Here is a 56557-nt window from a genome sequence, read left to right as displayed (position 1 = left end):
GCGTGAGCCCATCTGCGTCACGGGGCTGGGAATGCGCACCCCCATCGGGCGTCACGCCGTCCAGTCCTGCGCGTCCCTGCGTGCCGGCCTGAAGCGCTTCACTCCGTGGCCTCACTTCGGTGTGGATGGTGCGGGGCAGGAAGGCCTCACCGCGTCCTTCACCCGCCCTGACCTGGGGGACCGCTCCTGGGTGGAGAAGCTGCTCGACCTCGTGGAGATGCCCCTGGCCGAGGCCCTGTTCAGCGCCAGGCTGTTCGGGCTGGCGCAGGGAGGGCATTCCGGCAGGCGCGTTCGGGTCCACGTCTACCTGGGGACGCCCTACCCGGACCGGCCGGGCGTGTCCCCGGAGGACCTCCAGGAGCTCACCCTCCACCTCGCGGAGGACCTCTTCCCGCAGGCCCCGGAGTCCCTCCGGGTGCAGCTCGTCTCCCTGGAGCATGTGTCCGGACTGGCTGGCATCGCCTGGGCCAGCGCCGCACTACAGGACGGCGCTGCGGACGTCTGCCTCGTCGGAGGAGTGGACTCGCTGCTGGACAGCACCTTCTTGCAGGCGCATCTGGAGGCGGAGCGCCTCAAAATCCCGGGCGTCAGCTCCGGAATCATCCCAGGCGAGGCCTCCGCCTTCCTCGTCCTGGAGCGCAAGTCCGACGCCCGCCGTCGCGGAGTGCCCCTGTTGGCCCATGTCGACGCGGTCGCGCTGGAGCAGGAGCCTCCCTGGACACCAGAGGCCCCGGTGCGGGGCCAGGCGCTAACCCGAGCCCTGCAAGCGGTGCTGGCGACGGTGGGAGGCGCGACCGGCTTCGGTCACGTCATCAATGACTTGAACGGAGAGCGCTGGCGCTTCCTCGAATGGGCCCTCATCGAGACGCGCTGCCTGGGAGACCTGCCCCGGGGCTGGCGTCTGTGGCATCCCGCGGACAGCCTCGGTGACGTGGGCGCCGCCTCGGCGGCCGTGGCCGTGGGGCTGGCCCTGCATGCCTTTCAGCGCGGCTACGCACGGTGTCCGCGCATCCTGATTGCGTCCACCTCGGAGCGCGGCGAGCGGGCCGCGCTCTCTCTTTCCCAGACAGGAGAGCGTTGATGCCTTCGACTGTGGTCGTGAACCACCTGACGGTCGTCCACAAGGACAGTGGGGGCGTCTCCATGGCGTTCCCGGACGTCTGCAAGACGCCCTCGCCCGCTGGCCCCGTTCCCATTCCCTACCCCAACGTGGCGCAGTCGGCGGACACCGCCAGCGGCAGCCGGACCGTCACCGCGGATGGCAATCCCTTCATGCTCAAGTCCTCGCACTTCGCGCTGAGCACGGGGGACGAGGCTGGCAGCGCCATGGGCGTGGCCTCGAACAAGATCAAGGGCAAGGCCTACCCGAAGATGTACTCCTTCGACGTGAAGGTCGAGGGGCAGAACGTCTTCCGGCTGTCGGACATCATGTTGCAGAACGGCGGCTCTCCCACCAACACGCCGCCCGCGTCGGAGGTGCAGGCGAACACGCTCGCCAGCGGCGCTGGCGCCAATCAGGTCAAGGACCCGGAGGATCCGGAGGTGGTGAAGCTGGCGTGGGCCCGCGCCGACGCGTGCTGCGGGGACGAGGCCACCCTCAATGTCCAGACGAAGAACTGCCCGCCGGAGCAGTCGCTCGCGGTGCGCGTCCACCGCGCGGGCAACCCCAAGTCCGTCGTCGGCACCCTCGAGGCGAAGCTCGCTGGCAACAAGGCCAACCCGCGCTGGGTGACGCGACGGGGGCCATATCAGGAGGAGGTGAAGGTCTCCGCCCGGCAGGAACTGTTCAAGGGGCAGCAGGCCTCCAGCAAGGAGCTGTTGCTGAAGGCCCCCGAGCCCGTCGCGAAGCAGTTGGTGGGCCCGAAGACCCTCCAGACGCCGAAGTTCGTCAAGAAGGTCATCCTGGGCAAGCAGAAGTGGGTCAAGGACACCACGACCCATTACGCCTGGGAGGCCTGCTACGACATCGAGCTGAAGAGGGGAGAGCTGGTGGTGACGCGGAAGGTGGACTTCGACCTCCAGCCAGGGGCGCTCAGCACCGCTCAGCGGCGGCGGGCCTGGAAGAAGGAAGTCGAGCGGGTCTGGGACAACCGCTACCGGCTGCACCGCATCAAGTGCAAGCGGGGCAACAGTTGCGCCTGCTCCAGCAAGAATGGCTGCTGCTCGTTTCGCATCCGCATCAAGTGCCTCTGGGGCCAGGGGCACGGCAAGAAGGTGAAGCTCTATGCGGGGGCCAATGACCCGTCCCAGTGGGGCAAGCCCGGCAAGTGGTGGTTCTCCCATGACTGGTGGGAGAAGCTCGCGGGCGTTCCGAAGGCGGTGCGCGCCCACGAGTTCGGTCACCTCATCGGCATGTATGACGAATATCCAGAAGGGGCCTGCGACCCGGCCCGGAAGTACACCAACATCCCAACCAGTGTCATGGCGAGCGGGGCCCGGGTCCTTCCCCATCACCTGAAGGCGTTCCATGACTGGTTCGACGCGAAGGTCAAGGGACTCATCGGGCCCACCCGCCTGCTGTCGCTCTAGGCGGATGGGCATGACAGATTACCGGTGGGGAGTCCGCGGCCTGCGCTGGCTGCCATTGGCGCTGGGACTCCTGGGCGCCGCGCCCACTGCCACGCGGAGGGAGTCGCGCCCCGTGTCGTCCCAGGGACGACCTGACGCTGGCAGTCATTTCCAGCGCGAAGGAGACGTGATGAGCAAGGGTTACCTGGTGCTGTTCATGGACCTGCCGAATGGCTCCTTGGGCGCCGCGTTTCCTCCGACCGGCAAGGGCTCCGTGGACCTGTCGAACAACTTCCTGGGACGGCAGGAGATTGGCTACTACGAGGCCGAGCTGTCCCCGGGGACGTACGCGCGGCTGAAGCAGTTGCATGGCGACATTGACTTCAGCGCCCTGCCGGTGACCACGGAGCTGTCGCCCGACACGAAGACGGTGTCGGTGGGTGAGAGCTCCGACGGAGAGGACATCGACACGCGGACGTTCCCCCTCCACGCCGTCCCGGACGCCCTGGATCCGTTGCTGAACGAGATGCGCAAGGCCTCCGAGCACATGCTGACGCGGCCGCTCCGGGTGCTGCGGGGAGAAGGCGCGCCGACCTCGCCGCGCTTCCCGCTGGAGAAGCCCGTCTCCTTCGAGGTCACGCTGCGCAACGTGGGAGCCCAGGCCATCGAGACGGAGAACCCCTTCGTCCCCCATGCCCCGGACCGGACCAACCTCCGGCTGCTCGTGTCGAAGGACAAGCCGCCCGGGCAGCTCGGGGAAGGGGACTCCCTGTGGATGGAGCTGGGGATGGAGAACGTGCACCCGCCAGAAGGCCAGAAGCCTCCCGAGAGCCGGCGTCTCACGCTGACGCCGGGCGCGGAGCTCCGCTTCGTGGTCCGCAAGAAGATGCTGAGCGCCCCTGGCGCCTACCGGGCCGCGCTGACCTATTTCACCTCGCGCGGCGAGCGGGGCCTGGAGACGATGGAAGGCCAGCTCACCCTGGACCTGGGTCGCTTCGAGGTGGTCCCGTCCGCCCCCAACGCCCAGCCCTGAGATTCGGTCCATGCTCGCTCGCGGTGGAGAGTGGATGGTCGACCTGCTGGAGGTGCATGTCGACGAGGTGGAGTGGCTGTGGCGGCAGCGTCATGCGGCCTTGCGCTCCAAGGAGTACGACTTTCGCGCGCTCGTTCAGTTGGATGAGCGCATCGCCGCCCATGTCGACGCCCTGGTCCTGGCTGGGGAAGAGGCCTGGGCGCTCCTTCGCACGCGCCTGGTGGAGGCCGAGGACGCGTATGCCGCGTTTGGCGCCGCGCACGCCCTCCTCTTGCAGGAGGACGCGGCCGTGGCGCGCCAGACGCTGGCGCTGTCCGCCGGGCTGGAAGGCGCCGCCTGGGAGGGCTTCAGGCTCGCCCTCCGCTACGCTCCCCCCGCGCGGTATGTGGACGCACTGAGGAGCCTCGTGGCGGGAGCGTCGGAGCGTCACGCCGCCGCAGCCCTGGAGGCGCTGGCCTTCCATGGGCTGCCCGACCCGGGAGGCCGCCTCCTGGACCTGCTGGGCGCGGCCCAACCCGACGTCCGCCGCGCCGCGTGGGGGACCGTCTCGCTGCTGCCAATCCGGTGGCTCGAAGCCCCGGGCCAGGCGCTCTTCCGGCAGCGGCTTGCCCAGCGCTTCCCGACGGCACTCGCGGACGCGTCCTTCGGGGTCCGGGACGCCGCCCGGTGGGCCGCCGCCTGGACACGGCAACCGTGGCTGCTCTCCAGCTTGAGGACGCTGGCGAAGGCCCCGGCGTCTCCCGACCACGTTCCGAGCTTGACGCTGCTGGCGGTGCTGGGGGCCCAGGTCGACCTCCCGCTCTTCGAGCAAGCCTTGGGGCGGCGGGAGCTGGGCCCCGGGCGGTTCCTGCTGGCTGGCACCTTCGGCCATCCCGGCCTCATGGAGGAGGTGCTTCGCGCCATGGAGTCCGGCGGGCCCGCGGTAGCGGCGGCCGCCGCCAGCTCGTTCCGGAAGCTGACGGGCCTTGACGTCAACACCGCCCATCGTGTCGCCGTCCTGCCCACCGAGGAACTGGAGGAGGAGGACTCCACGGAGGAGGTACACATTCCAGATGCGGTCGCGGCTCGCAAATCCTGGGGCCTCCTCAAAGGTACCCTCTCCGGGGTGTCCCGCCTCTGCATGGGCGCCGATGCCCTGAAGGGCTGGACGCAAGAGTGGCTGCGCGGGTTGCCCCTGGATGCTCGGTGGGAGTATGCGCTCCGGGAGCACTTCGAGACGGGGCGGGGCGGGGGCGTGCTCGCCCTCGAGCGGTTTCCTCAGCTACCGGAGTGAGCGCCGAAGCCCGCGCGCGCCGTCTGCAATGAGCCAGAGGTCCGCGACGCCCAGCGCGGCTCCCCTCACGCGGGAGCGGAGGGGGCGAGCCTGGCGCCCCAGGCCGCGGCGAGGCAGGAGAAGACGCCGCGAGTGGATTTGCCATGGCCAACAAGCCCAGGCCCCCAGGCCTGATGCGTTTTCTCGGGGTCGGATTTGAAGAAGGGTCGTCGGGTCGCGGGGTTGCGCGCGGAAGGGGGTGACCGGATTCGTGCACCACCTGACGGGTGCCCTGGATGATCGCTCCCTGGCGGGTGGGCTGTGCTCGAAACTGAGCGCCGCAGCCGGAGGCGGAGGGACGGGGCCAGCGAGCCCCATCCCCCCTACGCCCCGCTCCGCGAGCAGCGTGGACCGGGGCGAGAAGGAGTCGAGCATGAGTGGACTTCGAGGCCAACAGCGGCGCGTGCTGAGACAGGCGCGCCTGCCGTGGGATGAAGGAGTGACAGACCCGCGAGACGCGCGTGGCACCCGCCATGAGCACCTGGGCCTGTTGGGGCTGGTGGTGGCTGGCTTCGCGGTGGGCAAGAGCGGGCTGAAGCAGGCCGCGCAGCTGGCGGGGGATGTGGGCGCGCGGACGCGCAAGCGGCTGGAGCTGCCGCACTCGGTGAAGGGCTCGACACTCTGGCGTCTGCTGCGCAAGCAGCAGGCGGACGGCCTGAGGGAGACGTTGAAGGCCCAGGCGTCCGGCGTGCTGGAGGATTCGAGCGCCCCCCGCCTGCCATTTCCCTTGGGCGTGGTGAGCGTGGACGGCAAGAGCCTGTGGACGACGCACCAGGGCGTGGTGGAGGGGCTGGAGGCCGTCGCCAACGACGAGGTGGGCCGCGCACTGTGGCGACTGGGCGCGCTGCGGGCCGTGTTCACCAGCGCGCTGGCCGCCCCCTGCCTGGACTTGGAATTCATCGGCGCCAAGGAGGGTGAGTCTCCCGCCTTCCGGCAGTTGCTGCCGCGGGTGGTGGAAGCCTTTGGCGAGCACTTTGGGGTGGTGACGGCCGACGCGGGGCTGACGGCCGCGCAGAACGCAGCCTTGGTACGAGATTTGGGCAAGCACTACTGCTTCGGGTTGAAGGCCAACCAGCCCACCCTTCACGAGTACGCCATGCGGGCCATCGCCTCCAAGCAGTGCCCAGCCCGCTCGCGCACCGGGGAGCGGGCGCATGGGCAGACAGCGGTGCGCGAGCTGTGGACGCACGCGCTGACGCCCGACGAGGTGGACTTTCCTGGAGCGCGCACGTTGCTGCTAGTGCGCCAGCAGCACTGGGACGACGCGGACCCCCTCCTGGCGGAGGACTACCGCTACTTCGTCACCTCGCTGGACACCACCGTCTTCAACTTCCACCAATTGCTGCGGCTGGTGCGGGTGCACTGGGGCATCGAAAACCGACACAACTGGACGCTGGACGTCGTCCTGGGCGAGGACGCGCGCCAGCCCTGCCGCCCAACGCGCACGGCCCTGGAGGTGGTGGCCTGGCTGCGGGCGCTGGCCTTCAACCTGCTGGCCTGCTTCAGAGCGCGTCTGCCTCCGGAAGGCCGTCACCTCGTGGAGTGGACACGCGCGTGCGAGTTGCTGCGCGACACCCTCGTCCATGGCCGAAGGCACGAGGCCCTGCCCACACCCGCATGAGGGCTCGCCGGCCCTCCCCCCGCTTCTGGCTGCCACTCTCCTCCATTCGCACGGCGCCCCGGCCGAACGGCGGACCTTTGCCGCACCGCCCCTCACTCTCACGCGGCCTCCTCACGAAATCGCAGACACCCGAGAACGCATCAGGCCTGGCCCACTGGCCCCACCAGCGCTACCTCGAACTCGCCCCCAAGTACTGGGCCGCTACGCGCGCTCGCCTCCTCCCCGCCGAACTCGACGCCGAGGTGGGCCAACTCACCGTCCAGGAGCCGATTGCGGCCTCGTCCGAAGAGCAGTCGTCGCCGCGCTGAAAGCGTCCCGTTCACCCCGTCAGCTTGAGCGCCCGCCTGGGCTTACGGAAGACGGTGTTCGTACAGCGGATACGGATACCGAGCACGAGGCTCGCCCGCCCGCGATGCAGATGGCGGCGATCTCCGGGATGCCGTGCGGGAGGATCCACGCCCAGAACCAGTCCGCCACCCCCTTGAAGTGGTAGACCCACGTGAGCGCGCCGAGCGACAGCCCGTTGGCGAAGAACAGCACGCCCACGGTGAGCCCCAGCGCGAAGGCGAGGAAGGCCACCTGGATGTTGCCCCCTGTGTCAGGGAAGATGTCGCCTCGGCTGACCTGCCGAGCTGACAACGCCCAGGGGGCGAGAGCAGGCAGGACGCAGTGTCGTACACGGATGCATTCAAGGCGCAGATGGTGAAGCGGATGGTGGGCCCCGGCGCGGTGGGTGCCGCGGCGTTGGCCCGCCAGGTGGGCGTCTCCCAGCCGACGCTGTCGCAGTGGTTGCGGGAGGCGAATAAGTTGGCGGCCATGACGCCCCCGCCCGAGGAGAAGCCCGTCAGCCCCAAGAAGTGGACGCCCGAGGAGAAGTTGCGCGTGCTGGCGGAGGCACATGGGCTGGCGGGCGAAGCCTTGGGAGCGCTGCTGCGCCGAGAGGGGCTGCACGAGGGGTAACTGGCGGAGTGGCGCGCGGCTGCCGCTGGGGCCCTCGCCCAAGGCACGAAGGAGGCGCCGTCCGGGGCCCTGACGGCCGGTCAGCGTCGGCGGCTGGCCGTCTCGGAGAAGCGAGTGAAGGAGCTCGAGCGCGTGCTGCGCCGCAAGGAGAAGGCGCTGGCTGAGGCGGCCGCACTGCTGGTGCTCGAAAAAAACTTCAGGCGATAGGTTGGGACGAGAAGGACTCGGGAGACGAGGACGACGCAGCGGACGAGACGTGCGAGAAATGACGCTCGCGCTCGTCGACGAGGCGCTGGAGAAGGGCGTGCGTCTGGAGGCCATCTGCGCTCGGCTCGGCGTCGTCCCGCGCACCATTCAGCGCTGGAGGAAGCCAGCCACGGCGGAGGACAGGCGGTGCGGTCCGCATACCCGGCCGGCCAACCGACTGTCCGAGGTGGAGCGCCGCCGCATCCTGGCGGTGGCCAACAGCGAGGAGTTCCGGGACGCCTCGCCCAAGCAGATTGTCCCCCGGCTGGCGGACAGGGGCGAGTACGTGGCCAGCGAGGCGAGCTTCTACCGAGTGCTGCGTGAAGCAGGGCAGTTGGCCCACCGTGGCCGCGCCAAGGCTCCTGTGCCCAGGCCTCGGGCCGAGCACCTCGCCACCGGGCCCCGCCAAGTATGGAGCTGGGACATCACCTACCTGAAGGGCCCGGTGAAGGGCAGCTTCCTCTACCTGTACCTCGTGGTGGACGTCTTCAGCCGACGAATCATGGGCTTCGCGGTGCACGAAGAGGAGTCGTCCGAGCATGCAGCGGCCCTCATCCGTCGCTCTTGGCAGGAGGCTGGCTGTCCCGAGGGGCTGGTGCTGCACTCGGACAACGGCGGCCCCATGAAGGGCACCACGCTGCTGGCCATCTTGCAGTGGCTGGGCGTCACCCCGTCCTTCAGCCGGCCCGGCGTCTCCGACGACAATGCCTTTTCCGAGGCCCTCTTCCGCACGCTGAAGTACCGCCCCAGCTTCCCTCTGCGCCCCTTCGCCTCCGTCGAGGACGCGTGTCGCTGGGTGACGCGCTTCGTGGCCTGGTACAACACCGAGCACCGCCACTGCGCCATCCGCTACGTCACGCCCGAGGACAGGCACTTCGGCCGCGAGGGCGCGCTGCTGGCCCGACGCCACCAGGTGTACCAACGCGCCAAAGCCCGTCACCCCGAGCGTTGGAGCCGCGACACGCGCGACTGGACGCCCGCGGGCCCCGTCCGCCTCGGCCCCTCTCCGCACCTCACCCCGGCAGTGCAGGAGTTGAAGCGCATCGGTTGAATCCTTTCACGCGACATCTACCTTGACGCTCACCGCAACCGATCACGTAATTGAGTCTCAAGCCCTTATGGCCGCTGGTGCGAGCGCAAGCAGCAGCCCGGCGATTGTCTGCGTTTGCTGGCCGATGGTCCGTTGCTGGCCAGCGATGGGAAGTACTCGCTGGCCATGGCCATCGCCATGGACTCGGTCTGGGAGGAGACTGCCGAGGCGCTGGAGGCCACGGTGGACCCGCAGGCACTGCTGGCGACGGTGAGTGCCTCCGTCAGCATGTACCTGCTCCTGTGGTCGCTACCCGAGCCTGTGAGCAAGGGGTTGGCGGCCCTGTTGACCGCAACCGCCATCGCGTACCTGGGCGTGGACACTGTGTGGCGCATCCTGGACGGGTGGATGGTGTTGGTGCGCGAGGTGGACCGGGCCACCACCTTCGAACAGGTCAGCGAAGCGGGCGAGGCGTACGGTGAAGTCCTTGGCGAGAACGCAGCCCGCATCTTCGTGATGCTGGCCACTGCGGCTATCGGGAACACGGCGGGCTTGGCGGCGAAAGCATCAAGGCTGCCGGGCTCGGCACAGGCGGCGCTCGCGGTGGAGGCGCAGGCGGGCTACCCATACATGGCCATTGGAGGGGTGCAGTCGGTGGCGATGGTGGCCGAGGGCTTTACCGTCGCACTGGCACCCAATGTGGTCGCCATGACGGCCCGGAATCGGCGCGGCAGCCGCTCTGAAAACCACCACCTCGCGACCAACAAGAACAGCGTTTCCTCCGCGCGCGGAGGGCCTTGGACGCCGCGGTTTCGGGGAATCTTCAAGAAGGCCGGGATGGAGCTGAAGGACCCTGAGAACATCGTGCCGGTCGAGCGGCACAACGGTCCTCATCCACAGCGATACCACGAGCGGGTCTACGAAAGATTGAACGGCGCGACCGAGAACTGTCGCAAGGTGGAGGAGTGCCGTGCGGCCCTGACCAAAGCCCTTCAACAACTGGCCAGCGAGGTGGTCACGAAAGGAACAGAGCTCAACAGGCTCGTGACTCGCGGCAAGTAACGGTTAGAACCGCATCATGCCGAGTCGCTTCTTCAGGATTGCCGAGAACGTCCAGGCCGGTAACTGGTACCTGGGAGACGCCGAGGACTCGCGAGGCCAGGAAGTAGAAGACCCTTGGATGTTCAGGGCAGGGCGGCCTGTCCAGGTCGAAGGCCCCCTGGAAATCCCCATCGACGAGCCGGGCAGGGCGTTGGATTTCTCCCTGGCAGGCATAGGCCTTGCGCCCATCGTCCACGTCAAGGTGGCCACGCTCTTCGTGGAGCTGGCACCCGACGACGTGCAGACCATCCCCGTGGGCATCCAAGGCCACCCGGACCAATACCTTATCCTGGTGGCGACGAAGCTCATCCGGTGCATCGATGAAAAGGCTTCCAAGGTGCAGTTCTGGAAGCCGGAGGACGGACTGCCCGCGAAAGTCGGTCAGTACTACGCGGTGGACGACTTGCGCATCGACCCCAGCAAGGCAGGCGAAGCCAAGGTGTTCCGCACGGAAGGCTGGACCCAGGCACTCATCGTCTCCGAGGACATCAAGCAGGCGCTGGAGCGGATGGGCGCCACCGGCGTGAAGTTCACGAGGGTGTAGCCCGGACACGAAAAAGCCCGGGTCACCGTGAAGGTGTCCCGGGCCTGGGGCCACAGCCTGTGCCGTGCGGACTACAGCGCGGCGATGATGGCGTCGGTGAACTCGCGGGTGGTGGCCTTGCCACCGAGGTCGCCGGTGCGGACCTCGCCCGAGCTGTACACCTTCCAGATGGCGTTCTCCATGCTGCGCGCCGCCTCGGCCATGTCCAGGTAGTCCAGCATCATCACCGCGGACATCATCAGCGCGGTGGGGTTCGCGATGCCCTTGCCCGCGATGTCCGGAGCGGTGCCGTGCACGGCCTCGAAGACGGCGGTGCGCTCGCCGATGTTGGCGCCCGGCACCACGCCCAGGCCACCCACCAGGCCCGCGCACAAGTCACTGAGCACGTCGCCGTAGAAGTTCTCCGCCACCAGCACGTCGAAGCGCGTCGGGTCCTTCACCAACTGCATGCAGAGGTTGTCGATGATGACCTCCTCGTAGGTGACGTCCGGGAACTCACGGCCCACCTTGCGGCAGCAGTCCAGGAAGAGACCGTCCGACAACTTCATGATGTTCGCCTTGTGCACGGCGGTGACCTTCTTGCGGCCGTGCTTGCGGGCGTGCTCGAAGGCGAAGCGCGCAATGCGCGTGGAGGCCTTCTCGGTGATGATCTTCAACGACTCCACCACGCCCGGGACGATGATGTGCTCCAGGCCGGCGTAGAGGCTCTCCGTGTTCTCACGCACCACGACCAGGTCCACGTTCTCGTAGCGCGTCTTCACGTTCGGCACGCTCTTCACCGGCCGCAGCGACGAGTACAGGTCCAGCCGCTTGCGCAGGCCCACGTTGGCCGACGGGAGGCCACCACCCACCACCGTCCCCGTGGGGCCCTTGAGCGCGATGCCGCTGCGCAGCACCGCCTCCACTGTCTCGTGAGGCAGGTTGGTGCCGTACTTGGCCACCACCTCCGTGCCTGCATCCTTGTACTCGAAGTCGAGGGGGACCTTGAGCGCCTCGAGGACGCGAACGGTGGCCGCCATGACTTCGGGGCCAATGCCATCGCCGTTGATGATCGTGACAGTGCGGGTGTTCGCCATGGGTGCGGATTCACAGCACAATTTCCCTGGCGTCGAAAGAACGAAAACGCCCGGGATTCAGCCGGAGGCATGGCGGCCATGAGGAGGGGACACCCTTGGCGGGCCACCCGGCCAGCTTCCGTGCGGGAGGGCCTCCGCTCCAAGTGTCAGTGCTCGGACGTGGAGGACGGGCGCGGGCGCCGGGTGGGCTTGCGCCGGGTGTGGATGGCGTAGGGCCGGTAGAAGGACTCCCACAGCGCCGCACGGCGTCCCCGAGGCCGGGTCCGCAGCTCGCCCAGGGGGGCCCGGATGAAGAAGGACGACAGGAACAGGTACGTCGCCGTCAGGGTGAGCATCAGCAGGAGGGCCGTCACCGCCTCGCCAGGTATCCAGGCCACCCCGGCCCGGGCCAGGAACTCGTCGAGGTCCACCGGCGGCTTCGGGTGGCTGTAGACCTTCACGAACCACGTCACCATCAGGACCATCAGGATGGGGCCGTAGGCGCGGTTGAGCCGCGTGGAGATGGCGGAGAAGAGGGACAGCTGGATTTGGGGCCGCTCCAGCTCCAGGGCCAGCTCGCGCAGGGCGTCCGGGTCCACCGGCTCGCGCCGGAGCATGGGGGCCCACCAGCCGTCCTCCAGCAGGCGCACCCGGCGGTTCCACAAGTCGTAGTAGCGGTAGCGCCGCGCCTCGATGAGGAGGAACGACACCACCATCCAGATGCCCACCAGGAAGGTGACGTGTGAGCTCTGCGTCGACGCGAAGCCGAAGGAGATGACCGCCGCCGTCGTCGTGAGCGCCCAGTTGGTGGTGGTGTCCAGGCGCGTGCGCCAGGTATCGGAGCGGCTCAGCTCCCCCCGGAACAGCTGGGCCATGGCCTGCTGGGACAGCCAGGGCGACTCCAGCACGTCGTTCTTGTCACGTTCACGCACGGGCATCCTCCCCCGGAAGGTGGGCTGGGTAGTGGGCGTTTGCAACGCAGGTGCGGCGTCGAGGGCAGGCAGGCGGGCGGGCCCACGGGTGGCCACGGCGGGCGAGCGTGAGCAGCTTGCTGACTTGAACGTGCCCGACGTGAATCCCATCCAGGCCCTGTCCAACCTCCTCCAGGAGGAACGCGAGCGCCTGGCCCGCCTGTGGGCCAAGCGCCTGCGCGCCGAGACGTACGACGTGGAGGTCCCTGGACGGGACTTGCGCGCCCCGCTGCGCCGGCTGCTGGACGAGCTGGCTCGCCTGCTCAGGGACCGACCCGACGACGCCGTCCGCCTCTGGCCGGAGGTGGTCCGTCCGCATGGCGCCTTCCGCTACAGCCAGAACTTCGACCCCGAGGACCTGACGCGCGAGTTCAAGTCCCTGGAAGAGGTGATGCTGCGCGTCTACGCGCGCCGCAACGGGGGCTTCATCGAACCGGATGTCGCGGTGCTCATGGCGGAGCTGGTGTGGGAGGCGGACGCCGCGGCCCAGGCGTCCTACGCGCGCATCCTGAAGACAGAGGAGGTGCGCTTCCGCGAAGCGGCGGTGATGGAGTCGGTGCTCAACCAGGTGGACGTGGGCATCATGCTGGCGGAGGTGGACGGCACCGTCTCCTTCGCCACGCCGCCGGTCAGCCGCCTCATGGGCGTGCCCATGCGCGCGGTGGTGGGCGCGCGCGCGGCGAGCACCATCAACCCCGTGCTGACGCAGGTGAACGCGCGCCACCTCACGGGCGAGCCCTTCAAGCTGGCCGACATGCCCTTCCTGCGGGCCCTCAAGGAGAAGGGGCCGGTGCGCGGGGTGATGATGGTGGTGGAGCGCCCCGGCGGCGACACCGCCACGCTGGAGCTGAGCGCCACGCCCGTCTGGGAGGAGGAGGGCGAGCTGGCCGGCGCCATCCAGACCTTCACCGACCGCACGGAGGCGGTGAACAAGACGAAGGCGCTCCAGAGCGCGCACGGGGAGCTGCGCAGGCTCCAGGGCCGCCTGCTCCAGCGCACCCGCCAGCAGGCGCTAGGACAGCTCGCCAGCGGCGCGGCGCACGCGCTCAACAACTTCCTCAACGTGCTGCGGCTGCGAATCACGCTGCTGCAACGCGAGTTCAAGCCCGAGCACCTGGAGGCGCTCGACAAGACGGTGCAGCAGATTGGCGAGCTGGTGGCCCGGCTCCAGGAGTTCAACATCCAGCGCACCCAGGAGCAGCCCTCCGACGTCCCGGTGGACCAGACGGTGCGCGAGGCGCTGGAGCTGGCGCGCGGCGAGCTGGAGCAGCGCGAGCACCCGGTGTACGTGGACCTGGACCTGGGCGACGCCGGCAACGTGCGCGCGGACACGGGCTTCTTCCGCGAGCTGGTGGTGAACCTGCTGCTCGTCTCGCGAGACCGGATGGAGGCCGGCGGCCGGCTGCACGTCTCCACCCGCACGGACGGGGCCGCGTGGCTGACGCTGCGCATCGAGGACGAGGGCACGCCCTACGCGCCCGATGAGCTGGCGCGGCTGTTCGACCCGCTGCGCCGGGACGCGGGCGCGCCGCAGCTGTCCCTGTTCCTGGCGGTGGCGCGGGCTCAGGTGGAGCGCTGGGGAGGCGAGCTGACGGCGGAGGTGCCGGCTTCCGGCACGGGCACGGCCTTCGTCGTGCGTCTGCCCCGCGTGCATGCTGGCGCCGTGTCCGCCGCGCCACGTCCGGAGCCGTCGCGCACGGAGGTGATGCGGCCGGCGGCGCCCCGGCGCTTCCAGCAGACGCGCAGCGTGCTGGTGGTGGACGACGACCTCGACAACGCGCGGATGATGGCGGAGGTGCTGAGCGAGGAAGGCTACGAGGTGCAGGTGGCTCACAGCCCGGCGGTGGCGCTGGGGATGTGGGACCGGCGCCGCTATGACGCCGCGCTGCTGGACGCGGTGATGCCGGAGATGAGCGGCTGGGAGCTGGCGCGCGAGCTGCGCAAGAAGTCCCCCCAGGCGCTGCTGGCCATCGTCACCGGCATGGACGTGCGCGGACAGAACCGCTCCAACCTCGCCCTGGTGGACGCCGTGTTCCGCAAGCCCATCGACGTGGGCGCGCTGGATGACTTCCTGGGGCAGTCCGACACCGGCGCCCCGGAGAACAACAGTCCGGGTGCCGCGCCACCCGCCTGAGCGCGGCGGCAGGTCGCTGGGGCGCCTCACGCGCGCCGGTAGCCCGCGGCGTTACACTTTTCACTCAAAGTGTTGCGGCGCGAGTCACACCGCGAAGCCCGCTCCGGTGGGAGTCTCCGGCGCCCGAGGGGAGCAGGTGTTCCCTCATTGCAATCTCCTTGTCTGACTAGAACCGTGAGTGTGGCTCGTCGCTTGCTCCAGGTCCGCCCGCCCGCCGGTGCCCGCGGTCCTGCTTCGGGCGTCCACCCCCCGGCGGTTGCCACTCCCCACGAGGTTCTGCGTGAGAATCAAGCTGAGAGGCCTGTTGCTGGCCGGACTGATGCTGGCCGGCGGCGGTGCCATGGCGGAAGAGAGCGCGGTCTGTGAAGGCCGCACGTCACAACCTCCCCTGCAGCGGGATGCCCAGGGGCGCGTGAAGGTGGGCGAGGACGTCGTCGCCACGTTCAAGTCGCGTCAGCCCAAGGCGCGGCCGGAGGGCGTTCGCGCCCAGGCCGAGCTGGCCTGGACGGACCGCGTCAGCAGTCCGGGCGCCACGTACATCGCGCCGCACTTCAGCCAGTTCGCGCTCGCGCCGGGGGACTACGTCATCGTCCGCGCGCCGGACGGCTCGCGCGAGTACCGCTACGACGGCTTCGGCAAGGGCGAGGGCGACGCGCCGGTGCGGGGCGGCTTCTGGAGCGGTCACATCTCCGGTGACGTCGCCATCGTCGAGCTGTGGAGCGTGGGCGGCCAGGCGAAGTCTGGCTACACCATCGACCGGTTCGCGCGCGGCTTCGCCAACCTGGCGGCGCTGGGTGAGGACCTGGACAATGAGGCGCTCTGCGGTCCGGACGACTCGCGCAACGCGCGCTGCTACCAGACGTCGGACCCGCGTCAGTACAAGCACTCGCGCGCGGTGGCTCGGCTGCTCATCAACGGCAGCGGTGCCTGCACGGGCTGGCTCGTGGGCAACCAGGGCCACGTGATGACCAACGAGCACTGCATCGCCAACACCTCGGACGCGCTCAACACCGACTTCGAGTTCATGGCCGAGGGCGGCGCCTGTACCTCCGCCTGCAACAGCTGGTTCGGCTGTCCGGGCACGGTGGTGGCGACGAGCTCCACGCTCATCGCGGTGAACGCCCCCCGGGACTACGCCCTGGTGCGGCTGCCCACCAACCCCACGGCCACCTACGGCTACCTCCAGCTGCGCAACACCACCGCGGTGGTGGATGAGCGCATCTATATTCCCCAGCACCCCGCCGCGTGGGGCAAGCACATCGCCCGCAACTCCACGCACGCGTCGGACGCCTCGGGCTTCGCGGAGATCTTCGCCCTCAACCGGCCCGCGTGCTCGCCGGGTGGCCCGCTGGACATCGGCTACTACGCGGACACCCAGGGCGGCTCGTCGGGCTCGCCCGTCATCGCCAACTCCGACCACCGCGTCGTCGCGCTGCACCACTGCGCCAACTGCCCCAACCGCGGCGTGCCCATCACCTCCATCATCTCCCACCTGGGCGCGCTGCTGCCGCAGTGCGCGCTGCGCAGCGCCACCTGCCCGGACCCGTATGACGTCTGGATGCGCGACACCTGGTCCGACACCGGCCTGGAGCCGGACCCCGCCACCGCGGGCCAGGACATGTGGGCCAGCCCGTACATCTGGATTCGGCGCAACCCGGACGGCGCGCTGCCCGCCAATCACCACGCCCACCAGAACCCCGAGCTGGGCGCGACGAACTACGCCTACGTGAAGCTGCACGGCGGACCCCGCCCGGGCGCCTCGGGGCGCCTCAAGCTGTACTACGCCAACGCCTCCACCGGCCTGTCCTGGCCCGCGGACTGGACGCAGTTTGGTGACGTGCCCGTCAACGGCTTCACGCCGGACACGCACGTCGTCCAGGCGCCGTGGAGCGGCCTGCCCGGCGAGGGGCACTACTGCCTGGTGGCGCGCTGGGAGTCCGCGTTCGACCCGATGTCGTTCACCGAGACGACGGACATCAACTACAACGTCCGTCAGAACAACAACATCATCTGGCGCAACGTGAACATCGTGGACCTGGAGTCCGGCAGCGAGGAGATTCACTTCATCGTGCGCAACGTGCACCAGCGGGTCCGGGCGCTGCGGCTCGCGGTGCGGGTGCCGGAGGCGGACCGGGATCGGCCCTTCCCGGTGCATGGCGGCCGTGTCGTCGTGCGTCTGCCGGGCGAGCTGTTCAAGCGCTGGGTGGAGGCGGGTGGCCAGGCCGAAGGCATGGAGATGATTGGCGAGGGCGAGTTCGAGGTCGTGTCGCCGGAAGGGGGCGTGTTCCACAACCTGCCGCTGGGCTTCCGCGAGGAGCACCAGGTGCGGATGTCCTTCAAGCGCTCGGCGGACGCAACGCCGGAGCCCTACCACCTGGAGGTCGTGCAGTTCGACCAGGACAAGCCTGACGGCGAGAGCCTGGGCGGCATCGGCTACGACATCTACGCCCACGGCGAGCCGAAGCCGAAGGAGTAGCCGCCGCATGGCCTGACGCGGCCTCGCTCGCGTGCCGTCCTGGCGCGGGCGAGGCCGTGGCTGCCTGTCCCTCCCTTGTGGCGCGGGGCGGTGGTGTCCACCTGTGAGTAAGGAGGAGACACCACCATGTCACGCAAGACGATGGACTGCAGGAAGGCGCCCAGCGACACCGACTGCACGCTGACGATTTCGGGCGAGGAGGACGAGGTATTCCAGGCGGCCGTTTCGCACGCAATCTCCGTGCATGGCCACGAGGACTCGGCAGAGCTGCGCGAGATGATTCGCGGCCTGCTGGAGGACGAGGCGCCCGCGGCGAGCATGGGCCGGCCCATGTCGATGCAGGAGCCACAGCAGCCGAGCAGGCACTGAGGGACGGGGGTTGTCAGCGCGTGGGGTTTGCCACTGGGGCGGGTGACGCCTAAACGGGTCAGCGCTGTCAGCAGTTGGGCTGGCAACGGGGGGGGCACTAGAGTCCCGCCAGTGAGTGCCCCTCTGGACCTGGAGCGCGTCCGCCGCAAGGTGGAGGCGGGTGAGATTCTGAGCGACGCGGAGCTGGCCTTGCTCCGTGCCGAGGCGCCGCGTGGCGTCGGCTCCGCCTTGCGGTTGGCCCTGGCGCACGCCCTCATCAACGCGGGCGCTGAACGTGAGGCGCTGCCCCTGCTGGAGACCCTGCGGCGGGACTTCCCTCGCGACCTGCCCGTGCGGCTGGGACTGGCGCGGGCCCTGCTCGGACTGGAGCGCCACGGCGACGCGGAGCGGCTGCTGACCGAAATCCTGGCCCAGTCCCCGGGAGACCCCGAGGTGCTCAAGGTGCTCGCGGTGCTGGGGCTGCGGCGTGGTGAAGCAGAGAAGGCGCGCGCCTACGTCGCGGATGCGCTGGCCCGCGACCCCTTCGACGCCGAGGCCCGGCTGCTGAAGGAGGAGCTGGAGTCCGTGGACCTTCCACCTCCGCCCGCTCCCCAGGAGCAGGTGCTGCGCCCGGAGTTCACCGCCGCGCTCACCGCCGCGCTGGGCCGCGCCCGGGTGACGTTCCGGCGGCAGGGGAAGGACCTGCTCGTGAAGCTCGCCACGGGCGGCGTCGGGCGCGTGGACGTGGGCTCGCTGTACGCCGCCTACCAGGAGTCCCCGGGCACGCAGGGGCTCACCGTCTACGCGGAGGCGCTGGCGGCGCGGCTCAGCGGGTTGTCCTCGGGCCTGAGCGCGGAGGTCGCGGCGTTGGAAGCGCGGCTGCGCCCGGTGCTGCGCCAAGCGGACTTCGCGGCGCGCGCCGTGGGCGCCTTGCACCGGCCCGGCCCCGCGGGCCTGGAGGTCTTCTACGTCCTGGAGGACACGGACTTCGTGCGCTACCTGCCCGAAGCCGCCCTGGCCCCCGCGGGACTCACGCCGGAGTCGGCGGACGCGGCGGCCTGGCGCAACCTCGCCGCGCGGCTGGCCCCCGTGCGGCCCGTGCTCGTCGACCAGGGGGAGGTCCGGCTGGCGGAGGCCTTCTCCGGACTCTGGGCCGTGGCGGAGGGGGATGGCCACGACGCCGCGCGGCTGCTCCTTCCTTCGCAGCGCAAGGCGCTGGCGCTGCTCGCGGGAGAGGGTGCCCTGCGCGTGGTCCTCGGACGGCGGGAATTGGCGCTGGCCTGCCGCGAGTCGGATGCCGCCGCGTGTGAGGCGCTGGCGCGGCTCGTGCCCTCGCCAGATGGAATCCCGGGCGCCTTCCGCCTGACGGAAGCGGGCCTGTCCGCGGTGTGAGCCGGTCTCAGCCCGCCGTGCCCGCGGGGAGCTGGTCCACGAACAGCACCTCGCGGTAGCCCAGCGTGAGCAGCAGCGCCCGCAGCGAGCGCTCCGCCGACTCCCGCGCCCGCCGCTGGAGCCGCCCGTCCGCGCGGACCTCCTGCTCGAAGGCGACGCGGGCCTTCTCCAGCAACTGCGCCGTCTGCGCGCTGTCCAGGTTGGAGTCGATGACCTCCGTCTCCCCCGGGCGCAGCGCCACCTTCACCTCCATGGGCGGCAGCACCACGTAGACGCGCGTGCCCATCACCTGGAGATGGGAGCGGTCGAAGCGCTGGAAGTCGAAGCCCAGGTGCGCGTTCGCGAAGACGATGGCGCGGCCCCGCGGGTTCTGGAGCGTGTAGCGCGCCCAGTTCAGCACGTCCTTCCAGAGCGCGTCCGTGGCCTGGGGCTCCGGCGTGAAGGACACCTTCTTGTAGAGCGCGACCTCCAGCGTCTCCAGCCGGGCCACGTCCCGCATCTGCTGCACGACGGACACCGTGTCCGGCAGCGACGGCGACGCGGGCTTCATCAACACCCAGGCGCCCAGCGCGCCGAGCGCTGCGCCCAGGACGACGGTGAGGACTCGCGAGAGGTGCGCCATGGGCCCCAGTGTACCTCCGCGGGCAGGCGCTTCCGGCGCGCTCATATCGAAGGCGCCAGCAGGACGACCGAGTAACCCACGGCCGTCCGTGCTCCAGGATTCTCGTACGAGTGCTTCTGGTCTCCCCGAAAGACGACCACGTCCCCGGGCTGGAGGTGGAAGCGCTCCCCGCTGGCCACGAGCACCAGCTCCCCCGTCTCACACGTCAGGTACTCCCGGGTGCCGGGGGTGTGGGGGACGCCGGTGACGCGCACCTGCGGCGGCAGCTCCACGCGGTCGAACTCCATGCCGGGCAGCGGGTCCGGCAACAGCTTGCGCATCATGCCGCCACCGCGCGTCCGGACGGGCAGGGTGGCGCGCGGGTAGTGCCGGGCGCTGGCGCGGGGCTTGGCGATGAGCTCCTCCAGCGACACCTGGAGCGCGGCGGCCACGCGGTGCAGCACGGACAGCGTGGGGTTGGCGGCCCCGGACTCCAGGTGGGCCCAGGTGGCGCGTGGCACGCCCGCCAGCCGCGACAGCTGCGCCTGTGTGGCGCCTCGCGTCTCGCGCAGGGAACGGATGTTGCGGGCCAGTCTGCCAGGCAGGTCATCGTCGTTCATGGATTGGCAATCTGCCAAGCCCTTGGCCCGCGCGCCAACAGAATGGCGAACGGCGTGTATCTCCCGTCGCAAGGAGGACGCACGAATGAATCGCATCGACAAGAGCATCCTGATTACGGGCGCGAGCCGGGGACTGGGGCTGGCGCTGATGAGCGGCTTCGCTCGCCGAGGCGCGCGGGTGGTGGGCGTGGCGCGTCACGCCGCGGAGATGGAGGCCGTCGCGGCGGCGCTGCGTGGGGAGGGGTTGGAGGCCCACGCGCTGGCCCACGACGTGGGGGACAAGGAGGCCATCTACCCGCTGGTGGGCGCGGCCACCGCGCTGGTGGGCCCGCTGGACGTGCTGGTCCACAACGCGAGCACGCTGGGCCCCACGCCGCTGCCGCTGCTGCTGGACACCGCCTGCGAGGACCTGCAGCGCGTACTGGAGGTCAACGTGGTGGGCCCCTTCCGTCTCACCAAGGCCGTGGCAGGGAACATGGCGGTGCGAGGCAAGGGGCTGGTCATGCACCTCACCTCGGACGCGGCGGTGTCCGCCTATCCGCGCTGGGGCGCGTATGGCGTGTCCAAGGCCGCGCTGGAGCACCTGGGCCGCGTCTGGGCCGCGGAGCTGGAGGGCACGGGCGTGCGCTTCGTCTCCGTGGACCCCGGGGAGATGGACACGCGGATGTACCGCGACGCGGTGCCGGATGGGGACTACTCGCGGTTGAGCCGCCCGGAGGCGGTGGCGGCCCGGCTCGTGGAGTGGGTGGCGCTGCGGTCGGAGTCCCTCCCCTCGGGAGCCCGCCTGGAGGCGGCGAAGCTGGAGGCCGCATGAAGCCCGCGCGTTGGCCCGCGGACCGCCCCGAGGAGGGGCGCCTGCTGCATGTGGAGCCGCGCGCCAGCCGCTACCGCGACGCCCACGTGGTGGACCTCCCGTCGTTGCTGCGCGCCGGGGACCTGCTGGTGGTGAACGACGCCGCCACGCTGCCCGCGTCCCTGGCGGGGCGCACGGAGTCCGGAGAGCGAATCGAGCTGCGCCTGTTGTCGCGCGAGCCGGACGGCACCTGGACAGGCGTGCTCTTCGGCGCGGGGGACTGGCGGCGGCGCACGGAGGACCGGCCACCGCCGCCGGTGCTGGCCGTGGGCGCGGGGCTCGTGGTGGGAGGCCTGAAGGCGCGGGTGGTGGCGGTGCTGCCACCGTCTCCCCGGTTGCTGCGCGTGGCCTTCGACGTGACGGGGGCGGCGCTCTGGTCCGGCCTCTACCGGAGCGGGCGGCCGGTGCAGTACGCGTACACGGAGGCGTCGCTGTCGCTGTGGCATGTGCAGACGGCCTATGGCGCGCGGCCCTGGTCCGTGGAGGCGCCCTCCGCGGGGCTGCCCCTCACCTGGAGCGTGCTGCTGACGCTGCGGAGGCAGGGCGTGCGGCTGGCCTCGCTCACCCACGCGGCGGGGCTGTCCTCCACGGGGGACGCGGCGCTGGACGCGGCGCTTCCCCGGCCCGAACGCTCCGACATCCCCGCCGCCACGGTGGAGGCCGTCCTGCACACGCGAGCCTCGGGGGGACGGGTGGTGGCGGTGGGCACCACCGTGGTCCGGGCCCTGGAGGGCCGCGCGGCGCGGCACGGCGGCTGGCTGGTGGCGGGGGAGGAGGTGACGGACCTGCTGCTGGGGCCGGGCTTCGTCCCGCGGCTGGTGCACGGGTTGCTCACCGGCGTGCATGAGCCGGGCAGCAGCCACCATGCGTTGCTCCAGGCCTTCGCGCCGCTGCCGCTGCTCCAGGAGGTGGCCGCGCACGCGGAGGCGCGCGGCTACCTGGGGCACGAGTTCGGAGACTCGTGCCTGCTCCTGGATGCGTGAGGCCGCGAAGGCCCGGGGCTGTCTACTGGAGTTGCGTGGTCTCCAGCTCCACCTTCACCCAGCCGGGCTTGCGCAGGTCGAAGTTGCGGTACGCGTCAATGGCGCTGCCCATGGGCTCCACGTGGGACAGGATGGCCGTGGGGTCCACCACGCCGGTGCGCACCAGCTCCAGCAGCTTGGGGATGTACTTGCGGTGGTTGCAGTTGCCCATCTTCATCGTGAGGTTCTTGTTCATCGCCATGCCAATGGGGAACGTGCGCACCTGCGCCGGGTAGACGCCGATGATGGACAGCGTGCCGGCCTTGGCCAGTCCCTCCACGGCCCACATCAGGGCCTGCGCGGGCGCGTCGCCGGGCACCCAGTTGTCGCCCTTGGGGTTCGTCTTGGGGGCGGCCTCCTTCACCTCGCGTTTGAATTCGGCCTTCTCCTGGTGGGCCTTCTTCGCGCCGGGGCCGTGGTGCGGGTGCATGGCGTCCACGCCCACCGCGTCGATGGCGCGGTCCACGCCGATGCCGTTGGTGAGGCGCTTGAGCGTCTCGAGCGGGTCCTCCTCCTCGAAGTTGATGATCTCGGCGCCCTGGGCCCGCGCCAGCTCGAGCCGGTCCTCGTGGCAGTCGATGGCGAAGACGCGGCCTGCGCCCAGCAGCTTCGCGCTGACGATGGCGAAGAGGCCCACGGGCCCGCAGCCGAACACCGCCACGGTGTCACCGGGTTTGATTTCCGCCAGCTCCGCGCCCATGTAGCCGGTGGGGAAGATGTCGGAGATGAGGATGGCCTGCTCGTCGCTGACGCCCTCGGGAATCCGCACCAGGCCCACGTTCGCGAAGGGCACCCGCACCTTCTCCGCCTGCATGCCGTGGAAGGGCCCCGTCTCCTGGGGACCGCCGAAGAACGCCGTGCCCGCGCTGGGGCCGTTGGGGTTGGCGTCGTTGCACTGCGCGTAATACCCGGCGCGGCAGTACGAGCAGTTGCCACAGGCGATGGTGGACGGGATGACCACCCGGTCGCCGATGTTGAGGTTGCGGACGTCATCGCCCAGCGCCTCGACGACGCCCACGCCTTCGTGGCCCAGGATGGTGCCCGGCTTCATGCCCGGCATGGTGCCGCGAATCATGTGGAGGTCCGTGCCGCAGATGGCGCTCGCCGTCAGGCGGACGATGGCATCCGTCGGCTTCTCGATTCGCGGCTCCTCCACGTCGTCGAGCCGGATGTCCCCAATCCCATGGAAAACGACAGCCTTCATTGCGTGCGCTCCTGCCCCCTTGGGGCCCCAAGACGAAAAGGGCCTGCGCGGACGCAGACCCGCGTGACTTGGAGCCTGGGCATCACCCCGGGTGAGGGCAAAGCGCGCGCCGCTCCCTCTTCCGCCGGGTGGCCGGGGGAGCGGGGGCTAACGGCTGCTGGAGGTGTGGTGGACGTGGAAGGTGAGCCGCTTGCCGAAGACGCGGCGGAAGTTCAGGACCTCGCGGTCCGCGTTCCATAGCTCCAGGTCCACGGGGTGCCGGGTGTGCAGGTGCAGCGCCACGCCCTCGCGGCCGTTGGTGGCCTTGAAGTCCTTGATGGGCTGGTGGTGGCTGACGTCCAGCGAGTTGGCCACGCGCAGCAGGGTGGCCAGCTTGCGCACCGTCCGCGCTTCGACGGGGCTGAGGCCCGCCATGCCGGAGTGGGCCAGCTCCGGCGGGCTGCGCCGGTGGTAGCGGGCGACGCGGGCCACCAGCTCGCGCTCGCGGTCGGCGAGGCCCGGCAGGTCGGCGTGGCGGATGAGGTAGTACGTGTGCTTGTGGTGCCGCTCGTAGCTGACGGCGTGGCCCACGTCGTGGAGGAGGGCGGCCACCTCCAGGTAGGGGCGCACCGACAAGGGCAGCTGGTGCAGGGCGGCCAGGTTGTCGAACAGGGCGAGCGACAGCCGGGTCACCTGGCGGGCGTGCTTCTCGTCGAAGTAGAAGCGCTTGCCCATGGCCAGGGCGGCGTCCGCGAGGCTGTGGTCCTCGCGGTGCTCGTCCTGCCGGTAGAGCAGGTCCACGAGGATGCCGTCGCGCAGGCCGCGGTTGACGACGCTGACGGACTCCACGCCCAGGTGTTTGGCCACGGCCTCCAGGATGACGGCGCCGGAGACGATGATGTCCGCGCGGCGCGGGTCGAAGCGCTTGCGGCGGCGCTCGGGGGGCATCTGCGCCAGGGTGTTCACCGTCTGCGTGAGCTGACGGACGGTGGCGTTGCCGCTGCTCTCCGCGGCGGCGAAGGAGACCACGGCGCTGATGGTGCCGGACGAGCCGAGCGCCACTCGGGGGACGTTGGTCACCGTGGGGGGCAGCGTCTTCTGCAGCACGTCCGCGACGAAGCTGCGCATGAGGCGCAGCTGCTTGGGCGGCACGGTGCGCGAGGCGTCGAAGACCTCGGTGAGGCGCACCGAGCCCAGCGCGAGGCTCCAGAGGTTGTCGGGCTTCTCGCCCGTGGCGGTGGCGACCTCGGTGCTGCCTCCGCCGATGTCGATGAGCAGCGAGCGCGTGTGGGGCGGCTTGCGGTGGAGCACGCCCAGGCAGATGAGGCGGGCCTCTTCCTTGCCGCTGACGACCTCCAGGTTGAGGCCGGCCTCCTCGCGCACGCGGCGGACGATGTCGGCGCTGTTCTTGGCCTCGCGCAGGGCGCTGGTGGCCACCGCGCGCACCTGGGCCTTGTGGCGGCGGCAGAGGGCGGCGTAGCGGCGCAGGGTGGCCAGCAGGCGCTCGGCGGTCTCCTCTGGCATGGAGCCGGTGGCGAAGACGCCCTCTCCCGGGCGGATGGCGTCGCGCTCCTGGTGCAGGGTTTCGAGCGCGCCGTCGGCGTCTGGCCGCGCCAGCTCCAGGCGGATGGCGTTGGTGCCCACGTCAATGGCGGCGAGGACGGGCTGAGGGGGGCGGCGAGGAGGCATGTGCGGTTCTGGCCGGGAGTGTACGGGGCCCTGGCGGTAATCGCAGCGGGAACCTCACCGGCAGGCTGGCCCCTCGCTTCAGCGCGTGACAGCCCTGTATCCGTCGCTCAGTCGAGGAAGCGGCGCTCCCAGCGGCGCTGCGCTTCCGCACCGAGTCCGCGCAGGTGCTCCTCGCGGTACGTCCAGGGCGCCAGCGCGCGGGCCAGTTCGCGATAGGCGGGGAGCCTGTCGCCCTGGTCCATGTCCCCGGCCTCTGGCCACTCCCCGAGCGTGACGACGGCGCGGTTGTCATCCAGGGACTGCACCGTGGTCCCCGCCGCGCTCAGGCGAGCCTGGAGGCCCGTGGCGCCGCTCATCTCGTCCAGCACGGGCTGGCCCAGGAAGGTGAGCCAGGAAGGCCCTCGGAGTCGCGTCCCCAGCTTCCAGGAGAGTCCTCCCAGGTCGATGATGTCGAGTCCCGGGTAACGGAAGCGCCACGCGTCGGTTTGCTGCTCGACGCCCACGAGGTCGAGCTCCCCGTTGAAGGAGAGGCCCGCGTGTCCGGAGCAGAAGGGCAGCGGCCGTGCCAGCTCGAGCGCGAGCTCCCGAATGCGCTGGGGGCCCCAGGCCTCCAGGCGTTCAGTGGGCAACCAGAATCCCAGCGCGGTGACGGCGCCTGGGGCTTCGGTGTCGGCGCTCTGGAGGTCCTTCCCGTGATACTCGAAGGCGTGGAGCGACTCCTCGTGGGGGGCGCTCTGGAGCCGGACCACGGCCCAGTCGTCGGCCTGGAGGTCGCTCCGGACGTGCTGCCAGCCCGGCTCATCCAGCGGGTGCCAGTCCCCTTCTGAATCGGCATAGCTGTCAAAGGCGTAGGCGCCTACCGCTCCCCGAAAGGTCTCCAGTGCACGCAGGACGTGCGGGGCCACGGCGGCATGCGGCCGGTGCATGTAGAAGCAGATGTTCAGGCCTTCCCGAAGAACGAGGCGCCCATTGCGGGCATGGACGCGAAGGCGAGGGTAGTGCTCGGTCATGGCAGGACGCCCCATCGGGGAATGATGCGGAAGGCTCTCGCACCCACCGCCAGTTCATACATGAACTTCTGCGTTCGGCCCGCGTGCGGGTGCCCCTCGCCCTGCATTCCTCCAGGTTGGGATTCCGGCCGCCGAAGCGTTCGAGCAGGACAGCCCCAGGGCTTCTTCGATGGCGTCCCCCTCCTCCGCCCTTGGCAGGCGCAGCGCCGCGTCGCCCGCTCCATGTGTCAGTGGCTCATGTGGCGGATTTCATGCTGAACGAACGGACCGCGCGGCCACCCCAGGGGCTCCGTCGCGCTGAGGGGGGCGGAGTCAGTCTCGTAGCTCGCTGTTCGGAAATGTCGGGGGTTTTGCGCCGCGAAATGTCCCGACATTTCCGAACAGCGAGCTGCCCAGGTGCGTCCCGGCCCTCGGGGACGCGCACAGACGCCGCCGGTTGCCTCGACGCGAGCAGCACCCTGGCATCGCCGAGCATGAAGCCACGGGCGATAGCACGCTTGCCAGGCTGTGATGAAACGCTCGCGGAGGTCGAGCGAATACGTACCCGGACCTGGCGGGGCGTACCTCCTCACTCAACAGCCTCCGCCTGCTCGCTTCATCCGCACGCCGCCATTAGTCGAGGAAGCGGCGTTCCCAGCGGCGCGCCGCCTCAGGTTCGAGCCCCAGGATGGATTCACCCTCCCCCACAGTGTCCAGGGTTCCAGTGCGCGAGCCAGCTCCCGGTAGCCGGACAGTGGTTCGTCGTGCTCGCTATCGCCCGTTGCGGGCCGATCACCCAGGGTGACGACGGCGCTTGTGGCCTCCACCGCCTGTACCGTGGTGCTGGGAGTGTTGAGGCGCGAGCCGAGTTGGGCGGCCCCTCCGAGCTGGCTCAGCAAGGGCGCTCCCAGAAAAGTCAGCCAGGAGGGGCCTCGAACGCGCGTGCCAATGCGAAGGGACGTCATGCTGAGCCTGAGGACCTCCAGCCCCGGATATCGAAGGCAGTCGCGACGCACTTGCCGGATGTTGGCCGCTACGTCGAGCGAGCCGCTGAAGGCCAGTCCCGCGTTGCCTGAGGCAAAGGGGAGGGGAGCGGCAAGGGCCATCAGCAACTTCCGGGTCTGCCGTGGGCCGTGCTGTTCAAGGTAGTCGGTGGAAAGCCAGAACGACACGGCGCTGACTTCACCGAGGCCGTTCGCGAAGGGCGAGTCGACGCGTTCACGTCCCAGGTAGTCGAAGCGGAAGTGCGCCTCCGGGGGTGCGCCGGAGAGATGGATGTTGGCCCATGGCTCCTCCTGCATCCCACGCTGGACTTCCGCTCAGCCATGCGAGTCCAGGGGCTTCCACGCTCCATCCTCGCTCTCATACGAGGTCAGGGTCCGTGGACCCACGGCCCGTTGATAGACCTCCAGGCGTGCAGCACCGCGGTTGCCACGGAGGAATGGGCGTAAGGGAGGTAGAAGCTCGCACTGCGTCCCGTGGACACGCCCGGCGTACCGTCCCGCTCCTGAAGCCGGAGCCTTGGCGGGTGTGCGTTCATGGCGGGGTTTCCAGGCGAGGTGGGACTTGGAGGGGAGCCTGCTTCGGCTTTAGCGCCCGTTGCATGCTACCGCCGCCGCCGCCGGCCCATGAAGCTGGCGAAGCGCTCCGCGAAGCGGGCGACGGCCAGCCCCACCACGTCCAGCAGCCACTGCTGGAGCCCGGAGCGCGCGCAGTCCTCCAGGTACACCCGCCGCGAGCCGAGCAGGTGCTTGTCGAGCCACCGCTGCGCCTGCGCCGCCACGCCGGGCTCCTCCACCTCCACCAGCGTCTCCAGGTTCACCAGTGACAGCGGATCCAGGTTGAAGCTGCCCACCAGCAGCTTCCTCCCATCCACCAGCGCCGCCTTCGCGTGCAGCGTGGAGTCGGTCCACTCGTGGATGCTCACCCCGGCGCGCAGGAAGTCGCGGTACAGCCGCATGGTCGCCGCGCGCGCGAACACCACGTCACTGCGTCCGGCCAGAAGCAGCCGCACCGTCACGCCCCGCCGCGAGGCGCGCTTGAGCGCCCGCCTGAAACCCTTGTCCGGCAGGAAGTACGCGTGCGCCAGCACCACCTCGTGCTCCGCGCCGTCAATCGCCTGGAGGTACCGCTTGCGCAGCCGGTGTCCTCCCGCGACGCCGGACAGGAACAGCTTCACCGCGCCCGACTCCAGCGCGGAGGCCCCCGCGTGCAGCCTGGCCCCCAACTGCCGGCAGATGTCCCCCCGCAGCTCCAGCGCCAGGTCCGCCCAGCCGGGCACGTCGCCGTTCGCCGCGTATGCGTCCCCGATGTTGATGCCCCCCAGGAACGCCACCGCGTCATCCACGAGGAGAATCTTCCGGTGGTTGCGCCAGGAGCGGCCGGTGCACAGCGAGGTGAGCGGGTTGTACACGCGCACCTTCGCCCCCGCGGCCTTCAGCGTCTGCGTGAGGTGCCGGCTGGCGCCGATGCTGCCCCAGCCGTCCACCACCACCTTCACCGCCACGCCCCGGCGCGCCGCCGCCACCAGCGCTTCGAGGAACCGCGCGCCAATGCCCTCCCGCTCGAAGGTGTAGACCTCCAGGTGCACCCGCACCCGCGCGGAGGCAATGGCCTCCAGCATCCGCGGGTACGCCTCCGCCCCGCCGTCGAGCAGGGTGCAGCGCCCCTCACGGACCTCGTTCAGTGGAAGGCGGAGGCCAGGAGCGGTTGACGGCGGCGGTGAGGCTTCGGCACGCATGAGCGCCCACCACCCTACCGCTCCCAGCGTCGCGACGGGACAGCCTCACCGTGACAGGGGGGCCGCCCCGCCGCGAGCCGTCATCACCCGTCGTGTTTGCGCGCGCCCTTGCCCTTGCCCTTGTGTTTGCACTCGGTGCCGTCCCAGTACTGGCTCGGGTGGCAGCGCTTGCTGCTCCGCTTGGACTTCTTCGACTTGGTTGGACGCGAGTCGTAGTGGTGATGGTGGAAGCAGCCACTGAAGGTGAAGAGCGCCAGAACGGGGAGGAGGAGGTGGGCTTTCATCGCGCGGGGCCAGGACATGAATGCTCGGACCCGGCCCGGCGGCGCGCGGCCACATCCCCCCATCGACGCTGTGCGCCCGCTTCGATAGCCTGCGCGCCGTGCCCCCTGCCGCGAAGCCCGTTCGTCATCGGAAGATTGGAGCCTACCGCGTACTCGGAGAGCTGGGACGTGGTGGCATGGCCCTGGTGTACCGAGGCCTGCACGAGATGCTGCAGCGCGAGGTCGCCATCAAGGAGCTGCTCCCGGACGGCCAGCGTGACCGGGAGACGTTGTCGCGCTTCCGGCGCGAGGCGCTCGCGCTCGCGGCCTTCCGCCACCAGAACATCGTGACGCTCTACGACATGGTGGAGAAGGCGGAGAGCCTCTTCATGGTGATGGAGCTGGTGGACGGCCCCACGCTCCACACGCTCATCAAGGAAGGCCCGCTGCCGGCGGACGTCACCGGCGTCATCGCCGCGCGCATCGCCAGCGCGCTGGACCACGCGCACTTCCGTCACATCATCCACCGCGACCTCAAGCCCGCCAACGTCATGCTCACCAAGTCCGGCGAGGTGAAGCTGATGGACTTCGGCATCGCCAAGGACGTGGGCATGGAGGCGCTCACCCAGCAGGGCATGGCGGTGGGGACGCCGTCGTACATGTCCCCGGAGCAGGTGACGGGGGTGCCGGTGGATGGCCGCACCGACATCTTCTCGCTCGGCGTGCTGCTCTATGAGGCCCTCTCTGGCGCGCGCCCCTTCCACGGCAAGACGGCGGGCGAGGTCTTCGCCAGGATTCGCGACGGCAAGTACACGCCGCTCTCCAAGGTGGCGCCCAACGTCCCCGCGCCGCTGGTGCGCATCATCCAGCGCGCCATGGAGGTGAAGCCGGAGGACCGCTTCCCGGACGCCGCCGCCATGCGCCGCGAGCTGGACGTCTTCCTCGCGCAGGAGGTGCAGGTGTCCCACGCGGCCCTGCTGGTGGCCTTCCTGCGTCACCGGCAGAAGCTGACGGAGACGGAGGCCCAGCAGCTCATGCGTCCGCACGAGCTGGACGCCGCGGTGGAGGGGTTCGACACGGGGCGCTCCCGCCAGGGCGGGAAGCTGAAGTGGGCCCTGGCCGCCGCCATCGCGCTGATGACGGCGGCGGGCACCGGGCTCTACTTCACCCAGGCCCAGTGGGCGCCGCTGGTGGAGCAGCTCACCCGCTGAGGCCCGGCGGGTGGTGGCTCAGGCCTGCTGCTTGGACTTGTCGTGCGTGACGGTGACGATGGTGCCGATGCCGCCGCGCACGAAGAAGTCGCCCACCACGGTGAGCTTGCGCGGCTGGATGGCCTTGATGATGTCGTCCGCGATGGTGTTGGTGACCTTCTCGTGGAAGGCCCCTTCATTGCGGTACGCCCACATGTAGAGCTTGAGGCTCTTGAGCTCGATGCAGGTCTGGTCCGGCACGTAGGTAATCTTGAAACGTGCGAAGTCAGGCTGACCGGTGAGCGGGCAGAGGCAGGTGAACTCCGGGACGTCGAACGCGATTTCGTAGTCGCGATCGGCGGCCGGGTTGGGGAAGGTCTGCAGTTCCTTGGACGGCTGCGAGGGCATGGCGCTGTCGTCTACCACACCAACGCCGCGTGTCATCCCTCCCTTCGATGTCCGCCTGCCAACGCGCCTGGCGTTCAGCGGGGGGGAATCCTGGGGGGGCTCCGGTTGCCGGGTGGGCGCGGGCTCATAATCAACGGGCGTCTCTTGCCCCGTCCGAGCACATGCCGCTTCCCTCCGACGTCGAAGATGCATTCTCGTGCCTGCCGCTGGCGCTGGTTCGCGTCGGTCCGGACCTGCGCGTTCAGTGGTGCGAGGAAGGCTTCGCGCACAAGACGGGCGTGGCGCTGCACGCCGGGGGCGACCTGCGGGACGCCCTGGAGCGCACCCGGAGCCTGGACTCCCTGGAGCGCGCCATCCGGGACGGTGCATCCCATACCGGCCACGTCATCACCCGGGCGCTGCGTCAGGTCCGGGTGCAGGTGAAGCCCGCCTCGGCGGGCGAGGCGGCGGGCGCCTGGCTGGTGGTGGAGCCCTCGGGGGTGGACGACGAGGGGGCCTTCTCCCAGGCGGTGCAGGAGATTGCCCGCTCCGTGGGCGAGACACTGGAGGTGGACAGCGTCTGCGCCGCCGCCGTGGTGGCCCTGGTCCGCTGCGCGCACGTGCGCCGCGCCGAAGTCTTCCTCTGCGAAGAGGAGGGCGGGAGCCTGCGCCGGGTGGCGGTGTCGGACCTGGCGGGCTCGGAGTCCCCGGAGGAGGCCTTCGACTCCCAGTCGGACCCGTTCCGACAGGCGCTGGCGCTGCGTCAGGCGCAGCTGGGCATCCAGCGGGGCTATGGCGACTCCATGGGCTCCATCTTCGCCGCGGTGCCGCTGTGCGCGCCGCGCCGGACGGTGGGCCTGCTGCTGCTCTACAAGGAGCCGGGCACGTCCTTCTCCGTGAGGGAGCTGGACTTGTGGAGCGCCGCGGCGAACCAGCTCGCGGTGGCGGTGGAGAACGCGCGCCTGCTGCGCGAGGCCAAGGCGGCGCTCCAGGTGCGCGAGGAGTTCATCTCCATCGCCAGCCACGAGCTGAAGACGCCGCTCACGCCGCTGAAGCTGGGCCTCTTCACCATGGAGCGGCGCCTGTCGTCGGGCCAGCCGGTGGAGCTGTCCACGGTGCTCAAGTCCAAGCGGCAGGTGGACCGGCTGGTGGGGCTGGTGGAGGACCTGCTGGACGCGTCGCGCCTGGACGCGGGGAGGCTGGCGTTGGACCTGGCGCCGCTGGAGGTGGGGCAGCTGGTGGCGGAGGTGGTGGACCACTTCCGCGCGGCCTTCGAGCGGCCCTTCGCCGTGGAGGTGCCCCGCGAGCGCGTCTGGGTGCGCGGGGACCGGGACAGGCTGGAGCAGGTGCTGGTGAACCTGCTGGAGAACGCGCACAAGTACAGCGCGTCGGAGGAGCCCATCGTCGTGACGGTGGAGCGCTCCCAGGGTGAGGCGCGCATCCACGTCCAGGACCACGGCATCGGCATTCCGGGCGCGGACCAGTCGCAGGTGTTCCAGCGCTTCTACCGGGCGCGCAACGTGTCGCACCGCAACTTCGGTGGGCTGGGGCTGGGCCTCTTCATCAGCCACTCCATCGCCCGGCTCCACGGCGGCGCGCTGTCGATGCGCAGCGCGGAGGGGCAGGGCAGCACCTTCTCCCTGAGCCTGCCGCGCATGGCGGCGCACGACGTGAGGCGGCTGCCCCAGCGGCTGTTGCTGCTGGACGAGGACCAGACCCAGGAGGCCGCGGCGGAGCAGGTGCTGCGCTCCGAGGGCTTCGAGGTGCTCACCGCGCGCGACGGGGCCGAGGCGCTGCGGCGGGCCACGCACCTGCCGGTGGACCTCATCGTCCTGTCCACCAGCGCCACGCAGGGAGCGACAGGCGTCTTCCTGGAGACCTTCGCCACGCTGCCGCGCGCGCGGCCGGTGCCCATCCTCCTGGCCGGAGACGAGCGGCCCTGGTGGGCCCATGAGGGCACGTCGCTGTGTACGCGCCCCTACCGGCCCGAGGACTTAGTGACCCGGGTGCGCAACGCGCTCAGCGTGGAGCGGCTGCCCTCGGCCGAGGCGCCGCTGGATTTGCTCAGCTCCCGGACGTGAGCACGCGGAAGTCCACCGGGATGACTCCCGCCCGGGCCAGGACCTCGCGGGCCTGGGGGTGGAGGAAGGTCTCCAGCTCGACCTCTCGCTGGGCCGCGTAGCCGCTCCTCAGCGTCTCCGGCCGGTAGCCTGGGTGGCACATCAGCTCGATGACGCCGTCGTTGGGCAGGGCGGCGAGCTCCGACGCGAAGCGCTCCAGCGTCCAGTACGCCTCCGCGCCCGCGTCACCCAGGAAGTGCGCGTTGGTGGCGACGCCGTGCGCCCGCAGCGTGCGCCGCATCTCCGCGTCAATGGAGCGCACCGGGACGCCCACGCTTCGCGCGGCTCGGGCCAGGCCCTCCAGGACGCCCGCGTGTTGGTGCAGGTGCTTGTGCACGTCCACATGCGTGGCCGGTTGACCCAGCAGGCCCGCGAGCCGCGCGAGCTGGGCGAAGGCCTCCGCCTCCACCACGTCCGCCGGCAGGCTGCCCGCGCGGGCCTCCACGAAGCCGCCGTCCTCACCGAGCAGCTCGCGCGGGAAGCCGCTCCATACGGGGGTGCCCCGGGCGAGGTTGAGGTGCAGGCCGATGGCGAGCCCCCGGGCCTCGCGCGCGGCGGCCTCCGAGAAGGGCGTGTTCACCATGAAGGTGGCCGACGAGACGACGCCCTCGCGCATGGACCGGAGGATGCCGCGCGTGACGGCCGGGTCGTAGCCCAGGTCGTCGGCGTTGATGATGAGGGCGCGTGAATGCATGGCGGGGCTCTCCTCGCGGTGGGCTCAGGGCCGGGGGCGTGTCTGGAAGAACTTCCAGGCTTCCCGCGTGGCGTCCAGGTGGGGCGTGCCGCCGTGGTTGAAGTCCGTGAAGCCGGGCCAGGTGTGCTGGCCGCCCTGCACCGTGCACAGCGACGCGGTGGCGGACTCCGGGCTGCACCCGGTGGCGGCGGTGCAGGTGCTGTCGCCCTGCTGGTACGTCTCCACGGTGGGGCCCGTACAGCCGTTGCGCTCGGCCCAGCGGCGCACGGACGCCTCCGCGGACGGGTAGGTGCCGCCGAAGGGGCCCAGGTTGCTGCCGCCCTGGTAGCGGATGACCGGGTCGGCGGTGCCGTGCAGGTGCAGCACCGGCACGGGGCGTGACGGGTCGCAGGGCGTGGCGCCCTCCATGCCCGCGACGGGGGCGACGGCGGCGAAGCGGCTCGCGCGCTGGCAGGCCAGTTGGTACGAGAAGAAGCCACCGTTGGAGAAGCCGGTGGCGAAGGTCCGGCGCGTGTCCACGCACACGCGCGTGTCCAGGTCCGCCAGCAGCGTGTCCACGAAGCCCACGTCATCCACCTTGGCCGTCCACGCCGGGCCACAGCACGCGCCCGCATTCCACCCCCGGCTGGTGCCATCGCTCCCATTGTTGTTGATTTCCGAGGCGCTGAGGCCCCGGGGATACACGGCGAGGAAGCCCTCCGCGTCGGCCAGCGTGGACAGGCGCATCAGCCCCTCCATCTCCACCTCGTTGGAGCCGAAGCCGTGGAAGGCCACCACGGCGGCGGTGGGCCGGGTGGCGTCGTAGCCGGGGGGCACGTGGACGCGGTAGTGGCGGGTGCGCCCGTCGTGCTCCACCGTCCAGTCGTAGGTGCCGGGCCCCTCCGTGAGGCCGGTGCAGGCCGTGCGCTCTGGCACCGTCGGCTCCTCTCCGGTGGGAGGGGCGCTGCCGGCGTCCTCGGTGGGCCGGCGGGAAGTATCCGGGGACGAGCACGCCGTGACACCGGCGAGCAGGACTCCGAGGGCGAGGCGAGCTCCGCGAAAGCGCATGACCCCGAAGTTAATGGGCCCGGCCCGGGACGCACGAAGTGTTGGCGTCATTTCACCGCGACGCACTCCGCGGTCAGGGCCTCCGCGCGCGTCGGGAAGCGCTCGGACAAGGCGCGCTTCACCTCGGTGACACCCGCGGTGTCGCCGGTGTGGGCGTGGAGCTGGCAGCGGGAGGCCAGCGCGCGGGGGTCCTCTGGGGCGAGCCGGTCCGCTTCGACATAGGCACGCTCGGCGCCCGCGGTGTCGCCTTGCCGGAAGAGCACGGCCCCCAGGTAGTAGTGCGCCACGGCGAGCCTGGGGGCCTTTCGAAGCGCGCGCTTGAGCAGGGTGGCGGCCTCGTCCACGCGCTGTTGCCGGAAGCGCACGAAGCCCAGCTCGGCGAGGCTCGCGGCGTCATCGTGGGAGCGCGTCCAGGCGGAGAGCACGCTGGCGGCCTCATCCAGCCGGCCGCTCTGCGAGAGCAGCAAGCCGTAGCGCGGCGTCACCTTCGAGGAGCCGGGCTTCCGGGCATGGACCGTGGCCAGCGCGGCCAGCGCGCCCGGGATGTCCCCCTGACGCTCGCGCAGCTCGGCCAGCGCCAGCGGCGGGCGGAGGTCCTTGGGGGCCAGCGCGGCGGCGTCCTCGAGCGCGCGCTCGGCCCGCTTGCCCAGTCGCAGCTCCGTGGCGGCGCGCGCGGCGATGAGGTGCCCCTCGAGGTCCTTGGGAAAGCGCGCCACGAAGCCATCCGCCAGGGCCAGCGCCTCCTCGTGCGCGCCGGCTTCCAGCAGCAGCGCGCCAGCCCGGCGCAGCTCCTCCGCGCTCGCCCGGTCATCGGACGCCAGTCCCTCCAGGGCCGCCGCCTTCGCCTCCGCCGTGGTGGCGGCCTCCGCCAGGGCCAGGCGCTGGGCCGGAGGCGCGGCGGGGCGCGTGAAGAACCACGTCGCGCCCGCGCCCACCGCGAGCACGCCCGCGAGGAGCAAGACCTGTCGCGAGCGCCGCCCGCGTGAGGGGGATTCGCCTCGTGCGCCAGCGGCCGGCGCATCCCCGGGGCCGGCGCCCTGCGCGGTCGCATCGCGCGCCATCGCACCCCGCGGCGTGGTGGTGCCCGGCGTCTCACCCGGAGGTGCGGCCCCCTGTGACAACGCGGCTGTCGGTGGCTCCGTGGACGCCGTGCCCGCGAGTGCCTTCCGCGTGGCGCCCGCCACCGTCGCCGCGTCGGGGTTCGTGGTCCGGGAGACCTGGGGCCACGCGGTGGGCGCGTCGACCCCGCCCAGGATGGGCCGGGTGTGGGGCGCTGGCGTACTGCCGTGAGACGGGTCCGCGAGCCGCGCGCGCCGCAGGGCCAGCCGCTTGGGGTCGCGGTCCGGTGGGAAGATTGAATCCACGTAGGCGGCCAGCTGCTCGGGCGTGGCCATCTCCGCGGCGCCACCAATCGATTCGATGGCGGCGATGAAGGCCTCCAGGCTGTCGAAGCGCGCGGCGGGCTCACGGGCCAGGGCGGTGAGGCACACCAGCTCCAGCGCGGTGGGCACGGACGGGTCGAAGGCGGTGGGCGGCTTGGGGCGTCCCTCCGCGATGCGCCCCAGCACCTCGTCGGCGGACAGGCCGGTGAAGGGCCGGCGGCCACAGAGCTGCTCGTAGAGCATGACGCCCGCGGCGAACAGGTCGGCGCGGTGGTCCACCGGCTTGCCGGCGATCATCTCCGGCGACATGTAGAAGAACTTGCCCTTGAGGATGCCGGGCTCCGTGCCCGAGCCCAGCGCGTCCGCCTTGGCGATGCCGAAGTCGATGACCTTCACCGCGCCATTCACGCCCACGTGGATGTTGTCGGGCGTGAAGTCTCGGTGGACGATGCGCAGCGGCCGGCCCGCTTCATCCACGGCGCGGTGCGCCGCGTCCAGCCCCCGGCAGGCCTCCACCAGCACGCGCAGGGTGATGCCCAGTGGCACGCGGTGTCCGTGCTCGGCGGCCTCCTGGCGCAGCTCGGCGAACGAGCGTCCCTCCAGCAGCTCCATGGCGATGAAGGGCTCGGTGCCCTCCATGCCCAACTCGATGATGGTGACGACGTTGGGGTGTCGCACCTGCGCGGTGATGCGGGCCTCGTTGAGGAACATCTGCACCACGCGCCGGTCCGAGGCCAGGTGCGGCATCAGCCGCTTCACCGCGACCGAAGGCCCACGGCTGCCGTCGTCCTCGACGCGGCGGCCCAGGTACACCTCCGCCATGCCGCCGGTCGCGATGCGCGCGGACAGTCGGTAGCGACCCACCTGATTGGGGTTCTGCGCCAGCTCCAAAGTGCGCGCAGTCTACGTGTAGGCGCCCCTCCGCGCACAGTGTTGTGGCCATTACGGCGGGTGGGGGCCCGCTACCTGCCCGCTCGCGCGAGGGAGCGGGAATGTTAACGTCCTGTCTGTCTCGTGGGCCTGGCGGGAGGTGGCCCAGACACACGCACGCGCTGCGGCCGGAGGGATGGTTGGGCACAGTCCTCAAGGGTGGTTATGTCGTCGAATTGGAGCCTGCGCTGGTCGAGCGCGTGGACCTGCGCATCGAAGGAGAGCGAATCGTCGCCCGCGGGCCGGACCTGACGCCTGGCGCGGAGGACGAAGTCGTGGCGCTGTCGGGCAAGCTCGTCTTCCCGGGGCTGGTGAGCGCGCACCACCGCCTGCACGCGGTGCTGGGGCGCGGCATGCCCCGCCCGCCGCTGGAGACCTACCAGGACATCCTCGAGCAGGTCGCCTGGCCGTACGAGAACGCGCTCGACCTGGACGCGGTGCAGGTGGCGGGCTGCGCCGGAGGGCTGGAGGCGCTTCAGTGCGGCACCACCACCGTGTGCGATTTGCACTCGTCGCCCAAGGCGATTTCGGGCTCGCTGGTGCGCCTGGCGCGCGGGCTCCATGAGGTGGGCGTGCGCGGCGTGCTCGCCTACGCGGTGTCGGACCGGCAGGGGGCGCTCGGCCGCGAGGAGGGGCTGGAGGAGACGGTCAGCTTCGCGAAGAAGGCGAAGGGGCGCTTCCGGGGGCAGGTGGGCGCGGCGCCGTGCTTCACGCTGGGGCCGGATGCGCTGACGGGCCTGTCGGAGGCGCTGAAGGCGCTGGGTGATGGCGGCCTGCACCTGCCGCTGGCGGAGGACCCGCTCGACGAGCGCCTGTCCAACGAGAACTACGGCGCCTCGCCGGTGTCGCGGTTGCTGGAGGCGGGCTTGCTGTCGCCCAAGAGCCAGCTGGCGCACGTGGGCCACCTGGACTGGGCGGACCTGGCGCAGGTGATTGCCACCGGCGCGTGGCTGGTGCACACGCCGCGCGCCAACCAGGGGCTGGAGGTGGGCTACGCGCCGGCGCTGAAGTTCGGAGCCCGGGCCACGCTGGGCGTGGACGGCGTGTCGGCGGACCTGTTCGCGGAGGCGCAGGCGGCGTACCTGCGCTCACGCGAGGCGGGGCAGCCCATCGACGTGCTGCGCTACCTGGCCAACGGGCACCGCCTGGCGTCGCAGATTTTCGACGTGCCGGTGGGGCCCATGCGCGAGGGCTCGCTCGCGGACCTGCTCATCCTGGACTACCTGCCGGCCACGCCGCTGACGGCGGAGAACCTGGCCTGGCACGTGGTGTTCGGGCTGGGCAGCCGGCACGTGGAGGCGGTGATGGTGGATGGCGTGTGGCGCATGTGGGCGCGCCGGCCGCTGTCGGTGAGCCCCACCGTGGTGGCGGAGCAGGCCCGCGAGGCCGCGTCGGCGGTGTGGGCGAGGATGGCGGAGGCGGCGAAGAAGTAGCCCTCCGCTGGCTTGCTCCGGGGGCGGGATGTCCTGTCTAGTCCCGCCCATGCTCGTCCCATTGCTCGTCGCGGGGTTCTTCAGCGGTGCCATTCCCCAGGCCGGAGAGACGGCGCCGGACTTCACGGCGAAGGACTCCGAGGGGAACGTCTACACGTTGTCGGAGCTGGTGAAGAAGGGCCCCGTCATCCTGGCCTTCTTCCCCAAGGCCTTCACGGGCGGCTGCACCCGTGAGCTCAAGGCGTACCGGGACAGGTACGCGGACGTGGAGAAGGCGCAGGGGCAGGTGCTGGCCATCAGCATGGATGACGCGGAGACGCTCACGCGCTTCAAGGCCGAGCTGAAGGCGCCGTTCCCCTTCATCCCCGACCCGGACGGCAAGGTCGTCTCCGCCTATGACGTGAAGATGCCGCTGCTGTCGGCGCCGAAGCGGTACACGTTCGTCGTGGGCGAGGGCTTGAAGATTCTCAAGGTCGAGTCCGGCAGCGACGCCATCAACCCGCACGGCGCGATTGTCGCGTGCCCGCTGCGCAAGCCGGCTGGCGCGGACGCGAAGCCGCCGGATTCGGGCACGAAGTAGCGTCAACGCGGCGGCTGTCCCCGCGCGGACGCCACGCGCCGCCGGCTGTCGAAGACCTGCGCGGGGGCGCCATCGATGAAGGTGTCCTCGAAGGCGCCCCCCGTGTATTCGTCGATGACGCTGCGCCAGAAGGCGATGGCGGGGCGGTTGCGCGGCAGCTGGGACAGCTCCCAGATGCCGGGGAAGCGGTCGAACACGGCCTTGGCCGCGAGCCGCCCCAGGCCGAGGCGCCGCTCACTTCGCAGGATGAAGAACTCGCTCATCCGGAAGTCGCGTCCAGGCGTCATGTAGGGGAAGGGGGACTGTCCCACGAAGGCGAAGCCCACGACGCGGCCCTCCCAGCGCAGCAGCAGGGGGTGGACCTCGGGGGTGGGGACCAGCCACGTGGGCAGGAAGTCCGGCCGCCAGCGACCTTGCTCGTCCAGGGCGTAGTCGACGCCGAACTCGCTCAGGTCGTGGAGGTAGAGCGGGTAGAGGTTTCGAAGCAGCGTGTGCTCGGACGGAGTCGCTCGGAGAATCTCCATGGAGGGCCTCTCGTGTTCCCAGCATGACCCTTTGTGCGTCCGTCGGCCAGGGTGTCTCCGCGTCCCTCCATCCATCGGGTGTCATGCAGGGAGGGGGCGCGGTGGGGCAATCCTCGCAAGGAGGCGCTCGGCCTAGGTTGCCCTCCACGAGTCCGGGGCTCGGCGGGGGGGGGGCACCATGAACAGTCAGCGGATGCGCATGGCGAGCGGAGTGGAAGGCCAGGAGCCTCATGCCCCACCCCACGGTGGCGAGCACGCGCGGGGCCATGACGTCACGTCGAGCAGGACGGTGCGGCGGGTGCTGATGACGGCCGACGCCGTGGGCGACGTGTGGACGTACGCGCTGGAGCTGACCCGGGCGCTCGCGCCGCACGGGGTGGAGGTGACGCTGGCGACCATGGGGGCGCCGCTCACCCGCGCGCAGTGGGCGGAGGCGCGAGGCCTCCCCAACCTCACCGTGGAGGAGGGGCGCTTCCGGCTGGAGTGGATGGAGGACCCGTGGGACGACGTGCGCTCGGCGGGTGACTGGCTGCTCGCGCTGGAGGGCCGGGTGCGTCCGGACGTGGTGCACCTCAATGGCTACGTGCACGGGGCGCTGCCGTGGCTGCACCCGCCCCTGGTGGTGGGGCATGCGTGCAGCCTGTCCTGGTGGCGGGCGGTGAAGGGCGAGGACGCGCCCGCGCGCCATGCGCGCTATCGCGAGGCCGTCACCGCGGGCCTGCGCGCCGCGGGCCGGGTGGTGACGCCGAGCCGGGACCTGCTCGATTCCCTCCAACTGCACTACGGCCCGCTGACCGCCGCGGAGGTCATCCCCCACGCGCGGCGCGCGGACCGGGTGCCGCCTCGCTCGGAGCGGGAGCCCTTCATCCTCAGCGTGGGCAGCCCGTGGGACGAAGCGAAGAACGTCGCCGTGCTGGACGCCGCCGCGCCCCGCCTGGGCTGGCCGGTGCGGCTCGTGGGAGACGCGCGCCATCCCTCCGAGCGGAAGGCGGAGCCGCGCCACCTCCAGTGGATGGGGCACCTGGAGCCGCATGCCCTGGCGGAGTGGATGTCGCGCGCGTCCATCTACGTGCTGCCCGCCCGGTACGCGCCCTTTGGCCTCACCGCGCTGGAGGCGGCCCTGTCCGGCTGCGCGCTGGTGCTGGGCGACATTCCGGCGCTGCGCGAGGTGTGGGGAGATGGGGCCGCGTGCTTCGTGCCCCCGGACGACGTGGAGGCCCTGGTGGAGACGCTGGAGCGGCTGCGCGAGGACACCGGGCTGCGCACCCGGCTGGCCCTGCGCGCGCGGGCCTGGGCGTTGACGTACACGCCTCGGCGGATGGCCAGCCGCTACCTCTCCGCCTACGCCAGCCTCGTGGGCACGCGGGAGGCGCTGTCTCCCGCGGGCACCCCCACGCAATGAGCGGGTGGGGCGTCAGCTCGCCTCGGTGGGGCTGACGGGATAGTCGCCCGTCGCGTGGGCCTGGGCGTGCTGCGCGAAGAGGAACCTGCGCACCGCGGCGCGGGTGAGCAGCCCGCAGGTGGGGCTGCCCACCGGGACGCTGACGGGCAGGGCGTCCACGTCCTCGTGGTCCATGACGTGGAGGGCGTGGGCCAGGTTCGCGTCGGGGGCCAGCGCGGGCAGCTTGCGCGCCAGGTCGCTGGCCACCAGCAGCGGGTACACGGATTCGTCGCGCCACACCTCGCGCAGCTGCTCCACCTGCACGGTGCCGTAGATGCGGCCCACGGTGTCCAGGATGGGCAGGGTGCCCGCCTCGGAGGTGAGCAGCAGGTCCGTCAGCGCCCGCAGCGGCGTGCCCGCGGGCACGGGCGTCAAGTGGGCCATCAGCGAGCGGACGGGGGTGGCCTCCAGCAGGTCCGCGTCGCTCTGGACCTTCGGCGTCTTCCGCTCGGTGAGGTAGTGGCAGAGCGCGGAGGCGATGGTGCACGTCACCATCAGCGGCAGGATGATGTCGTGGTTCCCGCTCAGCTCGTACAGCATCATCATGCCCGTGAGCGGGCCGCGGGTGAGCGCCGCCACCGCGCCGCCCATGCCCACCAGGGCATACGCGCCGCTGGGGCCGGTGCTCTCCGGGAAGAAGTAGTGCACCAGGGTGCCGAAGGCGCCGCCCGCCATCGCGCCGATGAGCGCCGCCGGGAAGAACGTCCCGCCCGAGCCCCCTGAGCCGATGGTGATGGCCGTGGCCACCAGCTTCAGCAGGCACGCGGTGATGAGGAACAGGAAGGACAGCCGGCCCAGCGCGGCCAGGTTGATGTAGTCGTGCCCGCTGCCCCAGACGGTGGGGCTGGCGAAGGCCAGGATGCCGGCGCACAGGCCGCCCAGGCCCGCGCGCAGGGAGAGCGGCTTGCCGCCCAGCCACGGGGACAGCCGGCTCTTCCCATGGCCGTGGAAGAAGTGCTCCACGCCGTGCAGCAGCTGCACGAAGGTGAAGGCCAGCAGCCCACAGGTGATGCCCAGGCCCGCGTAGGCCAGCACCTCGCCGCCGCTGACCAGCTCATAGGGGATTTGCCGGAGCATGGCGGACTCGCCCATGACGCCCTGGCTCACCAGGGTGCCGGCCACGCTGGCCAGGATGATGGGGGAGAAGACGCGCAGCTCGAACTCACGAAGGATGATTTCCATCGCGAACACGGCGCCGGCGATGGGGGCGTTGAAGGACGCGGAGATGCCCGCGCCCGCGCCGCACGCCAGGAGGATGGACAGCTCCTTGCGGCTGAAGCCCAGCACCCGGCCCACGGTGGACGCGAACGCGGCGCCGCCGTAGACGATGGGCCCCTCGCGCCCCGCCGAGCCGCCGCTGCCAATGGTGATGGCGGACGCCACCAGCTTCAGCAGGCCCCGGTCCGCCGGCAGGGCGTTGGCGCCACTCTTCACCGCCCGCACCACCTCGGGGACGCCGTGGCCGTGCGTCTCCGGCCTGTCCCGCAGCAGCCGGCCCACCGCCACGCCGCCCAGCGTGGGCGCCAGCAGCATCAACCACCAGGGCAGGTGGGGCAGCGCCTCGGGCAGGTTGTGGCTGTGTCCGAACACGCTGTTGAGCGCGGACAGCGCCACCAGCGGGTAGTAGAGCGACAGCCCGCCCAGCGTCAGCAGGGCCAGCAGGCGCAGCCGGCGCTTCACCTCGTCACGGGGGCCGCCCGGCTCGATGATGCGCGCCAGCACCAGCGCGCCGGATGCCAGGGGCACGCCGACGAAGGCATACTCCGGATGCCAGCGCGCCGCGGCGAACGCCTCCATGAGCGACTGGAACTGGCCCTGGCGAAGCGTGTGCTTCAGCGAAGCCGCCCCGAAGGTGAGCCCGCTCACCAACCCGATGAGGTTGGAGAAGATGCCGGCCGCCAGCCCGCTGTACAGGCCGACCACCGCGCCCGCCACCGGGAGGACGGAGGGGCCGGGCAGCCGCAAGCGGTTGGACGCTCTCAGCGCGGTGTGGGCGAAGCGGCCCATCGCCGCGCGCAGCCGCGTCCAGATTGCGCGCTGGGCCGCCGCGCTTGATGCGGGTACTTCCCCTGCATTCATTGCAGGTCCCACTAACAGTGGGATGGGCGCCGCTCAAGGTTCGTGACGCGGACGGGTGCAGGGCGGCCGTCCGTCAGGTCGCGCCCATGACAAGCGCGTCGCGGTTTCGCTTCAGCTTCGAACGGCTACCGCCGCTCGAGCAGGCCGGAGGGCGGCGGCGCGGAGGTGGGCAGGTGGTCCGCGGCGGCTGTCAGGGCCTCGCGCACCTTGTCGCCCGCGGCCTTCGCGGCCTTGGTGGCCGCGAGCTGGGCCCGCGCGCCCGAAGCACCCCAGAACCGGGTGGGGGCAGCCAGCGCCGCGCGCTCCGCGTCGGTGTACTTCTGGAACGCGTACTTCGTGGCCTGGGAGGGGAGCCGCAGCCCCTCCACCACCTTGAACCAGGAGAGCACCTTCAGTGAGTAGTAGCTGAGGTCCACCTCCCACCAGAACCAGCCCTGGTTGGCGGTGTTCTGATGGAAGTGGTGGTTGTTGTGCCACCCCTCGCCCAGGGTGACGAGCGCCAGCAGCCAGTTGTTCCGGCTGGTGTCCGTCGTCTTGTAGCGGCGCTTGCCGAAGATGTGGCTGAGCGAGTTGATGGTGAAGGTGCCGTGCCACAGCAGGGTGGTGCTGACGAAGAAGCCCCACACCAGCATGGAGAAGCCGCCGATGAAGTAGAGGGCCACGGCCAGCAGGACGGGCGGCGCCAGGTGGAAGCGGTTGAGCCACACCAGCTCCGGGAAGCGGGCGAAGTCCTTGATGCCCTCCATGCGGGTGTCGTTGTACTTGTCGGAGAGAATCCACCCCACGTGGCTCCACCAGAAGCCCTTCTGCAGGGGCGAGTGGATGTCCTCCGCGTGGTCCGAATAGCGGTGGTGGTGGCGGTGGTGCGCCGCCCACCACAGCACGCCCTTCTGCGCGGACGTGCTGCCCACGAAGGCCATGATGAACTGGAAGACACGTCCCGTCTTGAAGGCCCGGTGGGAGAAGTACCGGTGGAAGCCCGCGGTGATGCCCCACATGCGCACGACGTAGAGGCCGACGCACACGGCCACGTCCACCGGCTTCGCGCCGACGGCGAAGACGAAGAGGCACATCAGGTGGACGGCGAAGAAGGGGACGGAGGAGCGCCAGTTGAGGCGCTCCTCCGCCGCGGGCAGGGCTGGAGACGGTGTCTGCAAGGGAGCCTCGTGCGCTGGGTGGCCGAGCTGGAACCTGCTCAGCCTCACCCCGCATCAACACCCCCGCCTGTCATCCCCCTGTCAGGAGGCGGCGGATTGCCGCAGCTCCGTCAACCACTCCTCGAATGCGGGGTACCCATGGAGCGGCGCCAGGTCCTCGTCGGAGGCGGCATAGGCCCCATCGGTGAAGCCCAGCTCCGTGGCGCGGTGCAGGAGCCGCATCGCGTCAGGCACGTTGCGCGCGCGGGCATGGGCGCAGGCCGCGTCATAGGCCAGCGTGGCGCTGGGCGCGTGCTTCAGCGCCGCCTCGCCCACGGCCGCGGCCTCCGAGTACGCGCCCCGGATGAAGAGCACCCGCTCCGCGCAGGAGAACGCCGCCTCCGGGTCCAGGCCCGGGAGCTTCAGGGCCTCCGGCTCACGGCCCATGCGGATGAGCGTGCCGGCGTACTCGTGCAGCACCGTCCGGTCCGACGAGGCCTGCCAGGCCTGCTTCCACCACTCCACCGCGCGGGCGTCATCACCCACCAGGGAGAAGGACGCCGCCACCGCGTGCGGCTCCACGGGGAGGCCCTGCACCTGCGAGAAGTGGTCCAGCGCCTGGCGGCCCTGGCCCTCCTTCAGGGCGAGCCAGCCCATCAGGTGGTGCGCATGGCTGGCCAGCGGCGGCGTCAGGCCCTCGGTGGCCTCCAGCACGGACGCGCCCAGCCGGCGCGCCTCGTCCATGCGGCCCGCGTCGAGCGCGGCCCGGGCCTCGCGCAGCTTCTCCGCCAGGGGGCCTTCCAGTGTGGCCTCGCGCTGGGCCTGCCCGCCGCGCAGCGCCTCCGCCACCACGCGGAAGGACTGCATGCCGTACATGGCGAAGATGAGGGTGAGCAGCAGCCAGCCCGACCGCAGGCCGAACACCACGGCGCCCACGCACACCAGCAGGGCCAGGCCCTGCGCCAGCACGAAGCCGCGCCGGGGGCCGAACACCCGCGTGGCCAGGGTGGTGGTGATGCGCCCGCCGTCCAGCGGGAGCACGGGCAGCATGTTGAGGACCGCCCAGAAGAAGTTGGCCAGCATGAAGGTGAACAGGAAGAAGTCGAGCGCGGGCGAGCGGCCCTCGAGCAGGGCGTAGCCCACCCCGCTCGTCACCCCCAGCATCAGCCCGAAGAAGGGGCCGGCCGCGGTGATGAGCAGGTCCCGCTTCCACGGCAGGGGCCCTGGCGCGTCCGTGGGGAGCGTGTGGCCACCCATCCAGACGAGGGCGATGCTCGGCCGGTAGCCGAACAGGCGGCTGGCCAGCGCGTGCCCCAGCTCATGGATGAGCACGGACACGAAGACGATGAGCATCCACGACAGGATGTAGACGACCATCGCGCTGGCGTGGCCCAGGGTGGGGGCCCCATCAACCATGCGGAACGGCCAGCCGTTCTGGGCCGCGGGGACGGAGCTCCAGGCCAGCATGCCGGACACGAGCAGGTGGCTGGGGTGGACTTCAACGGGAATGCTCCCGAGCCGAAAGCGGAACATGGGGACGGACCTTAACCGTTAGGACCCCCGAGCGCAGGCACTTGCGCACCGCCTCCTCCATGTCCCTGGCGAATCCGCTAGGTTCCCCGCCCCTCATGCCGCAGCTTGGTCCCTACACCCTGCCCAATCCGTACATCCTGGCCCCCATGGCCGGGGTGAGCGAGATGCCCTTCCGTGTGCTCGCCTTCCGTCTGGGCGCGGCGCTCTGCCCCACCGAACTCGTCAGCTCGCAGGGCCTGATGCGCGCCAACCAGCGGACGTTGAAGTACCTGCGCTACGACGCCGAGGTGGAGCGGCCCTACTCGCTCCAAATCTACGGCGGCGAGCCAGACGCCATGGCGAAGGCCGCGGTGGTGGGGCGCGAGGCGGGCGCGCAAATCATCGACATCAACATGGGCTGTCCGGTGAAGAAGGTGGTGAAGAACGGGGCGGGCAGCGGCCTGCTCTGTGACGTGCCCCGCGCGGCGGACATCGTCCGGCGCATCCGCGACGCCACCGGCCTGCCCGTCACCTGCAAGATTCGCTCGGGCTGGGACGCCCGCAGCCTGAACTACCTCCAGGTGGCCGGCGCGCTCCAGGAGGCGGGCTGCGCGGGGCTGGCCATCCACCCCCGCACGCGCGAGCAGGGCTATTCGGGGCAGGCGGACTGGGGCGTCATCGCCGACCTCAAGCGCCACTTCCCGGAGCTGCCCATCATCGGCAACGGGGACGTGAAGACGCCCGCGGACGCGGCGCGCATGCGGGAGCGCACCGGCTGCGACTTCGTGATGATTGGCCGCGCCGCGCTGGGCAACCCGTGGATCTTCCGCGAGCTGCTCGGGGGCCCGCCCGCCACGCCGCGTGAGCGCTGCGAGCTGGTGCTCACCCACTTCCGGGCGCACCTGGACTTCATGGGGGACCCGCTGGGCGCCGTGCGCTCCTTCCGCAAGCAGCTGGCGTGGTACGCCCACGGCCTGTACGGCGCCGCGGCCTTCCGCGCGGAGGTGAACGGCCTGGACGTGCCGTCGGCGGTGGAGGACTGCGTGCGCCGCTTCTTCACCGCGGCCCAGGTGGACGCCGCGGGCCCCGGTGAAGAGCAGGACGTGGACTACCGCGCGGCCCTGGGCTGAGGGCACGGCGCCGCTCTCTATATATAAGGAGGGAGTCGGTGCCCTTCGTGAGCGGCGCGCCGCTCAAGCGCCCGAGGGGCGGACCGCGTCCGGCGGCACCAGCCTCCTCCCGGTGGCCACGGCGCGGAAGTAGTCACACGCGGGCGTGGGGCTGCGGCGGAGCGTGTCGAAGTCGACGTGGTAGAGGCCGAAGCGCGGGCCCCAGCCCTCCAGCCACTCGAAGTTGTCGAGCAGGCTCCAATAGAGGTAGCCGCGCACGTCCACGCCCTGCGCGCGCGCCGCCAGCACCTGGGCCAGGTGGGTGTGGAGGTAGTGGGGCCGGCGGGCGCCGCCGCGGTCGTCGACGCCGTTCTCCGTAATCCACACCGGCTTCCCGTAGCGCTTCACGTCGCGCAGCGTATGGAGAAAGCCCTCCGGCCAGTCCTCCCAGCCGATGTCGGTGAGGCCCCGGCCGTGGACGTCCCGGTACTTGAACTCGATGAAGGGCGGGCGCGGCACGAAGCGCAGGTGCGCGCGGGTGTAGTAGTTCACCCCGATGAACTCCACGGAGTCCCGCGCGCCGGGGATGTCCGCGCGCGTGGAGGCCACGCCCGGCATGGTGACGCGCAGCTCGCCGGTGGACAGCGCCTCGTGGAACGCATGGTTGTAGGCCTGGGCCCCAAGCCTCACCAGCGCGCGGTCCAACGGGTGCCACCAGCGGTCCGGCGCGAAGGCGAGCATGTTCTGGGAGATGCCCAGCTCCACGCGGCCCAGCCGGGACAACAGCTCCTCCCGGGCGGCCACATGAGCGCGCACCAGGTTCTCCATGGCCCTCATGGTGGTGGGGCCATCCGTGATGCCCGGAGGAATGGCGCCCTGCAGATAGCCCCCCAGCAGCAGCACCATGGGCTCGTTGAAGGAGATGACCAGCGCGTCCAGCCCCTCCAGCAGCGCCGCGCACCGCTTCGCGTACCGGCGGAAGGCGTCCACGCTGGCCGGCTGGTGCCACGGCGTCTCCCGGTGGAACCAGGTGGGGTGCGTGAAGTGGTGGAGCGTCACCACCGGCCGCAGGCCGTGGGCCTTCATCTTCAGGAGCCGCTCCCGGTACGCCTCCAGCGCCGCCTCGGCGAAGCGCCCGCGCTCCGGCTCGATGCGCGCCCACTCCAGGGAGATGCGGAACGCGGTGGCGCCCACCGCCCGCGCCAGGGCGTAGTCCTCCTCGTAGCGGTTCCAGTGGTCCACCGCGAGGCCGCAGCGCGCGTCCGGCTCCTTCAGCCGTCCGGCCCGCTCCCACTCGGACCAGTCGTTCTCGATGCCGCCCTCCACCTGGTACGCGGCGGTCGCGACGCCGAAGGTGAAGTCCGCGGGGAAGGTCTGCTCGGGGGCGCTCATGGGGTGGCGCACCGTAGACGCCGCACCCCACGCGCGAAAAGCGCCGCGCGTAAACGCCGCGCCCGAAAGTGGCCGGGACGTGTCCGGCGCCGGAAACTCGGCCTCGCGCGCGACACCTCGGATGCGCTCGTTAGTGTCCGCGAAGTGGCGTTCGGGACCTCCGGACGCGCTCGATGCCGAAAAATCGGCCTCGCACGCGATGCAATACATCACCATGCGTTGACACACTGGCATGTCGCCCGTACCATTCACTTCAAGCACTCACTCCCATCAAGAAGAGTGCAGGGCCTCGGTTGACTGGGGCCAACCACTGAACCGGAGGATTCTGATGGCCGCTAAGAAGAAGACCGCTGCGAAGTCCGCGACCAAGAAGGCTGCCAAGACCGCGAAGGCGGCGAAGTCGACGAAGGCGGCGAAGTCGGCGAAGAAGACGACCGCTCGCAAGACGGCTGGCAAGACCGCGACCAAGAAGGCGGCTGCCAAGAAGACCACCCGCAAGGCGGCCAAGAAGGCCCCGGCTCGCAAGCGCACCACCAAGGCCAAGGCGGCGGCGGCCCCGGTTACCCCGGAGTCCTGAGCAGTCCCGTCGTCATGAGCGGACGGTAGTTGACGTCCGGTGAACGGCTCGGCGAAACCCGCCGGGCCGTTTTCATTTTCAGGACCCGGAGTGCCCCATGTCGCTGCGTCCCGTGGAGCTGGAGCAGGTGGTGGCGGAGGTGGCGGAGCACCTCACCGGCGCGGTGGCGCAGAAGGCCTGGTGTCCTCTTCCCAGGCTCGCCTACGTGGAGCTTCGCGTCCCGGGTAGATCCATCCTGTTGTGCCTGTGCGCCGAGGGTGACCTGGCCCGGGTGTCCGTGGCGGAGGAGCGCTTCCCCACGCCGGGCGAGCCCGCCCCCTTCCAGCGGTGGCTGCGCCAGGAATTGACAGGCTTCAAGCTCCAGGGCGCCTGCTTCATGGACGCAGCGCGCGTGGTGGCCTTCGACTTCGTGCGCGAGGACGTCCGCAGGCGGCTGATCCTGGAGGTGGGCGCGCCCGGTGGACTGCTGCTGCTCAGCGACAACGGCCGCGTGCTGATGCTCTCCGGTGAGGGCTTCGCGCAGCGCCGGGGCCTGCATCCGGGCGCCGCGTGGACGCCACCGGAGCCGCCGCCTCCCGAGGCCCGCGAGAAGGCCCGGAGCCAGCCGTCGCGGCTCGCGCCCCAGGACTCGGATGCGCTGCCGTATTCCCAGGCCGCGGAGCGCCTGCTCGGAGCGCGCGACAAGGCCAGCCGCTCGGAGACCATTCGCCGCCGCCTGGCGCAGCCGTACCGCGCGCGCCTCAAGCGCGCCTCCCGCACGCTGGAGAAGGTGCGCGCCGAGGCGGCCCGAGGGCCGGACGCGGAGAAGCACCGCGAAGTGGGCGAGCTGCTGGCGCAGAACCTCTACCGCCTCAAGCGGGGCGCCACCGAGGCGGTGCTCACCGCCTATACAGAGGAGGGCGCGAAGGAGGTCCGGGTGACGCTGGACCCGAAGCGCACCCCGAAGGAGGAGGCGGACTGGCGCTTCCACCAGTACCGGCGGTTGCTGCGGGGCGTGGAGCAGGCGCGTCACCGTGAGGCGGAGCTGGCGCGCGAGGTGGCGCACGCGCAGGAGGCGCTCGCGCAGCTCGAGCGGATGGAGGACGCCGCGCTGCTGTCGCAGGCGGAGGTGCTGCAGCTCCCCAGTGGAGGCGAGGGCGCGCGGGAGGGCCGGCCCTTCAAGGAGTACGTGGGCCATGGCGGGGCGCGCATCTGGGTGGGGCGCGGCGCGGAGGACAACGACGCGCTCACCTTCAAGGTGGCCAGGCCCTGGCACCTGTGGCTTCACGCGCGCGGCGTACCCGGCAGTCACGTGGTGCTGCCGCTGGAGAAGGGGCAGGAGGTGGCGCAGGAGGTGCTGCTGGACGCGGCGCACCTGGCGCTGCACCACTCCGGGGCCAAGGGCGAGCCGCGCGGCGAGGTGAGCTACGTGCCCGCGAAGTTCGTGCGCAAGGTGAAGGGCGGCGCGCCGGGGCAAGTCACCTTCACGCGCGAGAAGACCTTCGTGGTGCGCATGGAGCCCGAGCGCCTGGAGCGGCTCCTCAAGTCCCGGCACGCGGAGCCGCCCGCGCCGTGAGGACGCGTCGTACGCTCGCCTGCCGCTCCCTCCTGTAGTGGACGCTGCGTGTGAGCGCGGTTGACGGGCTGACGGTGGGGAGGCGGGCAGGGGACCGCCGCCCTTGAGTCCCCGGAAGTGCGGGGTACGATGGGCAGCCGCGTGTCCCCCGAGCCATTTCGCCAGACGTCGCTCTTCCCTCGAGGCCTCTCCGCCGCCAGCCGCGCGGCGGAGGGAACGGCCGTACCCCGGCCCGAGGGGGGACCTGCCACGCCCGTGACGCCCGCGCCGCGGCCCGTCGCACCGCCCGTGCCGCTGCCGCAGCGCAACCTCCTGCCCGACGAGGCGCCCCGCCTCGTCACGCGTCCGCCCACGCGGGAGGAGCTGTGGACCCGGGCGGAGTCGCTGGCGTGGCGGCTGAGCGCGGAGCTGGGCATGCCGGTGCGCCTGTCGGTGACGGACAACCGCTCCACCATGGTGTCCTTCCGCCGGGGCTCCGCGGTGCTGGCGCTGCGGCTGCATCACATGTTCCTGGACGCGCCGGAGCCGGTGGTGCGCGCGGTGGCGGACTACGCGGGCCGGGGCCACCGCGCCGCGGGCGTCATCCTGGACGAGTACATCCGCGGTCAGCAGCCGCGCATCCGCCAGCTGCGCCGCGAATCCGACGCGGACCTCAACCCGCGCGGGCGCTGTTTCGACCTCCAGGCGCTTTACGACGCCACCAACCGTGATTTTTTCCAGGGCCTCATCCAGGCCCGGATTGGCTGGGGGCGCATGCCTCCGCGCCGTCGTCGCAAGTCCATCCGCCTGGGCGTCTACGACCACCAGACGCGTGAGATTCGCATCCACCCGGCGCTGGACACCCCCGAGGTGCCCTCCTACTTCGTGGAGTTCATCGTCTTCCACGAGATGCTCCACCAGCTCTTCCCGAGCACGGGCCGGAGCGGCCGTCGCGTGCACCACCCGCGCGCCTTTCGCGAGCGCGAGAAGACCTTCCCGCATTACGCCGCCGCACTGCGTTGGGAGCGGGAGAACCTGGGCGTGCTGCTACGCGGCTGAGCGCAGCGCTGTTCGCTGGCTCATTTACCGTTTTACCGAGCGAAGCGGCCCATGCAGCGTGCTTGACGCTGCCGTTAGGGAAACCCATCCTCACTGGCTCTATGCGAAGAGCGAAGATTGTCTGCACCCTCGGTCCCGCCAGCCAGAGCCAGGAGATGCTCGAAGCGCTCCTGGAGAACGGCATGGACGTGGCTCGCCTCAACTTCTCCCACGGCAGCCACGAGCAGCACGCGGAGAACATCGCGAAGCTGCGCGCCGCGTCGCTGAAGGTCCGCAAGGCGGTGGGCATCCTCGGGGACCTGCAAGGCCCGAAGATTCGCACCGGCCGGTTCGTGAAGGGCAGCACGGAGCTGAAGGAGGGCGGCACCTTCCACATCACCACGGACGAGACAGTCCCAGGCACGGACGAAATCGTGTCCACCACGTACCCGCTCCTGGCCGCGGACGTGAATCCGGGGGACCGCATCCTCCTGGATGACGGCCTGCTGGAGCTGAAGGTCCTGGAGACGGACAAGCAGAAGCTCATCCGCACGCAGGTCATCCACGGCGGCACGCTGAAGAACAACAAGGGCATCAACCTGCCCGGCGTGGCGGTGCGCGCGGATGCGCTGACGCCGAAGGACCGCGAGGACCTGGTGTTCGGCATCAAGGCCGGCGTGGACTTCATCGCGCTGTCCTTCGTGCGCCAGCCGTCGGACCTCGACACCGCGCGCCAGGCCATGGCGGAGGTGGGCCGCTCGGTGCCCATCATCGCCAAGCTGGAGAAGCCGGAGGCCATTGCCCGGCTGGACGCCATCCTGGACAAGACGGACGGCGTCATGGTCGCGCGCGGCGACCTGGGCGTGGAGATTCCCCCCGAGGAGGTGCCGGCCGTCCAGAAGGACATCATCCGGCGCTCCAACCTGCGCGGCCTGCCCGTCATCGTGGCCACGCAGATGCTGAACTCCATGATTGACAACCCGCGCCCCACGCGCGCCGAGGCCAGCGACGTGGCCAACGCCGTGTTCGACGGCGCGGACGCGGTGATGCTGTCGGGCGAGACGGCCAGCGGGAAGTTCCCCATTGAGTCCGTGCAGATGATGGAGCGCATCATCCTGGCGGCCGAGTCCTCCGCCCGCACCACGCATTCGCTGATGCGCGCGCTGGAGACGCCGCTGGGGCTGCCCGACCACTTCCCGGACGTGATCGCGCGCGTGGCGTGCGAGGCGGCCAAGGCGAGCAACGCCTCGCTGATCGCGGCCTTCACGCTGTCGGGGGTGACGGCGCGCCTGCTGTCGCACTACCGGCCCACGGTGCCGATTGTCGCCTTCAGCCCCAACCAGGAGGTGCGCCGCCGGCTGGCGCTGCTGTGGGGCGTGGTGCCGCGCGTGCTGGAGCCCATCCAGGACACGGAGGCCATGGTGAAGCGCGTGGAGGAAGAGCTCCTGGCGCGGGGCCTGGGCCGCAAGGGCGACCGCATCGTCATCGTCTTCGGCGCGCCAGTCGGCCAGCCGGGGAAGATCAACAGCCTGCGCCTGCACACCATCCAGGGCTGAGCGGCTACTTGATTCCCTGGAGGACCTTCCGGGGGATGTCGGCCTCGATGAAGACGGCATAGAGCGCCGGGTCCAGCTGCCCGGCGTCGGACTCGCGGCGGAGGATGTCGAGCGCGAGCGTGTGCGGCACGGCCTTCTTGTAGGGCCGGTCGCTGGCGGTGAGCGCGTCGTAGATGTCGCAGATGGACATCATCCGGGACTGGACGGGGATGGCCTTCTCCGCGCGCGGGTAGCCGGTGCCATCCAGCTTCTCGTGGTGGGCGTAGGCAATCTCCGGCACCCGGCGCAGCGTGCGCGTCCACGGAATCTGGGACAGGAAGCGGTAGGTGTGCTCGACGTGGCTCTCGATTTCGCGGCGCTCCTCGGGAGAGAGCGTGCCGCGGGCGATGGAGAGCGACTGGATTTCCCCGGGCAGCAGCAGGGGCTGGGCCTTGTCGTGGGCATCCAGGAAGCGCAGCGCGCCCAACTCGTGGAGGCGCTCGAAGTTGCCCTGCGCGAGCACGGTGGGGCGGTTGCAGGAGAGGATGAACTCCAGCACCTCGTCCAGCTGCCACGACTCGCGGGCGAGCCGCTCCTCCTCCTCGGCTTCGATTTCCGCCAGGTTCGCGTGGCCGCGCAGCTTCACCGCCGCGATTCGGCGGCGGTAGCTCTGCAGCTGCAAGTCCTTGCGGGCGAGCTGGAAGCGGGCGCGCAGGCCTTCGAGCTCGTGGGGGTAGAGCTTCTCCGCCTTCACCAGCACGGGCTCGCGTACGCCCACCTTGCCGAAGTCATGGAGCAGCGAGGCGTAGCGCAGCTCCTGAAGCTCCCCGGCGGAGAAGCGCGTGTGGGCGTAGGGGCCGGTGGACAGGTGCTCCAGCGCCTGGGCCAGGGCCACGGTGAGGTCGGCCACGCGGCCGGAGTGGCCAGCGGTGGTCGGGTCTCTGGATTCAATGGCGACGACGGAGGCGGAGACGAAGCCCTCGAAGAGGCGGTTGATGTCCTCGTGGAGGAGGGCGTTCTCGATGGCGCCCGCGGCCTGGGCGCCCAGGGCGAGCAGCAGCTCCTCGTCCTCGGCGTTGAAGCTGGCGCCGTCCAGCTTGTTGAGGGCCTGGAGGACGCCCGTCACCTCGCCGCCGGCGTCGCGCATGGGGACGCAGAGGATGGTCTTCGTCTGGTAGCCGCTGGAGACGTCGAACGAGCGGTTGAAGCGGGCGTCGGCGTAGGCGTCGGGGATGTTGATGACGGCGCCCGTCTGGGCCACCTGTCCGGCGACGCCGCTGCCCACCGGGAGGCGGATTTCGCTCTTGGAGCCCTGGGCCACCTTGCTCCACAGCTCGTTGCGCTCGCGGTCCAGGATGAAGAGCGAGCAGCGGTCCGCCTCCACCACCTTGGTGGCCTCGAAGAGGATGAGCGGCAGGAGCAGGTCGAGGTCGCGCTCGGCGCTCATGGCCTTCGCGACATCCAGGATGGACGTGAGCTTCGCCAGGCGACGGTTCAGCTCGGGCAGTGGGGCGGGTTGAGCGAGCACCAGCGGCTCCGTGAGAAGCGGCCGGCGGGCCGCGAAGGGCTACAAAGTTCTATCATGGGTAGACAGCACGCTGCCCTGGAGGGCCCACCTGGCAGCTCCCTGGCTGTCGGATGGACGTCGCCGCGTTGCGTTCGGCCTTAGCCAGCGCGCGCGTTGCGGTTATGAAGCGCGGCATGAGCCGCCGCCCCGTTCGCATCTCTCCTTCGCTTTTGTCCTGTGACTTCGGCCGCTTGGCCGAAGAGGTCCGCGCCATCGAAGCCGCCGGTGCGGACTGGGTTCACGTAGATGTCATGGATGGCCGGTTTGTGCCGAACATCACGATTGGGCCCGTGGTGGTGGAGGCCATCAAGCGGGTGGCGACGAAGCCGTTGGACGTGCACCTGATGATTGTGGAGCCGGAGCGCTACGTGGAGGCCTTCGCGAAGGCGGGGGCGGACGTACTGACGGTGCACGTGGAGGCCAGCCCGCACCTGCACCGGACGCTTCAGCAGATTCGGAGCGCGGGGGTGAAGCCGGCGGTGGTGTTGAACCCGGGCACGCCGCTGTCGGCCATTGAAGAGGTGCTGGGCGACGTGGACATGGTGCTGTTGATGAGCGTGAACCCGGGCTTCGGTGGGCAGGGGTTCATCGAGGCCACGGTGGAGAAGGTGCGCCGGCTGCGCGGGATGTTGGATGCGCGCGGGCTGAAGGACGTGGACATCGAGGTGGACGGCGGCATCAACGCCACCACGGCGAAGCGGGTGGTGGAGGCCGGGGCCACGGTGCTGGTGGCGGGCAGCTACGTCTTCGGCGCGAAGGACTACGCGGAGGCCATCCGCTCGCTGCGCCCGTGAGGCGCCGCCGGCCTCTCAGGTGCGAGGCCGCGCCACGGAGGAGGCGAGCCGGGCGACGCGGGTCATGAAGGTGGGGTCGAAGGGCTTCACCTCGTAGTCGTCGGCGCCGAGCTCGAAGCAGACGTGGCGGGTGAACTGGTCCTCGACGGCGCTGAGGATGATGACCTTGCAGTCGCGGGTGTTGGGGTCCTGCTTGAGCTGGGCGAGCAGGTCGCGCCCGTCCTGGTGCTGGTTGATGTCCAGGATGATGACGGCGGGCCGGTGCTCGCGGGCGAGCTCCAGGACGCGCTCGGACGTGGTGTCGGAGATGCAGTTCAGCCCGGACCGTTTTCCCTCGCGGGCGAGGGCGGAGACGATGAGGGGCTCGTCATCGGAGATGAGGACGACGGGGGGCGGCGTCATGGCATCGCGGTGCAACAATGCGGTCTGCCTCATGGATGTAGCTGGGGGGTAAATTATCAGGGAGTACAGGAAATTCTTGGTCTTGGGAAGCGGAGTCGGCGGTCACCCGGGCAGGGCCCGGCCGGCCGCTCGCTTTGGGCGGGGAGGGGCGGAAGAAAAGGTGATCCGAGGACGTTGACTCGGCTGGGCGGCTCGGGTACTACCGCCCACACTTCGCCGGTCCCGAGAAGGACCGTCCGGCGAGGCGACATATCGGGGAGTGGCTCAGCCTGGTAGAGCACTTGGTTCGGGACCAAGGGGTCGCAGGTTCAAATCCTGTCTCCCCGACCACGTCATGAAGCGGGCTGGAGGCCGAGAGGTCTCCAGCCCGTTTCTTTTTCGAGACTCTGGCGTCGTTTCGTCCTGGAGCCAGCTGGCCGTTTATATAGGGGTCGGGCTCGGGCGCATGGGGTGCTGAGAGTTGTTTTCGTGCCAAGCCAGAGCCTGGACGGCCTTCGCTGGAATTCCCACCAGCGCCAGCCGGGAGCAGAAAGCGTGGCGGAGGATGTGGATGCCTCCCGTCACCTTCATCCTGGCCAGCCGCCGGATGCGGCTCATCCACTTGTTCAGCAGCACCTGGGTCACCTTCGCGTGGCTATCGGTCCGCCGGAGATGCGCTCGCCCCGGAGGGGCCGCTTCTTGCGGAGGGCGTCCGTCAGCCGCGCGGTCATGTTTTCCTGCCGGGCCCGTCCGCCCTTGGTCAGGGTGACGTACCCTCCCACTCCGAGCGGCGGACGTGATTGAGGCTCACGTCCGTGTGCTCCAGGGCGATAATCTCCCCGCAGCGCAGCCCCGCCTCGCCGCCGAGCAGGGTGAAGGCGAGGTGCTGGCGGCCCACCTCCGCCGCCGCCTCCTCCAGCCGCTCGAACTCGTGCGGTTCGTAGAACGCCATGGCGGAGGGCGCTACCTCCAACCGCTCGAGGGTGGCCGGCATCTGCCCGATGACGCCCCACTTGAGCGCGGTCTTCAAGACTGTGTTGAGCACCACCAGCACGTTGTTGACCGCCTTCGGACCGCGATCCACCAACTTCGCCTTGAGTTTTCCCATCTCGGCGTTGGTGATGGTGTCCAGCCGCAGCTCGGTAACCGTCCGGTGGACGTCGTGCCAGGAGGCTTGATGACGGACGAGGACCGTGTTCGGCGCGCGCCTCGACGAGCGAGCTGTTCAGTGACTGAGCTGGAGGGGCGAATCGGGCGGGTCGGCGGCGCGTCGCCGCTTCCACTCGTGGGGTAGCAGCTCACCGATGCGCGAGTTGGGGTGTGTCTGCACGCGCAGCAGGACGTCCGCGAGGTATGCCTCGGGGTTGACGCCGTTGGCCTCGCAGGAAGCCACCAGGGCGTAGAGTCCGGCGAGATTCTCCCCCGCTGCCTCGTGGCCGACGAATAGAAAGTTTTTACGGCCCAGGGCGGCTTTCCGTAGCGCC

At 70.5% G+C, this 56557-nt stretch carries 47 protein-coding genes, 1 tRNA gene and 3 pseudogenes (2 of these 51 running past the window's edge); 27 read left to right on the top strand and 24 right to left on the bottom strand.

What is annotated here, in order from left to right; all coding sequences use genetic code 11:
- On the top strand, nt 1-6 hold the end of the coding sequence (locus HV826_RS37355) for a DUF2169 domain-containing protein (protein WP_255217346.1). 612 nt of this gene lie to the left of the window's left edge; the window shows 6 of its 618 coding nt (coding positions 613-618); its start codon lies off the left edge, out of view; it ends in the stop codon at nt 4-6.
- A protein-coding gene (locus tag HV826_RS22015; protein WP_176418968.1) for a 3-oxoacyl-ACP synthase crosses the window boundary here: on the top strand, nt 1-1081 show its 3' portion. The gene continues 5 nt to the left of window position 1, outside the view; 1081 of the gene's 1086 nt are visible here — the last part of the coding sequence; its start codon lies off the left edge, out of view; its stop codon occupies nt 1079-1081. The genes HV826_RS37355 and HV826_RS22015 overlap by 11 nt, the downstream gene beginning before the upstream one ends.
- Nucleotides 1081-2529 carry a DUF4150 domain-containing protein gene (locus HV826_RS22010; protein ID WP_176418967.1) on the top strand — a complete coding sequence of 483 codons (1449 nt, stop codon included), beginning with the start codon at nt 1081-1083 and terminating at the stop codon, nt 2527-2529. Before HV826_RS22015 ends, HV826_RS22010 begins: the two co-directional genes overlap by 1 nt.
- A gap of 169 nt (nt 2530-2698) precedes the next feature.
- Nucleotides 2699-3541 (top strand): hypothetical protein, encoded by an 843-nt coding sequence (locus tag HV826_RS22005; RefSeq protein WP_176418966.1) that lies wholly within the window; start codon nt 2699-2701, stop codon nt 3539-3541.
- Nucleotides 3542-3575: 34 nt separating this feature from the next.
- Nucleotides 3576-4814, top strand: a complete 1239-nt coding sequence (locus HV826_RS22000) for a hypothetical protein (protein ID WP_176418965.1) — start codon at nt 3576-3578, stop codon at nt 4812-4814.
- A 412-nt stretch (nt 4815-5226) separates the two neighbouring features.
- Nucleotides 5227-6474, top strand: coding sequence for an ISAs1 family transposase (locus HV826_RS21995; RefSeq protein WP_176418964.1), 1248 nt, complete (start codon nt 5227-5229; stop codon nt 6472-6474).
- Between the two features lie 405 nt (nt 6475-6879).
- Here HV826_RS21995 and HV826_RS37350 read toward each other — a convergent pair.
- Nucleotides 6880-7062, bottom strand: a pseudogene (locus HV826_RS37350) (stage II sporulation protein M); the annotation flags it as partial.
- An 81-nt stretch (nt 7063-7143) separates the two neighbouring features.
- Between HV826_RS37350 and HV826_RS21980 the strand changes: the two are divergent.
- The 3 genes and pseudogenes from HV826_RS21980 to HV826_RS21970 all read left to right on the top strand — a co-directional run bounded on the left by HV826_RS21980 (nt 7144) and on the right by HV826_RS21970 (nt 10355).
- Nucleotides 7144-8731, top strand: a pseudogene (locus HV826_RS21980) (IS3 family transposase).
- Between the two features lie 66 nt (nt 8732-8797).
- A pseudogene (locus HV826_RS21975) lies at nt 8798-9772 on the top strand (AHH domain-containing protein); the annotation flags it as partial.
- Nucleotides 9773-9788: 16 nt separating this feature from the next.
- Nucleotides 9789-10355, top strand: a complete 567-nt coding sequence (locus HV826_RS21970; protein WP_176418961.1) for an imm11 family protein — start codon at nt 9789-9791, stop codon at nt 10353-10355.
- A 71-nt stretch (nt 10356-10426) separates the two neighbouring features.
- Here the strand turns inward: HV826_RS21970 and HV826_RS21965 are convergent, their stop codons facing one another.
- Nucleotides 10427-11431: an isocitrate/isopropylmalate dehydrogenase family protein gene (locus tag HV826_RS21965; RefSeq protein WP_176418960.1), complete on the bottom strand. Its 1005-nt coding sequence runs from the start codon at nt 11429-11431 to the stop codon at nt 10427-10429.
- 146 nt (nt 11432-11577) lie between these two features.
- Nucleotides 11578-12348 (bottom strand): DUF2270 domain-containing protein, encoded by a 771-nt coding sequence (locus HV826_RS21960; protein ID WP_176408727.1) that lies wholly within the window; start codon nt 12346-12348, stop codon nt 11578-11580.
- Nucleotides 12349-12361: 13 nt separating this feature from the next.
- Here HV826_RS21960 and HV826_RS21955 point away from each other — a divergent pair, with 13 nt between their 5' ends.
- The 4 genes from HV826_RS21955 (at nt 12362) to HV826_RS21940 (ending at nt 18731) form a co-directional block, all read left to right on the top strand.
- Nucleotides 12362-14515 (top strand): response regulator, encoded by a 2154-nt coding sequence (locus HV826_RS21955; protein WP_176418980.1) that lies wholly within the window; start codon nt 12362-12364, stop codon nt 14513-14515.
- Between the two features lie 280 nt (nt 14516-14795).
- The gene (locus tag HV826_RS21950) at nt 14796-16991 is read left to right on the top strand and encodes a serine protease (RefSeq protein ID WP_368670968.1); all 2196 of its coding nucleotides are present in this window, start codon (nt 14796-14798) and stop codon (nt 16989-16991) included.
- Nucleotides 16992-17117: 126 nt separating this feature from the next.
- Nucleotides 17118-17360 (top strand): DUF1059 domain-containing protein, encoded by a 243-nt coding sequence (locus HV826_RS21945; RefSeq protein ID WP_176418959.1) that lies wholly within the window; start codon nt 17118-17120, stop codon nt 17358-17360.
- A gap of 111 nt (nt 17361-17471) precedes the next feature.
- The gene (locus HV826_RS21940) at nt 17472-18731 is read left to right on the top strand and encodes a tetratricopeptide repeat protein (protein ID WP_176418958.1); all 1260 of its coding nucleotides are present in this window, start codon (nt 17472-17474) and stop codon (nt 18729-18731) included.
- A 7-nt stretch (nt 18732-18738) separates the two neighbouring features.
- On the opposite strand, the gene HV826_RS21935 is transcribed toward HV826_RS21940, so the two are convergent.
- Together HV826_RS21935 and HV826_RS21930 are read right to left on the bottom strand one after the other, a co-directional pair.
- Nucleotides 18739-19353, bottom strand: coding sequence for a DUF4230 domain-containing protein (locus HV826_RS21935; protein ID WP_176418957.1), 615 nt, complete (start codon nt 19351-19353; stop codon nt 18739-18741).
- A 41-nt stretch (nt 19354-19394) separates the two neighbouring features.
- On the bottom strand, nt 19395-19952 hold the full coding sequence (locus tag HV826_RS21930; protein WP_176418956.1) for a helix-turn-helix domain-containing protein: 558 nt from the start codon (nt 19950-19952) through the stop codon (nt 19395-19397).
- A gap of 85 nt (nt 19953-20037) precedes the next feature.
- Between HV826_RS21930 and HV826_RS21925 the strand changes: the two genes are divergently transcribed.
- Both HV826_RS21925 and HV826_RS21920 read left to right on the top strand, forming a co-directional pair.
- Nucleotides 20038-20766: an SDR family oxidoreductase gene (locus HV826_RS21925; RefSeq protein ID WP_176418955.1), complete on the top strand. Its 729-nt coding sequence runs from the start codon at nt 20038-20040 to the stop codon at nt 20764-20766.
- The gene (locus tag HV826_RS21920) at nt 20763-21788 is read left to right on the top strand and encodes an S-adenosylmethionine:tRNA ribosyltransferase-isomerase (protein WP_176418954.1); all 1026 of its coding nucleotides are present in this window, start codon (nt 20763-20765) and stop codon (nt 21786-21788) included. The genes HV826_RS21925 and HV826_RS21920 overlap by 4 nt, the downstream gene beginning before the upstream one ends.
- A gap of 22 nt (nt 21789-21810) precedes the next feature.
- Here HV826_RS21920 and HV826_RS21915 read toward each other — a convergent pair whose 3' ends face one another.
- From HV826_RS21915 to HV826_RS21890, 6 genes are all read right to left on the bottom strand, one after another.
- Nucleotides 21811-23031, bottom strand: coding sequence for a zinc-dependent alcohol dehydrogenase (locus HV826_RS21915; protein WP_176418953.1), 1221 nt, complete (start codon nt 23029-23031; stop codon nt 21811-21813).
- A 147-nt stretch (nt 23032-23178) separates the two neighbouring features.
- Nucleotides 23179-24699: a Ppx/GppA phosphatase family protein gene (locus tag HV826_RS21910; protein WP_176418952.1), complete on the bottom strand. Its 1521-nt coding sequence runs from the start codon at nt 24697-24699 to the stop codon at nt 23179-23181.
- Between the two features lie 107 nt (nt 24700-24806).
- Nucleotides 24807-25709 (bottom strand): type VI immunity family protein, encoded by a 903-nt coding sequence (locus tag HV826_RS21905; protein WP_176418951.1) that lies wholly within the window; start codon nt 25707-25709, stop codon nt 24807-24809.
- Nucleotides 25710-26281: 572 nt separating this feature from the next.
- Complete coding sequence (locus HV826_RS21900; RefSeq protein WP_255217344.1) at nt 26282-26989, bottom strand: type VI immunity family protein; 708 nt, start codon at nt 26987-26989, stop codon at nt 26282-26284.
- Nucleotides 26990-27294: 305 nt separating this feature from the next.
- Nucleotides 27295-28428: a phosphatidylserine/phosphatidylglycerophosphate/cardiolipin synthase family protein gene (locus tag HV826_RS21895; RefSeq protein WP_176418950.1), complete on the bottom strand. Its 1134-nt coding sequence runs from the start codon at nt 28426-28428 to the stop codon at nt 27295-27297.
- 83 nt (nt 28429-28511) lie between these two features.
- Nucleotides 28512-28712 (bottom strand): hypothetical protein, encoded by a 201-nt coding sequence (locus HV826_RS21890; RefSeq protein WP_255207997.1) that lies wholly within the window; start codon nt 28710-28712, stop codon nt 28512-28514.
- A gap of 176 nt (nt 28713-28888) precedes the next feature.
- On the opposite strand from HV826_RS21890, the gene HV826_RS21885 reads away from it, so the two are divergent.
- Nucleotides 28889-29902 (top strand): serine/threonine-protein kinase, encoded by a 1014-nt coding sequence (locus tag HV826_RS21885; protein WP_407938418.1) that lies wholly within the window; start codon nt 28889-28891, stop codon nt 29900-29902.
- A gap of 18 nt (nt 29903-29920) precedes the next feature.
- Here HV826_RS21885 and queF read toward each other — a convergent pair whose 3' ends face one another.
- Nucleotides 29921-30289 carry a preQ(1) synthase gene (queF, locus tag HV826_RS21880; protein ID WP_163777936.1) on the bottom strand — a complete coding sequence of 123 codons (369 nt, stop codon included), beginning with the start codon at nt 30287-30289 and terminating at the stop codon, nt 29921-29923.
- A gap of 161 nt (nt 30290-30450) precedes the next feature.
- Here queF and HV826_RS21875 point away from each other — a divergent pair, with 161 nt between their 5' ends.
- Complete coding sequence (locus tag HV826_RS21875; RefSeq protein ID WP_176418948.1) at nt 30451-32349, top strand: ATP-binding protein; 1899 nt, start codon at nt 30451-30453, stop codon at nt 32347-32349.
- Here HV826_RS21875 and HV826_RS21870 read toward each other — a convergent pair.
- The 3 genes from HV826_RS21870 to HV826_RS21860 form a co-directional block, all read right to left on the bottom strand.
- Nucleotides 32333-33082 (bottom strand): carbohydrate deacetylase, encoded by a 750-nt coding sequence (locus HV826_RS21870; RefSeq protein WP_176418947.1) that lies wholly within the window; start codon nt 33080-33082, stop codon nt 32333-32335. The two genes, HV826_RS21875 and HV826_RS21870, sit on opposite strands and share 17 nt — an antisense overlap.
- 24 nt (nt 33083-33106) lie before the next feature.
- Complete coding sequence (locus HV826_RS21865; protein WP_368670967.1) at nt 33107-33997, bottom strand: PHB depolymerase family esterase; 891 nt, start codon at nt 33995-33997, stop codon at nt 33107-33109.
- A 179-nt stretch (nt 33998-34176) separates the two neighbouring features.
- Nucleotides 34177-36402, bottom strand: coding sequence for a serine/threonine-protein kinase (locus HV826_RS21860; protein ID WP_176418945.1), 2226 nt, complete (start codon nt 36400-36402; stop codon nt 34177-34179).
- A gap of 179 nt (nt 36403-36581) precedes the next feature.
- On the opposite strand from HV826_RS21860, the gene HV826_RS21855 reads away from it, so the two are divergent.
- Together HV826_RS21855 and HV826_RS21850 are read left to right on the top strand one after the other, a co-directional pair.
- A complete protein-coding gene (locus HV826_RS21855; protein ID WP_176418944.1) occupies nt 36582-37874 on the top strand; it encodes an amidohydrolase family protein in 1293 nt (430 codons plus the stop codon).
- A 49-nt stretch (nt 37875-37923) separates the two neighbouring features.
- Entirely contained in the window at nt 37924-38454 is a 531-nt protein-coding gene (locus HV826_RS21850) for a peroxiredoxin (protein ID WP_176418943.1), read from the top strand.
- A gap of 2 nt (nt 38455-38456) precedes the next feature.
- Here the strand turns inward: HV826_RS21850 and HV826_RS21845 are convergent, their stop codons facing one another.
- Entirely contained in the window at nt 38457-38978 is a 522-nt protein-coding gene (locus tag HV826_RS21845) for a GNAT family N-acetyltransferase (protein ID WP_176418942.1), read from the bottom strand.
- Between the two features lie 193 nt (nt 38979-39171).
- On the opposite strand from HV826_RS21845, the gene HV826_RS21840 reads away from it, so the two are divergent.
- The gene (locus tag HV826_RS21840) at nt 39172-40380 is read left to right on the top strand and encodes a glycosyltransferase family 4 protein (protein WP_176418977.1); all 1209 of its coding nucleotides are present in this window, start codon (nt 39172-39174) and stop codon (nt 40378-40380) included.
- 12 nt (nt 40381-40392) lie between these two features.
- Here the strand turns inward: HV826_RS21840 and HV826_RS21835 are convergent, their stop codons facing one another.
- From HV826_RS21835 to HV826_RS21825, 3 genes are all read right to left on the bottom strand, one after another.
- Nucleotides 40393-42426: a chloride channel protein gene (locus tag HV826_RS21835; protein WP_176418976.1), complete on the bottom strand. Its 2034-nt coding sequence runs from the start codon at nt 42424-42426 to the stop codon at nt 40393-40395.
- 197 nt (nt 42427-42623) lie between these two features.
- The gene (locus HV826_RS21830; protein ID WP_176418941.1) at nt 42624-43655 is read right to left on the bottom strand and encodes an acyl-CoA desaturase; all 1032 of its coding nucleotides are present in this window, start codon (nt 43653-43655) and stop codon (nt 42624-42626) included.
- An 81-nt stretch (nt 43656-43736) separates the two neighbouring features.
- On the bottom strand, nt 43737-45167 hold the full coding sequence (locus HV826_RS21825; RefSeq protein ID WP_176418940.1) for a TPR end-of-group domain-containing protein: 1431 nt from the start codon (nt 45165-45167) through the stop codon (nt 43737-43739).
- 95 nt (nt 45168-45262) lie between these two features.
- On the opposite strand from HV826_RS21825, the gene dusB reads away from it, so the two are divergent.
- Nucleotides 45263-46276, top strand: coding sequence for a tRNA dihydrouridine synthase DusB (gene dusB, locus HV826_RS21820; RefSeq protein ID WP_176418939.1), 1014 nt, complete (start codon nt 45263-45265; stop codon nt 46274-46276).
- 63 nt (nt 46277-46339) lie between these two features.
- On the opposite strand, the gene HV826_RS21815 is transcribed toward dusB, so the two are convergent.
- A complete protein-coding gene (locus HV826_RS21815; RefSeq protein ID WP_176418938.1) occupies nt 46340-47647 on the bottom strand; it encodes a glycoside hydrolase family 1 protein in 1308 nt (435 codons plus the stop codon).
- Nucleotides 47648-47975: 328 nt separating this feature from the next.
- On the opposite strand from HV826_RS21815, the gene HV826_RS21810 reads away from it, so the two are divergent.
- The 4 genes from HV826_RS21810 (at nt 47976) to pyk (ending at nt 52352) form a co-directional block, all read left to right on the top strand.
- Complete coding sequence (locus HV826_RS21810; RefSeq protein ID WP_176418937.1) at nt 47976-48224, top strand: hypothetical protein; 249 nt, start codon at nt 47976-47978, stop codon at nt 48222-48224.
- Nucleotides 48225-48321: 97 nt separating this feature from the next.
- Nucleotides 48322-49779 (top strand): NFACT RNA binding domain-containing protein, encoded by a 1458-nt coding sequence (locus HV826_RS21805; RefSeq protein ID WP_176418936.1) that lies wholly within the window; start codon nt 48322-48324, stop codon nt 49777-49779.
- A 117-nt stretch (nt 49780-49896) separates the two neighbouring features.
- The gene (locus tag HV826_RS21800; RefSeq protein WP_176418935.1) at nt 49897-50817 is read left to right on the top strand and encodes a hypothetical protein; all 921 of its coding nucleotides are present in this window, start codon (nt 49897-49899) and stop codon (nt 50815-50817) included.
- A 101-nt stretch (nt 50818-50918) separates the two neighbouring features.
- Nucleotides 50919-52352 (top strand): pyruvate kinase, encoded by a 1434-nt coding sequence (gene pyk / locus HV826_RS21795; protein ID WP_176418934.1) that lies wholly within the window; start codon nt 50919-50921, stop codon nt 52350-52352.
- Nucleotides 52353-52356: 4 nt separating this feature from the next.
- Here the strand turns inward: pyk and HV826_RS21790 are convergent, their stop codons facing one another.
- Nucleotides 52357-53859 (bottom strand): HD family phosphohydrolase, encoded by a 1503-nt coding sequence (locus HV826_RS21790; protein ID WP_176418933.1) that lies wholly within the window; start codon nt 53857-53859, stop codon nt 52357-52359.
- 173 nt (nt 53860-54032) lie between these two features.
- Here HV826_RS21790 and rpe point away from each other — a divergent pair, with 173 nt between their 5' ends.
- Nucleotides 54033-54692, top strand: a complete 660-nt coding sequence (gene rpe, locus HV826_RS21785) for a ribulose-phosphate 3-epimerase (protein WP_176418932.1) — start codon at nt 54033-54035, stop codon at nt 54690-54692.
- 15 nt (nt 54693-54707) lie between these two features.
- Here the strand turns inward: rpe and HV826_RS21780 are convergent, their stop codons facing one another.
- Nucleotides 54708-55127 (bottom strand): two-component system response regulator, encoded by a 420-nt coding sequence (locus HV826_RS21780; protein WP_255207995.1) that lies wholly within the window; start codon nt 55125-55127, stop codon nt 54708-54710.
- Between the two features lie 220 nt (nt 55128-55347).
- On the opposite strand from HV826_RS21780, the gene HV826_RS21775 reads away from it, so the two are divergent.
- Nucleotides 55348-55424, top strand: a tRNA-Pro gene (locus HV826_RS21775).
- Nucleotides 55425-55833: 409 nt separating this feature from the next.
- On the opposite strand, the gene HV826_RS21770 is transcribed toward HV826_RS21775, so the two are convergent.
- Nucleotides 55834-56157 carry a hypothetical protein gene (locus HV826_RS21770; protein WP_176418931.1) on the bottom strand — a complete coding sequence of 108 codons (324 nt, stop codon included), beginning with the start codon at nt 56155-56157 and terminating at the stop codon, nt 55834-55836.
- 141 nt (nt 56158-56298) lie between these two features.
- Nucleotides 56299-56557: transposase domain-containing protein (locus HV826_RS21765; protein WP_176418930.1), on the bottom strand; the 259-nt coding region annotated here is incomplete at its 5' end.

It is taken from the genome of Myxococcus sp. AM010 (assembly GCF_013372585.1).
In the GTDB taxonomy this organism is placed as follows: Bacteria; Myxococcota; Myxococcia; order Myxococcales; family Myxococcaceae; genus Myxococcus; species Myxococcus vastator.
The sequence above is the reverse complement of the archived record's forward strand: the minus strand, read 5'-3'. Positions and strand labels throughout refer to the sequence as shown.

Coding starts and splice junctions, on each gene's coding strand:
- HV826_RS21845 (WP_176418942.1), bottom strand. CDS start 38,978: ATGGAGATTCTCCGAGCGACTCCGTCCGAGCACACGCTGCTTCGAAAC.
- HV826_RS21930 (WP_176418956.1), bottom strand. CDS start 19,952: ATGAACGACGATGACCTGCCTGGCAGACTGGCCCGCAACATCCGTTCC.
- HV826_RS21910 (WP_176418952.1), bottom strand. CDS start 24,699: ATGCCTCCTCGCCGCCCCCCTCAGCCCGTCCTCGCCGCCATTGACGTG.
- pyk (WP_176418934.1), top strand. CDS start 50,919: ATGCGAAGAGCGAAGATTGTCTGCACCCTCGGTCCCGCCAGCCAGAGC.
- HV826_RS22005 (WP_176418966.1), top strand. CDS start 2,699: ATGAGCAAGGGTTACCTGGTGCTGTTCATGGACCTGCCGAATGGCTCC.
- HV826_RS21840 (WP_176418977.1), top strand. CDS start 39,172: ATGCGCATGGCGAGCGGAGTGGAAGGCCAGGAGCCTCATGCCCCACCC.
- HV826_RS21870 (WP_176418947.1), bottom strand. CDS start 33,082: ATGCATTCACGCGCCCTCATCATCAACGCCGACGACCTGGGCTACGAC.
- HV826_RS21895 (WP_176418950.1), bottom strand. CDS start 28,428: ATGCGTGCCGAAGCCTCACCGCCGCCGTCAACCGCTCCTGGCCTCCGC.
- HV826_RS21920 (WP_176418954.1), top strand. CDS start 20,763: ATGAAGCCCGCGCGTTGGCCCGCGGACCGCCCCGAGGAGGGGCGCCTG.
- HV826_RS21995 (WP_176418964.1), top strand. CDS start 5,227: ATGAGTGGACTTCGAGGCCAACAGCGGCGCGTGCTGAGACAGGCGCGC.
- queF (WP_163777936.1), bottom strand. CDS start 30,289: ATGCCCTCGCAGCCGTCCAAGGAACTGCAGACCTTCCCCAACCCGGCC.
- HV826_RS21945 (WP_176418959.1), top strand. CDS start 17,118: ATGTCACGCAAGACGATGGACTGCAGGAAGGCGCCCAGCGACACCGAC.
- HV826_RS21780 (WP_255207995.1), bottom strand. CDS start 55,127: ATGAGGCAGACCGCATTGTTGCACCGCGATGCCATGACGCCGCCCCCC.
- HV826_RS21960 (WP_176408727.1), bottom strand. CDS start 12,348: ATGCCCGTGCGTGAACGTGACAAGAACGACGTGCTGGAGTCGCCCTGG.
- HV826_RS21905 (WP_176418951.1), bottom strand. CDS start 25,709: ATGACCGAGCACTACCCTCGCCTTCGCGTCCATGCCCGCAATGGGCGC.
- HV826_RS21810 (WP_176418937.1), top strand. CDS start 47,976: ATGGCCGCTAAGAAGAAGACCGCTGCGAAGTCCGCGACCAAGAAGGCT.
- HV826_RS21965 (WP_176418960.1), bottom strand. CDS start 11,431: ATGGCGAACACCCGCACTGTCACGATCATCAACGGCGATGGCATTGGC.
- HV826_RS21850 (WP_176418943.1), top strand. CDS start 37,924: ATGCTCGTCCCATTGCTCGTCGCGGGGTTCTTCAGCGGTGCCATTCCC.
- HV826_RS21935 (WP_176418957.1), bottom strand. CDS start 19,353: ATGGCGCACCTCTCGCGAGTCCTCACCGTCGTCCTGGGCGCAGCGCTC.
- HV826_RS21925 (WP_176418955.1), top strand. CDS start 20,038: ATGAATCGCATCGACAAGAGCATCCTGATTACGGGCGCGAGCCGGGGA.
- HV826_RS22010 (WP_176418967.1), top strand. CDS start 1,081: ATGCCTTCGACTGTGGTCGTGAACCACCTGACGGTCGTCCACAAGGAC.
- HV826_RS22000 (WP_176418965.1), top strand. CDS start 3,576: ATGGTCGACCTGCTGGAGGTGCATGTCGACGAGGTGGAGTGGCTGTGG.
- HV826_RS21890 (WP_255207997.1), bottom strand. CDS start 28,712: ATGAAAGCCCACCTCCTCCTCCCCGTTCTGGCGCTCTTCACCTTCAGT.
- HV826_RS21885 (WP_407938418.1), top strand. CDS start 28,889: ATGGCCCTGGTGTACCGAGGCCTGCACGAGATGCTGCAGCGCGAGGTC.
- HV826_RS21970 (WP_176418961.1), top strand. CDS start 9,789: ATGCCGAGTCGCTTCTTCAGGATTGCCGAGAACGTCCAGGCCGGTAAC.
- HV826_RS21900 (WP_255217344.1), bottom strand. CDS start 26,989: ATGCAGGAGGAGCCATGGGCCAACATCCATCTCTCCGGCGCACCCCCG.
- HV826_RS21915 (WP_176418953.1), bottom strand. CDS start 23,031: ATGAAGGCTGTCGTTTTCCATGGGATTGGGGACATCCGGCTCGACGAC.
- HV826_RS21825 (WP_176418940.1), bottom strand. CDS start 45,167: ATGTTCCGCTTTCGGCTCGGGAGCATTCCCGTTGAAGTCCACCCCAGC.
- rpe (WP_176418932.1), top strand. CDS start 54,033: ATGAGCCGCCGCCCCGTTCGCATCTCTCCTTCGCTTTTGTCCTGTGAC.
- dusB (WP_176418939.1), top strand. CDS start 45,263: ATGCCGCAGCTTGGTCCCTACACCCTGCCCAATCCGTACATCCTGGCC.
- HV826_RS21835 (WP_176418976.1), bottom strand. CDS start 42,426: ATGGGCCGCTTCGCCCACACCGCGCTGAGAGCGTCCAACCGCTTGCGG.
- HV826_RS21815 (WP_176418938.1), bottom strand. CDS start 47,647: ATGAGCGCCCCCGAGCAGACCTTCCCCGCGGACTTCACCTTCGGCGTC.
- HV826_RS21875 (WP_176418948.1), top strand. CDS start 30,451: ATGCCGCTTCCCTCCGACGTCGAAGATGCATTCTCGTGCCTGCCGCTG.
- HV826_RS21805 (WP_176418936.1), top strand. CDS start 48,322: ATGTCGCTGCGTCCCGTGGAGCTGGAGCAGGTGGTGGCGGAGGTGGCG.